The sequence below is a fragment of the Janthinobacterium sp. 344 genome (genome assembly GCF_900112025.1).
Classification (GTDB): Bacteria; Pseudomonadota; Gammaproteobacteria; order Burkholderiales; family Burkholderiaceae_D; genus Janthinobacterium.
Genome location: NZ_FOKL01000002.1, coordinates 56391 through 111142, shown reverse-complemented (window position 1 = coordinate 111142; position 54752 = coordinate 56391). Strand labels below are relative to the sequence as shown.

Annotated in this window: 60 protein-coding genes (2 of these 60 cut by a window edge); 35 read left to right on the top strand and 25 right to left on the bottom strand. The window is 63.9% G+C overall.

The window, feature by feature from the left end; translation table 11 throughout:
- Window positions 1-98 carry the beginning of a type IV pilus twitching motility protein PilT gene (locus tag BM193_RS06745; protein WP_092803196.1) on the bottom strand. The gene continues 946 nt to the left of window position 1, outside the view, so the window shows 98 of its 1044 coding nt (coding positions 1-98); it begins with the start codon at window positions 96-98; its stop codon lies off the left edge, out of view.
- A gap of 70 nt (window positions 99-168) precedes the next feature.
- Between BM193_RS06745 and BM193_RS06740 the strand changes: the two genes are divergently transcribed.
- On the top strand, window positions 169-873 hold the full coding sequence (locus BM193_RS06740) for a YggS family pyridoxal phosphate-dependent enzyme (protein ID WP_092803558.1): 705 nt from the start codon (window positions 169-171) through the stop codon (window positions 871-873).
- An 18-nt stretch (window positions 874-891) separates the two neighbouring features.
- On the top strand, window positions 892-1722 hold the full coding sequence (gene proC, locus BM193_RS06735) for a pyrroline-5-carboxylate reductase (RefSeq protein WP_092803198.1): 831 nt from the start codon (window positions 892-894) through the stop codon (window positions 1720-1722).
- A gap of 6 nt (window positions 1723-1728) precedes the next feature.
- Here proC and BM193_RS06730 read toward each other — a convergent pair whose 3' ends face one another.
- The 8 genes from BM193_RS06730 to BM193_RS06695 all read right to left on the bottom strand — a co-directional run bounded on the left by BM193_RS06730 (window position 1729) and on the right by BM193_RS06695 (window position 6897).
- The gene (locus BM193_RS06730) at window positions 1729-2445 is read right to left on the bottom strand and encodes an anti-sigma factor (protein ID WP_092803201.1); all 717 of its coding nucleotides are present in this window, start codon (window positions 2443-2445) and stop codon (window positions 1729-1731) included.
- A complete protein-coding gene (locus BM193_RS06725; protein ID WP_092803204.1) occupies window positions 2442-2999 on the bottom strand; it encodes a sigma-70 family RNA polymerase sigma factor in 558 nt (185 codons plus the stop codon). Before BM193_RS06725 ends, BM193_RS06730 begins: the two co-directional genes overlap by 4 nt.
- 106 nt (window positions 3000-3105) lie before the next feature.
- Complete coding sequence (locus BM193_RS06720) at window positions 3106-3663, bottom strand: DUF3455 domain-containing protein (RefSeq protein WP_092803207.1); 558 nt, start codon at window positions 3661-3663, stop codon at window positions 3106-3108.
- Between the two features lie 90 nt (window positions 3664-3753).
- The gene (locus BM193_RS06715; protein WP_092803210.1) at window positions 3754-4101 is read right to left on the bottom strand and encodes a hypothetical protein; all 348 of its coding nucleotides are present in this window, start codon (window positions 4099-4101) and stop codon (window positions 3754-3756) included.
- Window positions 4098-4484, bottom strand: a complete 387-nt coding sequence (locus BM193_RS06710) for a phage holin family protein (RefSeq protein ID WP_092803214.1) — start codon at window positions 4482-4484, stop codon at window positions 4098-4100. Before BM193_RS06710 ends, BM193_RS06715 begins: the two co-directional genes overlap by 4 nt.
- Window positions 4485-4563: 79 nt before the next feature.
- Complete coding sequence (locus BM193_RS06705) at window positions 4564-4920, bottom strand: ElaB/YgaM/YqjD family protein (protein WP_092803217.1); 357 nt, start codon at window positions 4918-4920, stop codon at window positions 4564-4566.
- Window positions 4921-5027: 107 nt separating this feature from the next.
- Complete coding sequence (gene ubiA, locus BM193_RS06700) at window positions 5028-5882, bottom strand: 4-hydroxybenzoate octaprenyltransferase (RefSeq protein ID WP_092803220.1); 855 nt, start codon at window positions 5880-5882, stop codon at window positions 5028-5030.
- Window positions 5883-5958: 76 nt separating this feature from the next.
- A complete protein-coding gene (locus tag BM193_RS06695) occupies window positions 5959-6897 on the bottom strand; it encodes a hydrogen peroxide-inducible genes activator (RefSeq protein WP_092803223.1) in 939 nt (312 codons plus the stop codon).
- 137 nt (window positions 6898-7034) lie between these two features.
- Between BM193_RS06695 and BM193_RS06690 the strand changes: the two genes are divergently transcribed.
- The 8 genes from BM193_RS06690 (at window position 7035) to BM193_RS06655 (ending at window position 17176) form a co-directional block, all read left to right on the top strand.
- Window positions 7035-7274, top strand: a complete 240-nt coding sequence (locus tag BM193_RS06690) for a DUF3717 domain-containing protein (RefSeq protein WP_092803227.1) — start codon at window positions 7035-7037, stop codon at window positions 7272-7274.
- Between the two features lie 34 nt (window positions 7275-7308).
- The gene (gene rfaE2, locus BM193_RS06685) at window positions 7309-7785 is read left to right on the top strand and encodes a D-glycero-beta-D-manno-heptose 1-phosphate adenylyltransferase (RefSeq protein WP_092803230.1); all 477 of its coding nucleotides are present in this window, start codon (window positions 7309-7311) and stop codon (window positions 7783-7785) included.
- A gap of 162 nt (window positions 7786-7947) precedes the next feature.
- Window positions 7948-9432, top strand: a complete 1485-nt coding sequence (locus tag BM193_RS06680; protein ID WP_139176350.1) for a hypothetical protein — start codon at window positions 7948-7950, stop codon at window positions 9430-9432.
- The gene (locus BM193_RS06675) at window positions 9429-10898 is read left to right on the top strand and encodes a hypothetical protein (RefSeq protein ID WP_092803236.1); all 1470 of its coding nucleotides are present in this window, start codon (window positions 9429-9431) and stop codon (window positions 10896-10898) included. Before BM193_RS06680 ends, BM193_RS06675 begins: the two co-directional genes overlap by 4 nt.
- A gap of 45 nt (window positions 10899-10943) precedes the next feature.
- Complete coding sequence (locus BM193_RS06670; protein WP_092803239.1) at window positions 10944-11393, top strand: hypothetical protein; 450 nt, start codon at window positions 10944-10946, stop codon at window positions 11391-11393.
- A gap of 36 nt (window positions 11394-11429) precedes the next feature.
- Window positions 11430-15131 carry a tubulin-like doman-containing protein gene (locus BM193_RS06665; protein WP_092803242.1) on the top strand — a complete coding sequence of 1234 codons (3702 nt, stop codon included), beginning with the start codon at window positions 11430-11432 and terminating at the stop codon, window positions 15129-15131.
- A gap of 17 nt (window positions 15132-15148) precedes the next feature.
- A complete protein-coding gene (locus tag BM193_RS28710; protein WP_175533182.1) occupies window positions 15149-16408 on the top strand; it encodes a hypothetical protein in 1260 nt (419 codons plus the stop codon).
- Window positions 16409-16423: 15 nt separating this feature from the next.
- On the top strand, window positions 16424-17176 hold the full coding sequence (locus tag BM193_RS06655; RefSeq protein ID WP_092803245.1) for a hypothetical protein: 753 nt from the start codon (window positions 16424-16426) through the stop codon (window positions 17174-17176).
- A 138-nt stretch (window positions 17177-17314) separates the two neighbouring features.
- On the opposite strand, the gene trmL is transcribed toward BM193_RS06655, so the two are convergent.
- Together trmL and BM193_RS06645 are read right to left on the bottom strand one after the other, a co-directional pair.
- The gene (trmL, locus tag BM193_RS06650) at window positions 17315-17785 is read right to left on the bottom strand and encodes a tRNA (uridine(34)/cytosine(34)/5-carboxymethylaminomethyluridine(34)-2'-O)-methyltransferase TrmL (RefSeq protein WP_092803248.1); all 471 of its coding nucleotides are present in this window, start codon (window positions 17783-17785) and stop codon (window positions 17315-17317) included.
- A 34-nt stretch (window positions 17786-17819) separates the two neighbouring features.
- Entirely contained in the window at window positions 17820-18602 is a 783-nt protein-coding gene (locus tag BM193_RS06645; RefSeq protein WP_092803251.1) for a ComF family protein, read from the bottom strand.
- 84 nt (window positions 18603-18686) lie between these two features.
- Here BM193_RS06645 and BM193_RS06640 point away from each other — a divergent pair, with 84 nt between their 5' ends.
- A complete protein-coding gene (locus tag BM193_RS06640; RefSeq protein ID WP_092803255.1) occupies window positions 18687-19583 on the top strand; it encodes a methyltransferase domain-containing protein in 897 nt (298 codons plus the stop codon).
- Between the two features lie 159 nt (window positions 19584-19742).
- Here the strand turns inward: BM193_RS06640 and BM193_RS28205 are convergent, their stop codons facing one another.
- A complete protein-coding gene (locus BM193_RS28205; protein WP_139176352.1) occupies window positions 19743-19970 on the bottom strand; it encodes a hypothetical protein in 228 nt (75 codons plus the stop codon).
- A 78-nt stretch (window positions 19971-20048) separates the two neighbouring features.
- Here BM193_RS28205 and coxB point away from each other — a divergent pair, with 78 nt between their 5' ends.
- The 6 genes from coxB to BM193_RS06615 all read left to right on the top strand — a co-directional run bounded on the left by coxB (window position 20049) and on the right by BM193_RS06615 (window position 24737).
- The gene (gene coxB / locus BM193_RS06635; protein ID WP_092832256.1) at window positions 20049-21257 is read left to right on the top strand and encodes a cytochrome c oxidase subunit II; all 1209 of its coding nucleotides are present in this window, start codon (window positions 20049-20051) and stop codon (window positions 21255-21257) included.
- A gap of 13 nt (window positions 21258-21270) precedes the next feature.
- A complete protein-coding gene (ctaD, locus tag BM193_RS06630; protein ID WP_092803261.1) occupies window positions 21271-22869 on the top strand; it encodes a cytochrome c oxidase subunit I in 1599 nt (532 codons plus the stop codon).
- A gap of 50 nt (window positions 22870-22919) precedes the next feature.
- The gene (locus BM193_RS28965) at window positions 22920-23027 is read left to right on the top strand and encodes a cytochrome oxidase small assembly protein (protein WP_216354567.1); all 108 of its coding nucleotides are present in this window, start codon (window positions 22920-22922) and stop codon (window positions 23025-23027) included.
- 8 nt (window positions 23028-23035) lie between these two features.
- Window positions 23036-23596 (top strand): cytochrome c oxidase assembly protein, encoded by a 561-nt coding sequence (locus tag BM193_RS06625; RefSeq protein WP_302847689.1) that lies wholly within the window; start codon window positions 23036-23038, stop codon window positions 23594-23596.
- Window positions 23597-23605: 9 nt separating this feature from the next.
- Window positions 23606-23812, top strand: a complete 207-nt coding sequence (locus tag BM193_RS06620) for a DUF2970 domain-containing protein (RefSeq protein ID WP_092803267.1) — start codon at window positions 23606-23608, stop codon at window positions 23810-23812.
- Between the two features lie 64 nt (window positions 23813-23876).
- On the top strand, window positions 23877-24737 hold the full coding sequence (locus BM193_RS06615) for a cytochrome c oxidase subunit 3 (RefSeq protein ID WP_092803561.1): 861 nt from the start codon (window positions 23877-23879) through the stop codon (window positions 24735-24737).
- A gap of 161 nt (window positions 24738-24898) precedes the next feature.
- On the opposite strand, the gene BM193_RS06610 is transcribed toward BM193_RS06615, so the two are convergent.
- A complete protein-coding gene (locus BM193_RS06610; protein ID WP_046683386.1) occupies window positions 24899-25099 on the bottom strand; it encodes a twin transmembrane helix small protein in 201 nt (66 codons plus the stop codon).
- Between the two features lie 36 nt (window positions 25100-25135).
- Here BM193_RS06610 and BM193_RS06605 point away from each other — a divergent pair, with 36 nt between their 5' ends.
- The 6 genes from BM193_RS06605 to BM193_RS06580 are packed head-to-tail and all read left to right on the top strand — an operon-like array spanning window position 25136 to window position 30308.
- Window positions 25136-25894, top strand: coding sequence for an SURF1 family protein (locus BM193_RS06605; RefSeq protein ID WP_092803270.1), 759 nt, complete (start codon window positions 25136-25138; stop codon window positions 25892-25894).
- Window positions 25875-26504 carry an SCO family protein gene (locus tag BM193_RS06600; protein ID WP_092803273.1) on the top strand — a complete coding sequence of 210 codons (630 nt, stop codon included), beginning with the start codon at window positions 25875-25877 and terminating at the stop codon, window positions 26502-26504. The genes BM193_RS06605 and BM193_RS06600 overlap by 20 nt, the downstream gene beginning before the upstream one ends.
- A gap of 18 nt (window positions 26505-26522) precedes the next feature.
- A complete protein-coding gene (locus BM193_RS06595; RefSeq protein ID WP_092803564.1) occupies window positions 26523-27698 on the top strand; it encodes a COX15/CtaA family protein in 1176 nt (391 codons plus the stop codon).
- Window positions 27699-28598, top strand: coding sequence for a heme o synthase (cyoE, locus tag BM193_RS06590; protein WP_092803275.1), 900 nt, complete (start codon window positions 27699-27701; stop codon window positions 28596-28598).
- Window positions 28595-29188 (top strand): SCO family protein, encoded by a 594-nt coding sequence (locus BM193_RS06585; RefSeq protein WP_092803278.1) that lies wholly within the window; start codon window positions 28595-28597, stop codon window positions 29186-29188. The genes cyoE and BM193_RS06585 overlap by 4 nt, the downstream gene beginning before the upstream one ends.
- A 43-nt stretch (window positions 29189-29231) precedes the next feature.
- Window positions 29232-30308 carry an AI-2E family transporter gene (locus BM193_RS06580; RefSeq protein ID WP_092803281.1) on the top strand — a complete coding sequence of 359 codons (1077 nt, stop codon included), beginning with the start codon at window positions 29232-29234 and terminating at the stop codon, window positions 30306-30308.
- 102 nt (window positions 30309-30410) lie between these two features.
- Here BM193_RS06580 and BM193_RS06575 read toward each other — a convergent pair whose 3' ends face one another.
- From BM193_RS06575 to nhaR, 3 genes are all read right to left on the bottom strand, one after another.
- Window positions 30411-31751, bottom strand: a complete 1341-nt coding sequence (locus tag BM193_RS06575; protein ID WP_092803284.1) for a hemolysin family protein — start codon at window positions 31749-31751, stop codon at window positions 30411-30413.
- Between the two features lie 118 nt (window positions 31752-31869).
- Entirely contained in the window at window positions 31870-33204 is a 1335-nt protein-coding gene (locus BM193_RS06570; protein WP_092803287.1) for an MFS transporter, read from the bottom strand.
- Window positions 33205-33336: 132 nt separating this feature from the next.
- Window positions 33337-34251, bottom strand: coding sequence for a transcriptional activator NhaR (gene nhaR, locus BM193_RS06565; RefSeq protein WP_092803290.1), 915 nt, complete (start codon window positions 34249-34251; stop codon window positions 33337-33339).
- A gap of 115 nt (window positions 34252-34366) precedes the next feature.
- Here nhaR and BM193_RS06560 point away from each other — a divergent pair, with 115 nt between their 5' ends.
- The 5 genes from BM193_RS06560 to BM193_RS06540 all read left to right on the top strand — a co-directional run bounded on the left by BM193_RS06560 (window position 34367) and on the right by BM193_RS06540 (window position 37856).
- Entirely contained in the window at window positions 34367-35440 is a 1074-nt protein-coding gene (locus BM193_RS06560) for a DUF475 domain-containing protein (RefSeq protein ID WP_092803293.1), read from the top strand.
- Window positions 35441-35583: 143 nt separating this feature from the next.
- On the top strand, window positions 35584-36159 hold the full coding sequence (locus BM193_RS06555; RefSeq protein WP_092803296.1) for a TerD family protein: 576 nt from the start codon (window positions 35584-35586) through the stop codon (window positions 36157-36159).
- A gap of 69 nt (window positions 36160-36228) precedes the next feature.
- The gene (locus tag BM193_RS06550; RefSeq protein ID WP_092803298.1) at window positions 36229-36936 is read left to right on the top strand and encodes a TIGR00266 family protein; all 708 of its coding nucleotides are present in this window, start codon (window positions 36229-36231) and stop codon (window positions 36934-36936) included.
- A gap of 39 nt (window positions 36937-36975) precedes the next feature.
- Complete coding sequence (locus tag BM193_RS06545) at window positions 36976-37557, top strand: TerD family protein (protein WP_092803300.1); 582 nt, start codon at window positions 36976-36978, stop codon at window positions 37555-37557.
- Between the two features lie 80 nt (window positions 37558-37637).
- Window positions 37638-37856 (top strand): YqaE/Pmp3 family membrane protein, encoded by a 219-nt coding sequence (locus tag BM193_RS06540; RefSeq protein ID WP_092803302.1) that lies wholly within the window; start codon window positions 37638-37640, stop codon window positions 37854-37856.
- A gap of 70 nt (window positions 37857-37926) precedes the next feature.
- Here BM193_RS06540 and BM193_RS06535 read toward each other — a convergent pair whose 3' ends face one another.
- From BM193_RS06535 to BM193_RS06520, 4 genes are all read right to left on the bottom strand, one after another.
- Window positions 37927-39579 carry a patatin-like phospholipase family protein gene (locus BM193_RS06535; protein ID WP_092803304.1) on the bottom strand — a complete coding sequence of 551 codons (1653 nt, stop codon included), beginning with the start codon at window positions 39577-39579 and terminating at the stop codon, window positions 37927-37929.
- 67 nt (window positions 39580-39646) lie between these two features.
- A complete protein-coding gene (locus BM193_RS06530) occupies window positions 39647-41968 on the bottom strand; it encodes a CPBP family intramembrane glutamic endopeptidase (RefSeq protein ID WP_092803306.1) in 2322 nt (773 codons plus the stop codon).
- Window positions 41968-42699, bottom strand: coding sequence for an ABC transporter ATP-binding protein (locus tag BM193_RS06525; RefSeq protein WP_092803309.1), 732 nt, complete (start codon window positions 42697-42699; stop codon window positions 41968-41970). Before BM193_RS06525 ends, BM193_RS06530 begins: the two co-directional genes overlap by 1 nt.
- An 83-nt stretch (window positions 42700-42782) precedes the next feature.
- On the bottom strand, window positions 42783-43235 hold the full coding sequence (locus BM193_RS06520; protein WP_092803371.1) for a hypothetical protein: 453 nt from the start codon (window positions 43233-43235) through the stop codon (window positions 42783-42785).
- A 178-nt stretch (window positions 43236-43413) separates the two neighbouring features.
- Between BM193_RS06520 and BM193_RS06515 the strand changes: the two genes are divergently transcribed.
- On the top strand, window positions 43414-43680 hold the full coding sequence (locus tag BM193_RS06515) for a hypothetical protein (RefSeq protein WP_092803373.1): 267 nt from the start codon (window positions 43414-43416) through the stop codon (window positions 43678-43680).
- Window positions 43681-43770: 90 nt separating this feature from the next.
- Here BM193_RS06515 and rpoH read toward each other — a convergent pair whose 3' ends face one another.
- The 5 genes from rpoH to BM193_RS06490 all read right to left on the bottom strand — a co-directional run bounded on the left by rpoH (window position 43771) and on the right by BM193_RS06490 (window position 48977).
- Window positions 43771-44670, bottom strand: a complete 900-nt coding sequence (rpoH, locus tag BM193_RS06510; protein ID WP_175533181.1) for an RNA polymerase sigma factor RpoH — start codon at window positions 44668-44670, stop codon at window positions 43771-43773.
- 479 nt (window positions 44671-45149) lie between these two features.
- Window positions 45150-46070 carry a permease-like cell division protein FtsX gene (gene ftsX / locus BM193_RS06505; protein ID WP_092803379.1) on the bottom strand — a complete coding sequence of 307 codons (921 nt, stop codon included), beginning with the start codon at window positions 46068-46070 and terminating at the stop codon, window positions 45150-45152.
- Window positions 46067-46804: a cell division ATP-binding protein FtsE gene (locus BM193_RS06500; protein ID WP_092803382.1), complete on the bottom strand. Its 738-nt coding sequence runs from the start codon at window positions 46802-46804 to the stop codon at window positions 46067-46069. The genes ftsX and BM193_RS06500 overlap by 4 nt, the downstream gene beginning before the upstream one ends.
- 9 nt (window positions 46805-46813) lie before the next feature.
- On the bottom strand, window positions 46814-47881 hold the full coding sequence (ftsY, locus tag BM193_RS06495; RefSeq protein WP_092803385.1) for a signal recognition particle-docking protein FtsY: 1068 nt from the start codon (window positions 47879-47881) through the stop codon (window positions 46814-46816).
- A gap of 154 nt (window positions 47882-48035) precedes the next feature.
- On the bottom strand, window positions 48036-48977 hold the full coding sequence (locus BM193_RS06490; RefSeq protein WP_092803388.1) for a MerR family transcriptional regulator: 942 nt from the start codon (window positions 48975-48977) through the stop codon (window positions 48036-48038).
- 205 nt (window positions 48978-49182) lie between these two features.
- On the opposite strand from BM193_RS06490, the gene BM193_RS06485 reads away from it, so the two are divergent.
- The 6 genes from BM193_RS06485 to BM193_RS06460 form a co-directional block, all read left to right on the top strand.
- Window positions 49183-50493, top strand: a complete 1311-nt coding sequence (locus BM193_RS06485) for an NAD(P)/FAD-dependent oxidoreductase (RefSeq protein ID WP_092803391.1) — start codon at window positions 49183-49185, stop codon at window positions 50491-50493.
- On the top strand, window positions 50483-51280 hold the full coding sequence (locus tag BM193_RS06480; RefSeq protein WP_092803394.1) for a DUF1365 domain-containing protein: 798 nt from the start codon (window positions 50483-50485) through the stop codon (window positions 51278-51280). Before BM193_RS06485 ends, BM193_RS06480 begins: the two co-directional genes overlap by 11 nt.
- Before the next feature lie 68 nt (window positions 51281-51348).
- Complete coding sequence (locus tag BM193_RS06475) at window positions 51349-52512, top strand: SAM-dependent methyltransferase (protein ID WP_092803567.1); 1164 nt, start codon at window positions 51349-51351, stop codon at window positions 52510-52512.
- 2 nt (window positions 52513-52514) lie between these two features.
- A complete protein-coding gene (locus BM193_RS06470; protein WP_254785913.1) occupies window positions 52515-53090 on the top strand; it encodes a chalcone isomerase family protein in 576 nt (191 codons plus the stop codon).
- The gene (locus tag BM193_RS06465; protein ID WP_092803397.1) at window positions 53087-54367 is read left to right on the top strand and encodes an MFS transporter; all 1281 of its coding nucleotides are present in this window, start codon (window positions 53087-53089) and stop codon (window positions 54365-54367) included. Before BM193_RS06470 ends, BM193_RS06465 begins: the two co-directional genes overlap by 4 nt.
- Window positions 54355-54752, top strand: partial view of a DUF3833 domain-containing protein gene (locus BM193_RS06460; protein WP_092803400.1) — the 5' portion only. The gene runs 160 nt beyond the window's last position; only the first 398 of its 558 coding nucleotides appear in the window; the start codon lies at window positions 54355-54357; the stop codon falls past the right edge of the window. Before BM193_RS06465 ends, BM193_RS06460 begins: the two co-directional genes overlap by 13 nt.

The following is a 54752-nucleotide window of genomic DNA, read 5'->3' as shown; positions in this document are numbered from 1 at the left end:
TCGCCATGCACGCGTATCATCGGCGGCAGGCCGGAAGACAGGTGCAAGTCGGAAGCCTTGTTGCTGACGGAGAAAGCGAGTAGTTCGGAGATGTCCATTTATAATCCCTGTGCCTGCATTGATGGGCTGCCTGAAGCGGCCGTGCCCCGTATCCACTAGAAAATGATTATGTCCACAATCGAACTGAACTTGCAAGCCGTGCGCGAGGCAATCGCGCAAGCGGCGCTGGAGGCGCGGCGCCCGCCCGCCGACGTGACCCTGCTGGCCGTCTCGAAAACCTTCGGCGCGGAGGCCGTGCTGGCGGCGGCGCGCGCGGGCCAGACGGCGTTTGGCGAAAATTATCTGCAGGAAGCGCTCGACAAGATCGCCGCCGTCCAGCTTGCGCTACCGCAAGGCGCGCTGGCCTGGCATTTCATCGGCCCCATCCAGAGCAACAAGACGCGGCCCATCGCCGAGCACTTCGACTGGGTGCATACGGTCGAGCGCGAGAAGATCGCCGCGCGCCTGTCCGAACAGCGCCCCGCCGGCTTGCCGGACTTGAATATCTGCCTGCAGGTCAATATCAGCGGCGAGGCCAGCAAGAGCGGCGTGACGCCTGCCGAGCTGCCGGCACTGGCGCGCGCCGTGGCGCAGCTGCCGCGCCTGCGCCTGCGCGGCCTGATGGCGATTCCCGAACCGGAAACGGAACTGCTACGCCAGCGTGCTGCATTTGCGCAATTGCGCGCGCTGTATGAACAGCTGAACGCCGACGGGCTGGCGCTCGACACTTTATCGATGGGCATGTCGGCCGACTTGCGCGCCGCCGTGCTGGAAGGCGCCACCATCGTGCGCGTGGGCAGCGCCATCTTCGGTGCCCGCGATTACTCCAACTGATTGATAGAAAGAATCACCATGACGACAGAATTGAACATCGCCTTCGTGGGCGGCGGCAACATGGCGGCGGCCCTGATCGCCGGCCTGGCAGGCAAGCTGACCCTGGGCGGCAATATCCATGTGATCGACCCGCATGCGCCCGCGCTGGAAAAACTGCAGGCGCAGTTCGGCGTCACCACGGCAAGCGCGGCCAGCGACGCGCTGCGCGGCGTGGACGTGATCGTGCTGGCCGTGAAACCGCAAAGCATGCGCGAGGTGGCGGCACAATTGCTGCCCTTCCTCGACAGCGAGCGGGCGCCCTTGATCCTGTCAATCGCGGCCGGCATCCGCGCGGCCGACCTGTCGCGCTGGCTCGGCGATTACCCTGCCATCGTGCGCTGCATGCCGAACACGCCGGCCCTGATCGGCATGGGCATCACGGGCATGGTGGCCAGCAGCGGCGTGAGCGACGAGCAAAAGAAAACGGCCGACGCCATCCTGCGCGCCGTCGGCCACACCGTCTGGCTCGACGACGAAGCGAAGATCGACCCCGTGACGGCCGTCTCGGGCAGCGGCCCCGCCTACGTGTTTTACTTTATCGAAGCGATGCAGCAGGCGGCGGCCGAGCTGGGCTTGACGCCCGAGCAGGGCACGCAGCTGGCCATCGCCACGTTTACGGGCGCGGCGCAGCTGGCGGCGAACTCCAGCGAGCCCGTGTCCCTGCTGCGCGAGCGCGTCACGTCGAAGGGCGGCACGACCTATGCGGCCTTGACCAGCATGGAAGAGAGCGGCGTGAAGGCGGCCATCGTCAAGGGCATCAAGGCGGCGGCGCAGCGCGGGCGCGAGATGGGTGACGAACTGGGCAAGTAATCCGCGCTACATCACTTTCACGGCGCGGCCGATGTACAGGATCGGCCCCGTCGGCCGGCCCGTGGGCGAGCCTGTGTCCGGCTCCAGCGTGATCTCGAACAATTGATCGGGTTGCAGCGGCGGCAGCTTGTCCAACGTTAATTTGAGGCTCTGCCCCGGCTGCACCAGGCCCAGCGAGACGGGCGCGCCCCAGTCCTTGCCCTTGGTCCAGAATTGCAGGGCTTTCTGCCGCGGCACGGTGGTCGGTCCCAGCGGGATCAGGTTCAGGTCGCGGCCCTTGCCGCCGCGGCTGCCCGCCTGCACGATCCAGCCCGGCGACTTGTCCTGCGGCGCCACCAGCACCACCAGGTAGCCGGGCCCGGCTGGCGCCTGCAGCTGCACCGTCACCAGCACGGCCAGCGCGGCCGTGGCCGCCAAGCCGCCGCCGGCCAGTATGCGCCAGAAGGCCAGGCTGTTCCACCACGCCCGCCAGCCGCCCGCCTGTTGCACGGTTGTCGGCGTGAACAGGCTGGCGCTGATGCGCGGCCACAGCTGGCTGGACGGCTGCTCGGGCGGCGCCAGGGCCGTCAAGGGCAGCAGCCGCTGTTCCCAGGCGGCCACGGCGTCGCGCAAGGCGGCGTCCAGCGGCAAACGCTGTTCCACGTCGGCCCGCTCGGCCCGCTCCAGGGTGCCCAGCACGTATTCGCTGGCCAGCCGCTGCCGTTCCTCGTCGTTATCCATCATCCCATGCACTCCCGCAAGGCGGCCAGGCCCCGCTTGACCCAGGCTTTCACCGTGCCCAGCGGTGCTTGCAGGCGCTGCGCGATTTCGCTGTGGGAACAGCCGTCGACATAGGCGTACAGGATGGAGTTGCGCTTGGCGTCGTCCAGGTGGCCCAGGCAATCGTACAGCCTGCCCATGTCGGCCTGCTCGGCATAGGCATCGGCGGCATCGTGGGCTTGGCGTTGGTGCAGCAGGGTTTCCACGGTATCCTCATCGGCTGACAGTTCATGGGCGCGGGCACGTGCCACGTTCAGCGCCTGGTGCCGCACCACCACATAGATCCAGCCCTTGCCGCTGCCGCGCGTGGCGTCGAAGCTGCCGGCGCGGCGCCAGATGCTGAGGAAGGCGTCGTGCAGCACGTCTTCGGCCAGAGCCCGCTGGCGCACGATGCGCAGGGCCACGCCCAGCAGATAACGGCTTTCCTGCTGGTACAGGCCATGCAATGCCTGCTGCTCGCCCCTGGCGCAGGCGCGCAGGGCGGCATCGTAATCGTAGGGGGCGGCTTGGCTGGGCAAGGTCGGCGCAATCGTCAGGACGCGGTTATCAGGAGTTATCGGTTAGCAAGTTTGCACTGCCGAGTATAGGCCAGAAACCCGCTTGCCAACCGTCATGGCCGCGTATTTATGCGTTTTTCCAGAAGATGTAATCGGCCTGGTAGGGCACCCATTGTTTGGCGCCGATGCTGTCCATGCCGCAGGGGCTGCCGGGCGCCACGCCGCCGCGGGTGGCCACGCGCTGGATATAGCTGACGCCCTGCATGGCGCCGCTGCCCGTGGCCGGGTTGGCTTTTACCAGCTGATACGGGATATTGCCCGCGCCGGCCGGCGCCACGGCCACTTGCGTCGCCGTCACTTTGGAGCCGTCGAGGCTGGCCCAGGTGGCGGGTGGTCCGACATAGGTGCCGACCTGCATGCCGCCGCGGTCATTCAGGGCCGCGTCCGGTCCCACGAAGACCCATTCATGGCCCGTGTTATCTTTTTTCGCCTTGCACTCATAGGCGATCTTGCCCACGCCCACGGTCTGCATGGCCACCTGGTGGCCGCCGGGCACCTGTACGGCGGCTGGCAATTGTTCCTGCGAGTACCGCGCGCTCATGGGGGCGCAGGCGGCCAGCAGCAGGGCGGCGCACAGCACGGTGAGGGAAGGGGCGGTATGGCGTGGGGCGGTAAATGAGATCATGGCAGGCTCCTGGTCGTTGGCTCAACCGGATGGTTGATGCCAGTACTACCCACGAGCCTGCGATTTGGATGCAGCTTGGCAAAAAATATTTTACGGCGCCGCGTCTTTCTTGCTGAAACGCTGCGCCAGCGCCAGCACGACGGGCATGGCGGTGGTGGCGTGCTTGAGCAGCATGCCGCTGGCCCGCAGCAGGGGCAGGAAGCGGCGCGGGCGCACCAGCAGCAGGCCCAGCACGGCGCCGCCTATCATCAGGGGCACTTTAAAGCGCGTGGCCAGGGTGTGGCGCAAGTTGCCGCCCGTCAGCGGCTCCAGCAGCTGGCGCGTCTGCACGCCCAGGGCCAGGCGCTGCAGCGCGCATTCGGCCAGCAGCGCATCGCGCCGCTGTGCCAGGCTGGTGGCCGTGTGGACATTGGACAGTTTGGTGGGATGCGTGGTCATGGCTGCTCCGATCCCCGGCGCGCCAGATGCTGCAGCTCGTCCAGGTCTTTGTTCAGTTCGCTCATGGTAAATGACAGCAATTTCGGCTTGCTGCGGAAACTGGCGCGCACGCCCAGCAGGGTGCCCAGCGCGGCGAGGATGAAGACGGCGGCCGTGATGGCGATGGCGGCGATGCGGTGCGTATCCCAGAACAGCACGATGACGAGAAACACGATCAGCACCAGGCCGACGAACAGGCATAGCAGGGCCAGCATGGCCAGCGCCAGATAAGACAGGAAGCGCAGCGACTCTTCTTCCATTTCCACGGCCGCCAGGGCCAGACGGGTCTGGACGATGGCGGCGAGGGTCGCTGCGACCTGGGCGACATGATGCACGATAGCCATATGTTGCCTTTCGCGTCAGGGGACGGCCAGGCCGTCGGTCAAGCCCGGCGGACTGTGCCGCCGTGCCCGTAGCGCATGCTTAACGGCGTGACGACGACAGCAGCAGGCCGAACAGCACGCCGACGACGGCGCCGGCGCCCACGGCTTTCCATGGATTGTCCTGCACGTATTCGTCGGTGGCCTTGGCCGCCTTTTTGGTGCGGTCGAGCAAGTCCTCTTCCAGCTTGATCAAGTCTTTCTTGGCCGTTTCCACGGTGGCGATGAACCGCTCCTTGACGGCTTTGATATTGTCGCCCGTCTGGTCCTTGGCGCCATCGAGCCAGCCTTCGGCTTCATTGATGACGTTTTTCAGGTCGCCAACCAGTTTGTCGCGTGCCTTGTCGGCGTCGGCGAGGATGTTGTCGCTGCTGGATTTGCCGGTATGTGTCGAGCTCATGTATTACCTCATCGAAGTGAAACTGCACAGTGAAATACCAGTGTAGGCAGCAGCGGCCTGGCTGTCTTGCGCCGCCTCAAAGGCTGCCGTAGCGCAAGACGGATTGGCTAGCGGAAAGCGAAGTCCAGCACCACCCCCGCAAATACCGCTGCTCCTAGCCAGTTATTATGCCGGAATGCCGCAAAACACGGCATACGCTCGCGTGTGCGGATCAAGGTGTAGTGATAAACGGCACATCCGGCGGCCACCGCCAGGCCCGCCACGAACCAGCTGCGCAAGCCCAGATGCCAGCCACAGACCAGCCACAACAGCAGGAAGACGGCATAGCACAGCATGATGATGGCCACGTCGTAGCGGCCAAAGGTGATGGCCGAGGTCTTGATGCCGATCTTCAAGTCGTCGTCGCGGTCGACCATCGCATATTCCGTGTCGTAGGCCACGGCCCAGAAGACATTGCCCAGCAACAACAGCCACGCGACGACGGGCACGGCCCCCGTGATGGCGGCAAAGCCCATGGGAATGCCGAAGCCGAAGGCGATGCCCAGGTAGGCCTGCGGAATGGCAAAGAAGCGCTTGAAGTAGGGATAGGTGGCGGCGATGATGACGGCGGCCACGGACAATTGCTTGGTCAGCGTGTTCAGGGGCAGGATCAGGCAGAAGGCCAGCACGGTCAGCACGCCGGCCACGGCCAGCGCTTCCTTGCCGCTGATGCGCCCGCTGGTGATGGGGCGCTCGGCCGTGCGCTTGACGAATTTGTCGATATCCTGGTCGGCGTAGTCATTGATGGCGCAGCCAGCCGAGCGCATCAGGAAGGTGCCGAGGGTGAAGATGAGCAGCAGCCGCCAGTCCGGCACGCCCTGCTGCGCCAGCCACAGCGCGCACAGGGTAGGCCACAGCAGCAATACGGTACCGATAGGCTTGTCCAGCCGTATCAGGCGAAAATACAGCGCCAGCTTGTTCATGGAAGACTCGATCTTGTTAAACAGAAAGGTCGATTATCGCAAATCGTACGCAAATGTACTATTTTGCGCCTGGCAACTACGCTGCGCTCTCGCACAGCGGAGTAATGCCCGGCAAGTCGCAGCTGGCGATGGCCGCGCACAGGGCGTCGATGGCGGCCTTGCGGGTAAAACTCTTGCGCCACAGCATGACCACCCGGCGCGACGGCACGGGCTCGGCGAACGGGCGGTATTCCAGCATGCCGTCGGTGGCGTGCATGTTCGCCACGGAGGCGCGCGGCAAGACCGTCAGGCCGATGCCGCTGGCCACCATGTGGCGGATGGTTTCCAGTGAGGAACCTTCAAAGGTGCGCTGCATGCCGTTGCCGGGCGAGGAAAAGCGCGCCATTTCCGGGCACACTTCCAGCACCTGGTCGCGGAAACAGTGGCCATTGCCCAACAGCAGCATGGTTTCCGATTTCAAATCCTGCGCGGCGATCGTCTCGCGCGCCGTCCACGGATGGTGGCGCGGCATGGCCACGACAAACGGTTCGTCATACAGATCCTGCATGGCCATGCCGTGCTCGGGCAGGGGCAGGGCCATGATGGCCACGTCCAGTTCGCCCTGGCGCAACAGTTCGAGCAGGCGTACCGTGAAATTCTCCTGCAAGATCAAGGGCATCTGCGGTACCTGGTCTATCATGGCCTTGACCAGCGGCGGCAGCAGGTAGGGGCCGATCGTGTAGATCACGCCCAGGCGCAGGGGGCCGGCCAGCGGGTCCTTGTTTTGCTTGGCGAGTTCCTTGATGGCGGCCGTCTGTTCCAGCACGCGTTCGGCCTGGGCAATGATCTGCGCGCCCAGCGGCGTGACGGAAATTTCCGCGCCCCCCCGTTCGAACAGGACAACGCCCAGCTCGTCTTCGAGTTTCTTGATGGCCACTGACAAGGTGGGCTGGGCAACGAAGCAGGCTTCGGCGGCATGGCCAAAGTGCTTCGCTCGCGCGACTGCAACGATGTATTTCAGTTCAGTCAGTGTCATAAGGTGATTGAAACACAGGAAGTGCTTACTTGCAATGAATGAAAGGTGGCGCAAACGGTCTAACTGTGGCGCCGATGGCATATTGTAGCGGATCGCCCCCTATAATGCGGGGGACGGGACGATGCAGGGAGAGGGCGATGGAGCTGCGCATACAGGCGCTGGAAGCGGCGATCAACTACTGGCGCGCCAGGCAGCCGGCGCGCGGCAACGAATATGCGCTGTCGCCGCCCGTCAGCCGGCTGGCCGGCGTGTATGCGCGGATGATTTACTACCGGCAAGATCGCATCGCCATCGACAGCCTGGAACCGGCCATCGCCGCCCTGATTGAAGCCTGGCGCCGCGACGCCGGCGGCATCCAAGGCGATAGCCACGCGTAATGCCTACCGAATTTAACCGAGACAAGAGAGTGCCATGCCTGACTTTGAAAACAAACTATGCAGCCGCGATGCGCTGCGCGCGCGCGCGCAAGCGCTGCCCAAACCCGTGGTGGTGACGAACGGCGTGTTCGATATTTTGCACCGCGGCCACGTCACTTACCTGGCGCAGGCGCGCGCGCTGGGCGCCTCGCTGGTGGTGGCCGTGAATACCGATGCGTCGGTAAAACGCCTGGGCAAGGGCGACGACCGTCCGCTGAACAGCTGCGAAGACCGCATGGCCGTGCTGGCCGCGCTGGAATCGGTCAGCCTGGTGGTGCCGTTCTCGGAAGACAGCGCCCTGGAAGTGGTGCAGGAAGTCCGGCCGGAAATCTATGCCAAGGGCGGCGACTACGACATGACGGCCATTCCGGAAGGCCGCGCCGTGCTGGCGTATGGCGGCCAGGCCGTGGCCATCGATTTCGAGCACGACCGTTCGACCACCAAGCTGCTGACCAAGGTACGGGCGCAGTAGGGCCAGCCTCGTCAATGTTTCCATACAGATAAAAAGACGTTACTATGAGAACTGCCAGGGCTGCGACCTCGTTTCGACCGCCCCAGCACGTTCTGCCGCCGTCATCGTCTGGCTATCTTGTCGCACCAGGCGGCGGTGCTTATTGCTCGTCATAGAAAATACATGGACCTTAAAACTTCTGGGGATTGGCCGCTGCCGTCCGGCGTCTGGCAGGTGGATGACGCCGGTGTCTGGAGCTTGCAGCGCAGCGCGGACGGGCAGAACGTCTCGCCCTTGCTGAGCCATGCCGATATCGGCAAGCTGATGCACGCCCGGCGCCTGCCCGCGGCGGCCGGCGCGCCCGTGCGCCACTTTCCGCCCGAATTCGCTTTCGATCCCGCCACGGGTACGGCCTTGCAAGTGCCGCCCGATGCGGCCGCGCCGCCGCCCTGGGTGCCGCCCTACGGCGCCTATCCCGTCAGCGACAGCCCCGTTTCCGGCCCGGCCGGCCTGCGCCAGGCCAGCGTGGCCTTGACACTGGCCGACCAGCGCACCCGCGAAGAGCATGCGCAGGCGGACGCCTCGCTGCCCATGCCGCCGCCGGGCGAGTACGAATTCTTCAACGCCCAGTTCGGCACCAGCGGCGCCGCGCTGCTGGCGCTGGATCCGCGCAAGGCGGCCCTGCACGCCTGGCTGCCCGCCTCGAAACGCTGGCTGGCGCTGGAACCCGAATATGGCGGCCTGCTGGCCGAATCGGACATCGACCACGCCGCCTGGCGCGCGGAACTGGTGCCGGACTTCAATAGCGTGCTGGTCTTGCCGACCAGCCACGGCCTGGCCTGCATCCGCCCCGATGTGCCCTCGCTCACCTACGTGGTCGAGCACGTGGGCGGCGCGCCGTGCGTGGCGGCCCCCATCTGGTTCCAGAACCGGGTATGGGCGCCGTTGCGCGACGACGATGGCCACATCCGTTTCGTCAACCTGGATGCGCAGCAGCAGCCGGGCAGCGACGTGCTGCTCGACGGCGTGCCTGACCTGGGCGCCATCGGCGCCCCCGTGGCCTACAACCGCATGGCCGTGTGGCCGTGCGCCCATGGCCAGCTGCGCCTGCAATTGCAGCCCGATGGCAACGTGGCCGCGTCGTTTACGCCGTGGCCCGCAGGGCTGGTGCCGCATTTCGAGTTCGGCAGCCCGTATGTGTCGCGCGATGGCGGCCTGTGGCAACTGTGCTTCGAGCGCGGCCGCGGCACGTATGTCTACGTGAAGCTGGGCGCGCAGTCCGAGCAGGCCGACGCGCTGGCGCCGCGCCTGTGTTCGGGCAGCTTCAATTACCGCTTCGCCACCAAGCTGAAAACGGCGCCGTGGGAAGAACCGGAACATGGCGACGATGGCGGCAAGAACCAGGCCGTCATGCCGCTGCTGGAATCTGGCGAAGGCAACAGCGTCTTCGGCGTCAAGTTCGCCACCAGCGCCGGCCTGTCGAGCGTGCTGCGCTCGAACGAGCGCCTGGCCGCGCAACTGGTGCAGGACGATACCCTGCGTGAAACGGTGTTCCACACCTTCGCCGTCAGCGAGCCGTGGCGCGTGCGCCTGTTTGTCAGCGAAGGCATGCTGTGGGCGTATCACCCGCTGCTGTCGCGCATCGATGGCTGGACCTTGCAGGCATGAAGGCGCGCATACTGACCGTGGCGTGCGCCGTCTTGCTCGGCTCGGGCGCCGCGCAGGCGGCCGCCATCCAGCAGGCGTTTCTGGTGCAAAACTCGGGCTGGATGGAGCCGTTCTATACGGACGAGCATTCGCAGCTGAAAGCCCTGGTGGGCGCCGTGGCGCAGGCCGCCACGAACCCGGCCGATAAGGTCTACACCCTGGCCTTCAGCCAGAGCAGCGGCGCCAACGTGTCGCCGTCGCTGCTGGGGCAAGGGCAGGGCGGCGCCGGCGTGGCGGGCCAGCTGGCCAGCCTGGGCCTGGCGCGCAAGAGCAGCGGCGGCGCGCTGGCCGACACGGACTTCCAGGAAGCCGTCACCAAGACCATCACGGGGCCGTTCCAGTCCGCGTCCGGCATCGTATGGATTTTTACGAATAACAAGAACAGCCCGAATAACGACAGCCAGACGGCGGAACGCAACCGCGATTTCTACCGCCTGCTGCACCTGGAGCCGTCGATCACCAAGACCTTGGTGTTTCCGCTGCGCATGCCCGTACAGGGCAAGCTGTACAGCGCCAAGGGCCTGATGGTGTATGCGCTCGCGTATGGCCAGCCGGCGTCGGATGCGCTCAACCGCATCCTCGCCGAAGGCCGCCTGTCGCAAGTGCTGACGCGCCCGCCGGCGCGCTTGAAACCCGTGGACCAGGATGCCGTGCGCATCGTGCCCCAGTCCGTCAAGAACAGCGACAACGTGCACGCCAGCCTGGGCCGCGACGGCCGCACCATCGTGCTCGACGTCGATGCGGCCAAACTGGTGCCGCAAGTGCAGCTGCAGGCGTCGCTGCAAAACATGTTTTTCCCCTACGTCATCGACAGCGCCAGGGTGCACGCCACCCTGGCGGGGCAAAACGCGCCGCTGCAGGTGACGCCGGACCAGATCCGCCAGCTGCAGCCGGGCGCCAGCCAGTCGGTGCAGGTGCAATTCGCGCTGCCGATGGCGCAGATCCCGTCGCCGTGGTCGGCACAGGCGATCGCCGCCATGGGCAAGCAGGTGCTGCTGCCGATGCAGGCGCAGGTAGGCCTGTCGGAGCAGCGGCTGGCGCTGGCGTCCAGCTTTGGCAAGGACTTGCAGGAGCTGTTCCCCGGCGATCCCATCTCGGACATGTTTACGCCGCCCGACAGCGTGCGCGCCTCGCAGGCAACGATACCGCTGCTGGTGCGCATCCAGTATCCGCTGCTGCCCGTGCTGGTGATGCTGGGTGGCATTCTGGCATTCGTGCTGGGCTTGCTGGCCCTGGGCTTTGCGGGCACGCGCGCCACGCGCTACAAGGTGCTGGTCGATGGCGTGCCGCGGCAGGTGCTGCTGAAACCGTTCAAAAGCGTGCAGATCCGCGACGACAATGGCCGCGACATCGGCGAGCTCAAGCGAGGCCTGGGCCAGCCGGAAGTCGCGCGCGTGGCCGAGGGCCATACCTTGAGCCTGGCCTGAACACCGATTCTTTCTTAAACTATTCAAACCCATCAGAGGCATACCATGGCGCAAGACACTCCAAAAGACAACGCAGGCTTCACTTTGCCTGCCCCGGTATCGGCACCGGCATCCGCGCCGCCGGCCGGCGATGCGCCGGCGGCATCCGCGGCGGCCACCGCCACCACCGAACCGGCGCCCGCCTTTGACGCGGCGGCCACGACGGACACCTCGTCGCGCGACACCCTGGTCGGCGGCGTGGTGCTGTTGCTGCTGTTCATCGCCTTTTTCTTTGCCAAGAATGCGTATGCGAATGGCCTCGTGGCCAAGCGCGTGCCGCCCAACAAGGCCAATGCGGCGGGCTGGTGGCTGTTCATCTTCCTGGCCAGCCTGGCGACGGGCGTCGTGCTGGCGGCCGTGAACGCGCATAAATTCCTCGCGCCACTGTTCATGGGACCGCTGGTGCTGGTGGGCCTGGTCGCCCTGTTGCTGACATTTACTTCCAGCCGTCGCTAAGAATACGCCGTTGCACGCATCATCGAAGGAATCATCATGGCAGAGAACCTGAACCAAACCATCACCGGCGGCGCCAGCGAGCGCAAGCAGGACAAGATCATCGAACTGCGCCCGACCCTGTTCATCGGCATCGGCGGCACGGGCATGCAGGTGCTGATGCGCGTGCGCCGGCGCATCCTCAACACCTTGTGGGGCGGCGCGGGCAACCGCACGCGCATCGAGGGGCTGGCCGACTTTCCCATCGCGCAATTCATCCATTTCGACCTGGACAATGGCGCCGTGATCGAAAGCGGCGAGTCGCAGGCGAAGGACTTGCAGTTCGACCAGGTGAAGTTCACGGATGACGACAAGGTGGTCGAATCGTTCGACATGGACAAGTACAGCCGTGATGAAGATTCTCTGGAAAAATATCCGCACATCAAGGAATGGCTGCCGCTGACGCCGCAGCGCATCCGCGAACTGCGTTTCGACATGAGCAGCGGCGCGGGCCAGATCCGCGCCGTCTCGCGCCTGTATTTCTTCGACAAATACGCGAAGATCCGCGACAAGATCCGCTTGAAGCTGAAGGCGCTGAAGGCGGGCCTGTCGCACGAGCGCCAGCTGGCCGAACTGGGCTTGCGCACGGAAACGAACCGTTTCCGCATCGTCATCGTCGGTTCCGTGGCGGGCGGCACGGGGTCCGGTTCCTTCCTCGACATGGGCTTGCTGGCGCGCTGGCTGGCGCGCAGCGAAGTGGGCGCGGCAGACGTGGAGCTGATGCTGTTCCTGCCCACCGGCTACACCAAGGCCAACAAGGACCGGGTCGAGGCCAACGGCTACGCGGCGCTGATGGAACTGGAATCGGCCATGATGGGCAACAAGGGCTACGTGGGCCGCTGGGATGCCTACGACCGGCCGGAACTGACGCGCGAGCCGTACAGCGAGGTCTACCTCATCGATTCGGGTAATCTTGCCCAGCAGCACACCAAGGATGTCAGCGACGTCTACCACATGGTGGCCGACTCGCTGTTCGAGGATTTCGCCTCGGCCGACTTCGCCCGCGCCAAGCGCTCGATCGCCGTCAACCAGGCGCAGCACAAGAATTCGCTGTACAACGCGCCCGTGCCGCAAGACCGCTTCGGCGACATGCGTTTGTATTTCTCGAAGCGCTTTTCCTCGTTCGGCATGGCCGTGCTCGATACGCGCCAGGAAGCGTCGCGCGACGAGCGGGCCCACCGCTGGGCCGGCGCCATGCTGCAAGCGTTCTTCGGCGTGGGCGGCACGGATGCGGGCGCCAACCGCGCCACGGATGCGCAGCGCGACAATTTCCTCGCCGCCAATATGTTCCTGAAGGGCACGCCGTTCAGCGACTTCCCCGAGTTTTCCGACAAGAGCATCGAGCTGAAGCGCTCCAGCGGCGACTTCATCGACTTCCGCGTCGTCGATGAATTGCTGGAAGACCGCCACGGCCACTTGCTGGCCGGCGTGGAAAACCGGGTCAACACGCGCATCAACGATATCCGCACGGGCTTTGACCGCAGCGAATGGCCGGCGCAGGTGCGCGATGCCATGAAGCACCTGGAACGCGACGCCGTGCGCGACCAGGATTCCACGGCCGACACGACGGAAGACCGCATCAGCAAGCGCCGCCGCGAAGTGCTCGAGGACGTCAAGAAAGTCGTGCGCGACCAATTGTATGGCTATCTTGATAACAAGGAATTCGGCGGCCTGGAATACGTGCTGTCGCTGGTGGAACAGATCAAGGACCGCATCGAGGCGCCGGGCAGCGGCTTGACGGCGCAGATCGGCAACAATGCCGAGCGCTACCGTGAGATCAAGGAAGCCGTGCGCTCGCGCGAATACGAGCGCCTGCTGAACAACCTGGAGCAGACGCGCAGCACCTTCGGCTTCCTCAGCAATGGCGAAAAGCAGGCGGGCGTGGTGATGGACCACCTGCGCACGGAAATGGCGAATGCGCTGAAATTCCACCTGCGCGCCAAGGCGGCGGACGAGTCCGTCATCCTGCTGGGCGAACTGTCGCGCTGGCTGGGTAACCGGGTCGGCGTCGATGCGCAGGGCCGCGCCCAGTGGAACGGCCTGGTGGGCGAACTGCAGGCGGGCCGCGAAGGCGTGCTGGCCATGCTGGCGGAACTCAAAACGGCCAATACCATCCTGCAAAAGGACCTGGACAAGGAACACGCGACCCTGATCGTCATCCCCGTCACGGAAAAAGACATCGCGCTGCCGTCGGCGGCCACCCTGCGCCAGTGGGCCGATGACGCCTTCAAGGACATGGGCGGCTCGAAAGCCCTGTTCCCCATGCTGGGCGAACCGGCGCAACGCGCCTTGATCCTGGCCAAGGTCACGCGCATGGCGGAAAACATGATCGCCAGCACAGGCTTGGCGGAAGGCGCCACCAGCGTGCCCGACCCGCTGTTCGAGGCGCTGGAACAGATGGATGTGTCCGAACGCCTGGACCGCTTCCGCAAGCTGCTGGCGTGCTCGATGCCGTGGATCGACGCCAACATGGCGGGCGACTTCACGGTGGTGTCGGACCAGTTCAAGTGCGTGATCGGCGTGGCCAACGCGGCCGGCTTCAAGGCGAAGTTCGGCGCCGAGCTCGAATCGTGCGTGCCGACCCAGGTGGGCATCACGGTGAGCCAGCTGGAAATCGTCGAAACGGGCACGCGTGGCCGCGCCGTCTGTTATTGCGAGCTGGCCGGCGTGCCGATGACCGTGCTGCGGGGCCTGGAAGGCTGGCGCACCAGTTACCGCAAGGAAGGCGACAACGACAAGGCACCGACCCACACGCATATCGACCCGACGCAATTCACGCATCCGATCGCGCCCAACACGGACGAGATGAAGCGCCTGGCCGAGGATTTCGGCGAATTCCTGCAAGCCATCATGCTGGGCGTGCTGACGCGCCACACGGGCAGAGTCGTGCCGCCGGGGCAGTACCAGTTCGCCGTCGAACCGGGCGACTTGCGCCGCATCGGCAATGAACGGGCCATCCGCCAGAACGGCATGCCCGCCTCGTACGAGAAAAATATCGCCCTGCGCATCGAGGAAAAATTGACGGCGCTTGACGCCGTGCAGACGGCGGCCATGGCGGCGCTGGCAAAATACTACGAACGCGGCGTGTATGCGCCCAAGCTGGTGGCGCAGGCCGATGGCTCGCAGCTGCCGTATGTCGGTTTTGGCAGCGCCATTTCCGCCGAGCTGGGCGCACGCCTGCGCGAGTCGGCGCGCCGCAAGGGCATGGCCAGCGACGAACTCGAGCGCACGGTGCAAGCCTTGCTGGGGCGCCTGAAGGAGTGGGCGAACGTGATCGGCGACTCCGACAGCGATGCGTATGACTGGGAAGTGCGCGAACCGGAGGCGGACGGCCAGCCGCGCCTGAAGTACGCGATCAAGCCGGAAATGCTGGAAGCGGGACGGCTGGAACAGTTGCTGCGCCCGGCCACGGCCGCGCCGGCAACCTTGGCACCCGCCTTCGGCATGGCACCGCCACCACTGGGCGGCATGCCGCCCCCTCTGGTCGAACACCAGTATTTCCTGGGCATTAACGGCCAGCAGCAAGGGCCATTCACGGCACAGCAGATCGTGCAATACGTGCAGGCAGGGCAGGTGGCGCCGGCCACCGCCAAGGTCTGGCGCGCCGGCTTGCCGGCCTGGGTCGACCTGGCCCAGTTCGCCGAACTGGCGCCGCTGTTCCACAGTGCGCCGCCACCGCTGATGCCGCCGCCGCTGGGTTGAATGAGGAAAGATTAGTTTTGGAAAATTGCATCACATGTAAGTCCGTCCTGCTCACCGCTGTGCGCCATTGCCCGTACTGCGGGCAGGCGCAGGCGGCCGGCGTGCCGCCGTTCGTGCGGCCAGCCGCGCCGCCGGCAGCTGCCGTGCCGCCGCCATTGCCGCCGGTCGTGCCGGAGATCAAGCCGCCGCCGACGCCGGTGGCGCCGCCTGCGGCACCGAAGCCGCCGCCTGCGGCACCGAAGCCGCCGCCCGTACCCGTGCCGACGCCGGAGCGGCCGAAGCAGCCCGCGCCGGCGGCGCCGAAACCGGTGCCGCCGCCCAAGCCGGCACCGCAGGCGGCGCCACCTGCTGCCGCACCCGCGCCGTCGCGCCCGTGGCTGAAGTGGGTGGCGGGCATCGGCGTGCTGGCCGTGGCCATCGTCTACATGAACGGCAAGCCGGGCGGCAAGGGCGAGTCGGCGTGCAATGACGCCATCGACAGCGGCCTGAAGCTGGTGGCGAATGGCAGCCTGGATGGCGCGCGGCAAAAGCTGGCAACGGCGAAAAACGTGTGTACGGGCAAGTCCAGCGCCAAGGTGGACGATTTGCAGGCGGCGATCGGCAAGGCCGGCGCCGCGTCGAGCGGCTGCCAGCGCAGCGTGCGCGGCATCGAACGCGACATCGATGGGCACCGCCTGCAAAGCGCGGCCAAGGCTATTGCCGCGCTCGACACCGATTGCGCGGGCGCTTCGACAGTCGATTCCTTGCGCAAGCAGCTGGCGCGCCAGCAGGCGGCCGCCGCGTCCGTCCAGGTGGGCGTGCGCCAGGCGCTCGACGGCAAGGATGCGACGGCGGCGCAAAATGGCATCGCCAGGCTGGAAGCGATCGACCGCGAAGCTCTGGCGTTGCCGCAGCTGAAGGCCGAAGTCCAGGCCTTGACGGCCCCGGTCCCGGCTCCCGCACCGCTCGCCGCGCCGGCCCCGCTGGACACGGCGCCGGCCCGGGGCGTGCCGACGGAGGCTGCGCCCGCGCGCGTGGCCGAGCGGCCAGCCGTGGTGGAGCGCCGTCCGGTGGAGACGGCGCCCGTGGACAATGGCGCGGCCATGCGCAACGAGATGGCGCAATCGTTCCTGCGCGATGCGGAGCGTTCCTTGAACGAAGGCAAGTTCGATGCGGCCAAGACCTATCTGGACAGTGCGCGCCGCGCCGATCCCGGCAATGCGCGCATCGAAAGCCTGGCGCGCCGCATCCGCGAGCGCGAACGCCAGGTGCTGCAGACGGAAACGACGATTAAATAGAACATTGGAGCTACCATGCTGAATCAAACCACCCTGCGCGCGGCTGCCGCGCTGACCCTCGCGGCCATGCTGGCCGGCTGCGCCACGGCGCCGATGAACCCGAACGGCGTGCGCCAGGATTACCCGCAAGGCGGGCAGAATCCGCAAGCGAACGCGACGGACGACGATCCCTGCAGCGTGGGCACGACGGCGGCGGCCGGCGCGGCCGTGGGCGCCTTGCTGGGCGCCCTGGTCAGCGGCAAGAATGGCGCATTGAAAGGCGCGGCCATCGGCGGCGGCCTGGCGGCGGCCGGCTGCCTGGCCATCAATGTCAATTCACGCCAGACCAAGACGGCGGCGCAGGCGGACCGCGACTACATCCGCGCGCGCGGCGCGCTGCCGCGCGAACCGCAAGTGGTGTCGTACACGCCCCAGCTGAGCGCTGCCACCGTCAAGCGTGGCCAGCCGTTCAAGGTCAACTCCGTCGTGGAGCTGGTCAATGGCAGCGCGCAAACCGTCAACGACGTGCGCGAGGAGCTGGTGGTGCTCGATCCGCAGGGCCAGCCGTTCAAGTCCGGTTCGAAAACCCTGGCCAGCAACAATAAGTCGGGCGGGCGTTTTGAAAATTCGTTCGAGCTGACCTTGCCGGCCGGCGTGTCGCAGGGCGTGTACGGCGTCAAGACGAATTTATATGTCAACGGCAAGCTGGCCGCCACGCGCGACTTGCGCACGCAGCTGGTGATGCTGGACGACACCAGCGGCGCGGCGCGGCAATTGGCGCAGCGGTAAAGGGAGATTGCAGGAGTATCAACATCTCATCCAGTCGTAGCGAGCGGCGATGATTTGTGGCCGAGCAGCGCAGCGCCACAGTAGCGTGAGCATCGCCGGCCGCAAGCGCGCCGCGCAGTAGACTGGGTGAGGCGTCAGCTACGCGCCGCCGGCGTACCCATGCTGGCGCCAAGCCTCGTAGACGACGACGGCCACCGTATTCGACAGGTTCAAGCTGCGGTTGTCCGGGCGCATCGGCAGGCGGATGCGTTGTTCTGCGGGAAAACCGTCGCGCAGGGCGGGATCGAGGCCTTTTGTTTCCGAACCGAATACGAATACGTCGCCGGGTAAAAAGGCGACATCGCCGAACGGACGCGAGCCGCGCGTGGTCATGGCGAACATGCGCGCCGGGTCGGGCTGCGTGTCGGCCAGGAACGCCGCCCAATTCTTGTGCACCTTCATCGTGGCGTAGTCGTGGTAATCGAGGCCGGCGCGCTTCATCTTCGCATCGTCGAGCGGAAAGCCCAGCGGTTCGACCAGGTGCAGCTGCGCGCCCGTGTTGGCGCACAGGCGGATGACGTTGCCCGTGTTGGGCGGGATTTCAGGTTCTACCAAAACGACGTGAAACAAATTGCTCTCCTCATATATATGTCAGTAATGCATGTCAGTAATGCATGTCAGTAATCCAGCGTGGCGGCGTGCGCGCCACCACGAATATGCTCACCCTGGCCGCGCCCGCGCTCTTGCAGGCGGCCGCCAGCGCATTGACGGTGTGCCCGCTGCTCATCACGTCGTCGACGATGCCCACATGGCAAGCGTGCAGCAGTGCCCCATGTTCGGGGGCGATGGCAAACGCGTGCGCCAGGTTGGCTTGCCGTTCCTGCGGCGCCACGCCGCTTTGCGCCCGGGTGTCGCGCACCCGCTGCGCCAGGCGCGGCTGTAACGGCAGTTGCAGCAGGCGCGCCAGCGGGCGGGCGATTTCCAGCGCCTGGTTGAAGCCCCGCTCAGCCAGGCGTGCCGGCCCCAGCGGCACGGGGCACAGCAGCTGCGGCCGCTGCCAGCCCGGCTGCCGCTGCACGGCGTCGTATAGCAGTTGCGCAAACAAGGGCGCCAGCGCCAGGCGCGCGCCGAATTTCAGCTGCAGCAGCAACTGGTCGACGGGCGCCGCATAGTCAAACGCCGTGATCGTGGCGTCATAGGCGGGACGCTGGCGCAAACAGCGCCCGCACAGCGTTGCCACGTCAGCGAGCGGATTGGCGCACTGGCGGCAGCGGGACCGTGCTTGTTCCCATCCTTGCCCAAGATACTGGACGCGGCAGGGCGAGCACAGCACTTCCGGGCAGCCGATGCCGCACAGCGCGCACTGCGCGGGCAGCACGCTGGCGCCCAGCCACAGCCTGAGCGCCCGCCAGGCGGCCTCAAGGCGGGGCGTGGCGGGGTGGCGCATCGCGATGGCGTCGTTCCATGTACACTGCCGACATTATCTCACCTCACCCGATTCAACATGCCAGTTCCCACCACTCCGCCCAAAATGAGCGCGCCCATCGATGCGGTGCAAGTACGCGATTTCTTTTCCCGCCCGGCGCGCATCGCGCCGTCGGACTTCCTGCGCCGGGAAGTGTCGGCACGCATGCACGAGCGCCTGGAGCTGGTGAAAATCACGCCGCGCCGGGTGCTCGACGCGGGCTGCGGCCCCGGCGCCGACCTGGCGCAGTTGCACAAGGATTATCCCGCCGCGCAGATCATCGGCCTCGATGCAGCGCAAGCGATGATGCAGGCGGCGCGCGCGCCCGCGTCGAAACTGGCCGGCCTGAACCAGTTCCTCAGTAAATTGTTGCCAGCCAAGGCGGGCGTGGACTTGTTGTGCGGCGACCTGGGCGACCTGCCGCTGGCGCCCAGCAGCATCGACCTCGTCTGGTCGAACCTGGCGCTGCACTGGCATGCCCAGCCCGACCGCGTGTTTGCCGAATGGCGCCGCGCGCTGCGCCTCGATGGCTTGCTGATGTTTTCGTGTTTCGGCCCCGACACCTTCCGCGAAGTGCGCGACGCCTTTGCCGAGGCCGATTTATATCCGCATGCCTTGCCCTTTGTCGACATGCACGACTTTGGCGACATGCTGGTCGAGACGGGCTTTTCCACGCCCGTGCTGGACATGGAGATCATCACCGTCACCTACGACACGCCGCAAAAACTGCTGGCGGACGTGCGTGCCTTCGGCGGCAACCCGTTGAGCACGCGCCGGCGCGGCCTGATGGGCAAGGCGGCCTGGCAGCGCATGCTGGCCGCCCTGGAAAAGATGCGCCGTCCCGATGGCAAGCTGGGCCTGAGTTTCGAGATTATCTACGGCCACGCCTTCCGTCCGGCGCCGCGCGTGACGCGCGATGGCGAGGCCATCATCCGTTTCGACCTGCCGAGAAAACCCCGATAAAACCCTAAAGAAACCGATACTTGGTCGCCATCCGCATGGCGCTGTTGCAGCAAGCGTTGCAAAGCGGACGGCGGCCAGGAGATGGGCGCGCACAATGCCGATTATTGCTTGATGGATTCAAGTTTACTTGATTATAATCGTTGATTGTTTGTCAGCTTGCTAATTGAAAAAAACAAGGGCTGCATACAAAATAAAAAAAACAAAGCAAGACTTATTGGAAGTTACTGCATTAGTATAGTAACCATCTTCCACACAGGACCGTTTCAGCGTGGGGAAGAAAAACAGGGTTCCAGCATGGTGGTCGGCCAGCGTTTCTGGCACGGCAGCCAGCATGGAATTCGCTGGTGCTTGACGCCCGTGGCCGTGTTTTGGCCGTGGTGCTTTCATGGAGGAGCGGCAGCGGTCCAGTACGGAGAAATCCGCAGCCGTTTAAAATATCATTATTTTTGGGTGGTTGGGGAAAACATGAAACATGCAAAGCGACTTCAATCGTTGCTGCTCGGGCTGTCTTTGACAGCGTTTGGCATCGGGCGATGGGCCACGGCGGCACCCGCTGCCAGCACCTATCCCGGCACCGGCGGTCCCGTGCCGTTCGAAATGAATCTGCAACCGCCGGCGACACAGATCGCCCATGAAATCTACGATTTGCACACCTGGATGATGATCATCTGCCTGGTGATCTTCGTGGCCGTCTTCGGCGTCATGTTTTATTCCATCTTCAAGCACCGCAAGTCCCTGGGCCACAAACCGGCCACTTTCCACGAAAGCACCACCGTCGAGATCGCCTGGACCGTCGTGCCTTTCCTGATCGTCATCGGCATGGCCCTGCCTGCCACGCGCACCGTGGTCGGCATGAAAGACACCTCGAACGCCGACATCACCATCAAGGCCACCGGCATGCAGTGGAAATGGGGCTATGACTACCTGAAAGGCGAGGGCGAAGGCATTTCCTTCCTGTCCAACCTGGCCACGCCGCGCTCGCAAGTGGGCGCGCCCGGCGCGCCGCCGACAGAAAAACGCGGCGAAAACTACCTGATCGAAGTCGACAACGAAGTCGTGGTGCCGGTCAACAAGAAGATCCGCATGGTGCTGACGGCCAACGACGTCATCCACGCCTGGTCCGTGCCCGCCTTTGGCGTGAAGCAGGATGCCATCCCCGGCTTCGTGCGCGACACCTGGTTCAAGGCCGACCATATCGGCACCTTCCGCGGCAATTGCGCCGAGCTGTGCGGCAAGGAGCATGCCTTCATGCCCATCGTCGTCAAGGTCGTCTCAGCCGATGATTACAAGGCCTGGGTTGATGTAAAACAAAAGGAAATGGCCGCACTGGCTGATGATCCAAGCAAGGTGTGGACCATCGACGAGTTGAAGGTCAAGGGCGAGAAAGTGTATGCGGCCAACTGCGTGGTCTGCCACCAGGCGACGGGCAAGGGAGTGCCGGGCGCGTTTGCCGCGCTCGATGGCTCTGCCGTGGTGAACGGTCCGAAAGCGGAACAGATCCATGTCTTGCTGAACGGGCAAAAGAGCGGCAAGTTCCCGGCCGAAATGCCTGCCTGGAAACAGCTGTCCGACACGGAAATTGCCGCAGTGATCACTTACACGCGCAATTCCTGGTCGAACAAGGCCGAAGAGAACATCGTTCAACCAGCCGAAATCGTGGCTGCACGCAAGTAATTAGGAGCCGCATATGAGTACGAGCACGAGCACCTTGGACCACGCCGGTCACGATCACGACCACGCCCACGACCACCCGACAGGCCTGCGCCGCTGGCTGTTTGCCACCAACCACAAGGATATCGGTACCTTGTACCTGTGGTTTTCGTTCATCATGCTGCTGTCCGGCGGCGTGCTGGCCCTGATGATACGCACGGAACTGTTTCATCCAGGCCTGCAATTCTTTCACCCGGAATTCTTCAACCAGCTGACCACCATGCACGGCCTGGTGATGGTGTTCGGCGCCATCATGCCGGCCTTCGTCGGCTACGCCAACTGGATGATCCCGCTGCAAGTGGGCGCGTCCGACATGGCGTTTGCGCGCATGAACAACTTCTCGTTCTGGCTGCTGCCGCCGGCCGCCATCCTGCTGGCCACGTCCTTCCTCGTGCCCGGCGGCGCCACGGCCGCCGGCTGGACCCTGTACGCGCCGCTGTCGACGCAGATGGGCCCCGGCATGGACATGGCCATTTTCGCCATGCACTTGATGGGCGCCTCGTCCATCATGGGGTCGATCAACATCATCGTCACCATCCTGAACATGCGCGCACCGGGCATGACCCTGATGAAAATGCCGATGTTCTGCTGGACCTGGCTGATCACGGCCTACCTGCTGATCGCCGTCATGCCCGTGCTGGCCGGCGCCATCACCATGACCCTGACGGACCGCCATTTCGGCACCTCCTTCTTTAACGCGGCAGGCGGCGGCGACCCCGTCATGTACCAGCACATCTTCTGGTTCTTCGGCCACCCCGAGGTCTACATCATGATTCTGCCGGCCTTCGGCATCGTCTCGCAGATCCTGCCGGCCTTTGCCCGCAAGCCGCTGTTCGGCTACGCCTCGATGGTGTATGCCACGGCCTCGATCGCGATCTTGTCCTTCATCGTCTGGGCGCACCACATGTTTACCACCGGCATGCCGGTGACGAGCCAGCTGTTCTTCATGTACGCGACCATGCTGATCGCCGTGCCGACGGGCGTGAAAGTGTTCAACTGGATCGCCACCATGTGGAAGGGTTCCATGACGTTCGAGACGCCGATGCTGTTCTCGGTGGGCTTCATCTTCGTCTTCACCATGGGTGGTTTTACCGGCCTGATCCTGGCCGTCACGCCGATCGACATCCAGCTGCAGGATACCTATTACGTGGTGGCGCATTTCCACTACGTGCTGGTGGCCGGTTCGCTGTTCGCCCTGTTCGCCGGTTTCTACTACTGGTCGCCGAAATGGACGGGCCACATGTACAACGAGACGCGCGGCAAGATCCACTTCTGGCTGTCCCTGATCACCTTCAACGTGACCTTCTTCCCGATGCACTTCCTGGGCCTGGCCGGCATGCCGCGCCGCTACGCCGACTATCCGGCGCAGTTCACGGATTTCAATATGATCGCCTCGATCGGTGCCTTCGGTTTCGGCCTGATGCAAGTCTACTTCCTGCTGTTCGTGGTCTTGCCGACCATTCGCGGCGGCAAGGCTGCCCCGGCGAAACCATGGGAAGGCGCGGAAGGCCTGGAATGGACCGTGCCAAGCCCGGCCCCGTTCCACACGTTTGAAACGCCGCCGACCGTGAAATGAGGTAGCCCGGGCCGCGTGTCGCGCGGCCCGTCTTGAATAGAGTGCCTGTCATGACCGAACGTAAGAAACCGAACAATCTGCGCACCGGGCTGATACTGGCCGCCCTGGCGGCCTTCTTCTTCCTGTCCGTGTTCGCCAAGCGGCTGTGGCTGACGTGACGACGCCCGTGCAACAGGAAACACGCGGCCTGAACCGCAAGATGCTGGGCAAGCTGCTCGTCATTGCCGTCCTGATGTTCGGCTTTGGCTATGCCCTGATTCCCGTCTACAAGCAGATTTGCGAAGTGATGGGCATCAACGTGCTGACGCAAAAAGACGGCACCGTGGCCTACGACAACAATACCCAGGTCGACACGACGCGCAGCATCACCGTCGAGTTCGACGGCAATGCGCAGGGACCGTGGCGCTTCCGCCCGACCGTGTCGAGCATGCAAGTGCATCCGGGCGAGCTGGTCACAGTCATGTATGAAGTGGTCAACACGCAAAACCGCGTGGTGAACGCGCAAGCCATTCCCAGCTACGCACCGCAGAGTGCGACGCCGCACTTCAAGAAGGTCGAGTGTTTCTGCTTCAAGCAGCAGACCTTGAAGGCGCACGAAGCGCGGCAGATGCCGGTGGTGTTCTTCCTCGATCCGGCCCTGCCGAAAGAGGTGAAAACCATCACCCTGTCGTACACGTTTTTCGAGATTGCCGGTCTGAGCCAGGCTCAGACGCCGGCCGTCCAATAGGAGAGCGCCATGGGCCAAGCCAAGCCACCCGAGAAAGCGTCGTTCCTGTATTCGCTGCGCGCCGTCGTGTGGTCGTTCACGGGGCTGCGCCGCAAGAGCGATTTCGATACGGATTCAGCCAAGCTCAATCCCGTGCACATCGTTATCGCCGGTTTCCTGGTGGTGGCGTGCCTGATTGGCGTGCTCATTACCGTCGTGAAATTCGCTGTCTCATGATTTTTTGCTGCATCGATATCTATAACATATAAAAACCACCCTACAAGTTTTTGAGGAGATGATGATGAGTTCCAACCACGCCGCCGCACCTTATTATTTCGTGCCGGGGCCGTCGCGCTGGCCGATGCTGGGCGGCGCCAGCCTGCTGCTGACCATGATCGGCGCCTCGGCCTGGGTCAATGATGTGTCCTGGGGCCCCTACGTCAATTACCTGGGCATCGCCGGCATCCTGCTGGTGCTGTATTTCTGGTTCGGCGACGCCATCAGCGAGTCGGAGCAGGGCCTGTACAGCGAGCGCATCGACCATTCCTTCCGCTGGAGCATGAGCTGGTTCATCTTTTCGGAAGTCATGTTCTTCGCCGCCTTCTTCGGCGCCCTGTTCTATGCGCGCAGCATTTCCATGCCATGGCTGGCCGACCTGGACCACAAGGTCATCTGGCCCGATTTCGCCGCCCACTGGGGCAACACGGGGCCGGCCGGCACGGTGCAGGAATTCACCACCATGACGCCGTTCTGGATCCCGACCATCAACACGGCCCTGCTGCTGCTGTCGGGCGTGACGCTGACCATCTCGCACCACGCGCTGCGCGCCGGCCACCGCAGCATGACGGCGCTGTTCCTGTTCGCCACGATCTTGCTGGGCGCCATCTTCATGGGCTTCCAGGTGTATGAATATGTGCATGCCTACAGCGAGCTGAACCTGAAATTGACGTCGGGCATCTATGGCGCCACCTTCTTCATGCTGACGGGTTTCCACGGCTTCCACGTGACCCTGGGCGCCATCATGCTGTCCGTCATCCTGTACCGCGTGCTGAAAGGCCACTTCACGCCCGAGCACCACTTCGGCTTCGAAGGCGCCGCCTGGTACTGGCACTTTGTCGACGTCGTCTGGCTGGGCCTGTACGTGGTCGTGTATTGGTTATAATGGCGGGGCAGGGCGCGCGCCGTTGACGCTTGCGCCTGCACCATAAAAAAAAGCCGTACCGGGACATCCTGGGTACGGCTTTTTTCTTAGTGTGAAGAATTTTGCTAAGCAAGCAACGTCGTTGGCAACGGGGTCAGACCCGTCGGGTCTGACCCCAGCCGTTAATGTATGCCCGTCGGCTGGATGTAACCCAGATGATGCGCCAGCAGGATCAGCAAAAACAGGGTGATCGACAAGCCCACGCGCAGGGCCAGCGCCTGCACGGTGCGGTTGCTCTTGCCCTTGTCGCGCATCAGGAAGAACAGGGCCGAGCCCAGGCTGCCCAGGATCAGGATAAAGGCGATGGCAACGAGGATTTTCATGGATGATAGCGCCAGGCTTGAGGAGGTTTCATTGTAATGCGTATCCGCTTCCATTTTAGATGGATTCCATTTGTTGTAATGCTGCTACTGGTGGCGTTGGGGATTTCTTTGGCGCAATGGCAGCAGCGCCGTGGCGATGACAAGCTGGCGCGCGCCGCCCGGCTGGCAGCGGGCAACCAGGCCGCGCCCCTGGCCTTGACCGCCGCGCCCTTGACGCTGGCCGACGCGCAGGCGATCGAATATCGCCGCGTCACCGTCACGGGCCATTTCGTGCCTGCCTGGACGGTGTACCTGGACAACCGCCCCTACCAGGGCCAGGCGGGCTTTCACGTGCTCACGCCATTCCAGATCGACGGTTCCGCCATGCACGTGCTGGTGGCGCAGGGCTGGTTGCCGCGCAACAATGCCGAGCGCACGCGCATCCCCGACTACGCCACGCCGGCCGGCACCGTCACCATTCACGGCATCGCGCGCCTGAACGCGGGCCATGTGATGGAACTGGGCGCGGCGCCGCCGCTGGCGCCACACGCCATCGTGCAAAATGCCGATGTCGGCCAGCTGGCCCAGGCCAGCGGTCTGGCCTTGCAGCCCCTCATTCTCGAACAAACAGTTGATCCAGTTGATCCTTCAGCAGCGGCGCCAGCCTCCGGCCAGCTTCCCGTGCGCGACTGGCCGGCACCCGACCTGGGCGCCGACAAGCACCGCGGCTATGCATTCCAGTGGTACGCACTGGCACTGATGGCTTTTTTATTTTTTGTCTTTACAGGATTTCGACGTGCAAACAAACAACCCTGAAGCAACGCAAGACAGCAGCAATAAACAGGCGCAGAACACGGGCCGCTGGAAACTGCTGGCCGTCGTGGCCGTGTGCGCGTTTCCCATCATCGCCTCGTATTTCACGTATTACATCATCAAGCCCACGGGCCGCAACAATTACGGCGCCCTCATCGACCCGCGTTTGCACCCGATTCCGGAAGCACAATTGCACGTGACGCAACTGGACGGCGAGGCGGCGCCGCTGGCGCAATTCAAGGGCAAGTGGGTGATGCTGCAAACGGGACCGTCCGATTGCCAGGCGGCGTGCAAGAAACTGCTGTTTGAAATGCAGCAATTGCGTTTGATGCAGGGCAAGGAGCGCGAACGCATCGAACGGGTCTGGCTGGTGACGGATGCGCAGCCGCTCGACACCCTGGTGATGCGTGAATTCGACGGCACCAGCATGCTGCGCGTGAATGGCGACGCCCTGAAGGCGTGGCTGCCCGTGGAGCCGGGCGGCCAGGCGGCCGATCACCTGTATCTGATCGATCCACTGGGCAACCTGATGATGCGCTTCCCGAAAGACGCGGACCCCAGCAAGGTCAAGAAAGACATCGCCAAGCTGCTCAAAGCTTCGGCGATCGGTTGAGGAGACCGCATGCCGACGATGCATCTTTCCGCGCTGGCCCAGCTGGGCTTGACAGGTCTGCTGGTGGCGCTGCTGCCTTTGACCATGGTATGGGTGTCCGCGGACGCCAATAAATACCGCAAGCTCGTGTGGATCGCCGTCTTCCTGACGGTCGACCTGATCATGTTCGGCGGCTTTACGCGCTTGTCCGATTCCGGCCTCGGTTGCCCGGACTGGCCCGGCTGCTATGGCTCGGCCAATCCTTTCCTCGCGCACGAGCACATCGTCGCGGCGGAAACCCTGATGCCGACGGGGCCCGTCACGGTGGTCAAGGCGTGGATCGAAATGACGCACCGCTACCTGGCCATGGCCATCGGCGTGCTGATCGTGGCGATGATGGTGCAGGCGTGGCGCCAGTGGAAGAAAAGCCGCCGGCAGGAATTCGCGCCCGCGCTGCCGACGGCGCTGTTTCTGTTCGTCTGCCTGCAGGGCGCGTTCGGCGCCTGGACAGTCACCCTGAAACTGCAGCCCGTGATCGTCACCATTCACTTGCTGCTGGGCATGGGGCTGCTGGCCATGCTGACGTGGCTGGGCGGGCGCCAGGACAATGCCGTATCGCCCCTGCAACGGGCCGATGCGGACGCGACCGTGCTGCGCCCCGTGCGCGCGCTGGCCATCTTCTCGCTGGTGCTGCTGACCGTGCAGATCGCGCTGGGCGGCTGGGTGAGCACCAACTACGCCACCTTGGCCTGCACGGATTTCCCCCTGTGCGGCGGCAAAGTCATACCGGACATGGATTTCGAGCACGGTTTTCATCTGTGGCGCGAGCTGGGCAAGACGGCCGCCGGCCATTACCTGCCGTTTTCCGCGCTGACGGCCATTCACTGGGTGCACCGCAATTTCGCCTTCATCGTGCTGGCCGGCATCGGCTACACGGTGTGGCGCGCGTGGAAACTGCCATCCTTGCGCGGCACGGCGCGGTGGATTGCCGTGGTCCTGGCCCTGCAGGCGGCCACGGGCCTGGCGACGATCTACCTGAGCTGGCCATTGTCGATCGCCGTCCTGCATAACGGCGGGGCGGCGCTGCTCGTGTTGTTGCTGACCATGTTAAACTACAAGGCTAAATTCCAGCTCGATGTTGCGCGCAATGTTCCGCGCGCTTGCGCCTCCGCGCCAGTGCCCCCGGCACCAGCCAGCTCTTCCCGTACCGCATAAATGACTACTCAGACCATCAGCCGTAAACCCTCCCCCCGCATCGCCCAGTACTGGGCGCTGACCAAGCCGCGCGTGACGCAACTGGCCGTATTTTGCGCCGTCATCGGCATGTTCCTGGCCAGCGAGGAGTTGCCGGACTGGCATGCGGTGGTGTTTGGCACCATCGGCATCTGGCTGCTGGCCGGCGCCGCGTTCGCCGTCAACTGCCTGGCCGAGCGCGAAATCGATGCGCGCATGGCCCGCACGGCGCGCCGCCCGATGGCCATGGGCGACATCACGGTGAAACAGACGGTGGTGTTCGCGCTGGTGATCGGCGGCCTGGGCATGGCGATCTTGTACCACCTCGTCAATCCGCTGACCATGTGGCTGACCTTTGTCACCTTTGTCGGCTATGCGCTGATCTACACCATGGTGCTGAAACCGGCCACGCCGCAAAACATCGTCATCGGCGGCTTGTCCGGCGCCATGCCGCCCGCCTTGGGCTGGGCCGCCGTCGCCAACGACGTGCCGATGCAGGCGTGGTTGCTGGTGCTGATCATTTTCGTCTGGACGCCGCCGCACTTCTGGGCGCTGGCCATGTACCGCCGCGACGATTACGCGCGCTCGGGCCTGCCCATGCTGCCCGTCACGCACGGCATGCAATTCACGCAATTCCATGTGTGGCTATATTCGATCGCGCTGGCCGCCACCACCTTGCTGCCGTACGCCGTGCGCATGAGCGGCCTGATCTACCTGGTTTCGGCCGTGGTGCTGAACGCCGGTTTCCTGTATTACGCGTGGAAGATGTACCGCCACTACACGGACTTGATCGCGCGCAAGGCGTTTACTTTTTCCATCATCTACCTGGCACTGCTGTTCGCGGCCTTGCTGGTGGACCACTATATTCCCCTCGGCTCATGAAAAAAACCCTGACTCTGTTGTTGGCGGCCGCGCTGGTCGCCGTCCTGGCCGGCTGCGGCAAGCCCGCGGCGCCCAAGCTGGCATTCAAGAACACGGACGTGACGGGCCTGGGCTATGCGCGCGAGTTCGCCCTGACGGACCATACGGGCCATCCGCGCACCCTGGCCGACTACAAGGGCAAGCTGGTGCTGATGTTCTTCGGCTACACGCAATGCCCGGACGTCTGCCCCACCACCATGGCCGACATGGCCCAGGTGATGCAGGAAATGGGCCCGCAGGCGGACCAGGTGCAAGTGCTGTTCGTCACCGTCGACCCCGAGCGCGACACGCAGCAGTTGCTGGCGCAATATGTGCCGGCCTTCGACAAGCGTTTCGTGGGCCTGTATGGCGACGCGGCCGCGACGGCCAAGGTGGCCAAGGAATTCAAGGTGTATTACGCCAAGGTCGAGGGCGAGACGGACAGCAGCTACACGGTGGACCACACGGCCGGCACCTATGTGTTCGACCGCGACGGCAAGATCCGCCTGTTCGTGCGCCATGGCGAAAAGCCGGCCGCCATCGCGCACGATCTTAAACTTCTGCTATCCTGAGCCGGTCGCGCCCCCGGGGCGCCATCTTCAGGATACGCAGTACATGGATAAACGTTTCGAGCCTTACGCCCGCCTGGCAGCCATCATCTTCCTGTTGATCGGCTGCTTTTTCGTCTTGCGGCCCTTCCTCGCCGCCATGCTGTTTGCCGCCTGCGTGGGCATTTCCAGCTGGCCCCTGTACATCCTCCTGCTCGACCGCCTGAAAGGCCGCCGCAACTGGGCCGCCGCCATCATGACCCTGTCGCTGGTGCTGGTCATCGTGCTGCCGCTGGCCCTCGTCACCTACAACCTGGCCGACAATGTCTCGCGCATCTATGAACAGCTGCGCGCCGCGCTGGAAGCGGGCGGCATCCAGCCTCCCGCCTGGCTGGCCAGCATCCCCCTGGTCGGGGAAACCATCGACGGCTATGTGCGCCGCCTGCTGGACGACCGCGAGGAACTGTTGAATCTGGGTAAAACCCTGCTGGAACCGGCGCGCCATTTCCTTGCCTCGGGCGGCATCCTGCTGGGCACGGGACTGGCGCAGACCAGCCTGGCCGTGTTCGTCAGCTTCTTTCTTTACCGCGACGGCCAGCAACTGAGCCGGGTGCTGATGACGGGCGCTGGCCGCATCATCGGCGACAGCGCGCCGGGCGTGGCGCTGACCATCAGCCGCACCGTGCGCGGCGTCATGTACGGCTTGCTGGGCACGGCACTGGCGCAGGCCCTGGTGGCGGTGATCGGCTTTCTGATCGCCGGCGTGCCCGCCGTCGCGCTCTTGGGCGTGGCCACCTTCATCTTTTCGCTGATTCCCGTCGGGCCGCCCCTGATCTGGGGCGGTGCCGCCATCTGGCTGTTTTCGGACGGCCAGACGGGCTGGGGCATCTTCATGCTGGTGTGGGGCGCGCTGCTGATCAGCGGCGTGGATAACGTCGTGAAACCCATGTTGATCAGCCGCGGCAGCAGCCTGCCGTTCTTGCTGGTGCTGCTGGGCGTGCTGGGCGGCGTGCTGGCCTTCGGCTTCGTCGGCATCTTTATCGGCCCGACCCTGCTGGCTGTGCTGTACAGCCTGCTGCAAACGTGGACGGTGGGCGAAACCACCGTGCCGCAGGGCAAAGATACGATTACGTTGAAGAAGTAATCCGCCGCGCAAGTCTGCGCGCCGTGTATAACCCAACGGCAAGGACCGGGGTCGGACCCTCAGGGTCCGACCCGGGCCTTTCGCTTCGGGTCATGTCCTTGCTCAATCCCTCAAGTCCGCGTCCAGGTCGCGTTCCTGCTTCGGGATCACCTTGATGAGCACGATGCGGGGCCCGTTCATCTTCTTGACGACGATGTCGAAGTCGACAAAGGTGATGCGCTGACCCTGTTTCGGGATGTCGCCGAGCTTGACCATGATCAAGCCGCCCACCGATTCCACGTCGTCCAGGCCCAGTTCCTCGTTTTCGATATCGATGCCGAGGATGCGTTCGAGCGAGAAGATGGGCAGGCTGGCCTTGCCGATCAGGGTGCCGTCGCTCTGCTTGAGCCAGTCGTTTTCATTGCGGCGGAATTCATCGCGGATTTCACCGACCATGGCGCCGAGCAAGTTATCGAGGGTAATGAAACCCAGCGGGCGCTTGCCCTTTTCGCCGATCAGGGCGAAGTGCGGCGCGCCGTCGCGGAAGCGGCGGAACAGTTCCAGCGCCGGCGTGCGCGCGGAAATGATGTCCACGGGACGCAGAAACGGCGTGAGCGAGGTGATCGGCTTGCCCGCCTGCTGGGCGAAGAACAGGTCTTTCAGGTGCACCACGCCCAGCACGTCGTCTCCGTTGGTATCGAAATACGGATAGCGGCTGAAACGGTTGCGCAACACCGTGTCGAGGTTTTCTTCCAGCGTGTTCGACGCGTGCAGGGCGATCACTTCATTGATCGGGCGCATCAGGTCGGACACCGTCATCTGCTCGAAATCGAGCGACTGCGCCAGGATGTTGCGCTCGTCGCGCGTAAATTTCTCGCCCGGCTGGCTGGTGCGCAGGATCAGTTTCAGCTCTTCCGACGAGTAGTGGGCATCGTGGCCGCCCTTGCCGGACAGGCCCGCCATGCGCAGCACCCAGTTGGCGCTGGCGTTGAGCAGGTAGATGGCCGGGTACATGGTCCAGTAGAAACCGTACAGGGGGATCGCGCTCCACAGGCCGACGGCTTCCGGGTTGCGGATGGCCATCGATTTGGGCGCCAGTTCGCCCACGACGATGTGCAGGAAGGAAATGACGCTGAAGGCGACGACGAACGACACGCCGTGGATCAGTTCTTGCGAGGTGACGCCGACGACGCCGAACAGCGGCTCCAGCAGGCCGGCGAACGCCGGTTCGCCGACCCAGCCCAGGCCCAGCGACGCCAGGGTGATGCCCAGCTGGCAGGCGGACAGGTAGGCATCCAGCTGGCCATGCACCTTGGCCAGGATGCGGCCCCGCAGTCCCTGTGTCTTGGCGATGGCGCGGATGCGCGTGCGCCGCAAGGTGACGATGCCAAACTCGGCGGCAACAAAAAAACCGTTCAGCGCGACCAGGAAGAGGGCGAGCAGGACTAGCAAGACATTGTGCATGGGGGCGCAAACAGATGGGCTGATAAAACGTCATCTTAAACGACGAAGGGCGCCATAGCCTAATTTTGCCGCGCGCGCGCTGGAAAGACGGGCGCGCGCGGCGGTTTTTCTGCCTGAATCAGCCTTGGGCGGCCGTCTGCGGCCCGCCGCGCATGGCCAACACCATGACGGCCGAGACGATGGCGGGGATGGCGACGACGAGGAAAATCGTGCTGTTGGGCCAGTTCAGGCGGATCAGTTCGCCGCCGAGCACGGGGCCGATGATGGAGCCGATGCGGCCCACGCCCAGGCTCCAGCCGATGCCTGTCGAGCGCAGGGTGGTCGGGTAGTAGCTGGCCGCCAGGGCATTGACGGCAGGCTGGCCGCCCACCACGCAGAAACCGGCGATGAAGATGGTGATGAACAAAAAGGCCAGCGACACGTCGGGACGGCCGATCAGGGCGATCGCCACGGCCGCCACCAGGAAGCACGGCAGCAGGATGCGGCGGAAGCTGGAGCGGTCGATCAGCTGGCCCATGACCAGGGTGCCGATGGTGCCGCCCACTTGCAGGGCCGTGCCCGCCAGCACGGCGTTGGCCGTCGACAGGCCCGCTTCCTTGGCGATGGTCGGCAGCCAGTTGGACAGGAAATACAAGTTGAGCAAGTTCATGAAGTTGATGACCCACAACAAAATCGTCATCTTGGCGCGGCCGCCCGTAAACAATTGCAGCACGGGCGCGCCCTTGTGTGCCTTTTCATGCACCACGTATTGCGTCTCGGCCGTGATGGTGACGGTGGGGTCGATGCGCTTGAGCCACTTGGCGACCTTATCCAACTGGCGTTTCTTCAGGACCAGGAATTGCATCGATTCCGGCAGCAGGAAGAACATCAGCACGCCGATCACCAAGGGCACCACGCCGCCCACGTAAAACACGGATTGCCAGCCGAACGCGGGAATCAGCGCGGCGGACAATAATCCGCCCAGCACGGCGCCCAGCGTAAAACCGCAGGAGACCAGCATCATCAGGGTGACTTTCTTGCGCAGCGGGCTGTATTCGCCCGCCAGCGCCATGGCGTTCGGCATCACGGCGCCCAGGCCCAGCCCGGTAATAAAACGGATCAGCTGCAATTGCTCGATGGTCGTCGCCAGGGGCGTGACCAGCATGCACAGCGCAAAGAAGATGGTCGAGCCGATCAGCACGGGGCGGCGGCCGAATTTGTCGGCCGTGATGCTGAAGACGAGCGAACCGACCAGCATGCCCAGGAGTCCCGCGCCAAACACGGGGCCCAGGTTGGCCTTGCTGACGTGCCAGTCGGCAATGATGGCGGGCGCCACGTAGCCCATGGCCTGCACGTCGAAGCCATCCATGATGACGCACAGCCCGCACAGGATCAGCATGCCGATCTGGAAGGAGCCGATCCGGTTGTTATTGATGAGATCGGGAATATCGATCGTCTTGCCTGCCGTGGACATGGTGCCGCTCCTGTAGATACCTGTTTTTATGGTGATCGCGCCTTGCCGTGGGGCGGCAGGCGCGTGTTTGTCTCAGGCTTGATTACAATCGCTTTTGATTAATTATTCAAACGTTATTTTCGAATGGATTTATCAGCTTTCCTTGTGAATCTTCGGGTGGCCCTGGATGGCGGCCAGGATCACGTCCAGCGCCGGATGCATGATCTTGCGCTCGTTGGAAATGACATAGAACTGTTCGCGCAGGGACGAGGCGTCGCCCACCAGCACGGCGCCGAACTGCTCCTCGATGTCGGCCGCCAGGCTGGCCGAGGCGAAGAACAGGCCCAGGCCCTTGCGGCCAAACGCGTTGAGCATGGCGTTGTCCTCGAACTCGCCCACCACGTCGGGCCGCACGCCTTGCTGCACCATCCATTCGTCGATGCGCCCGCGCAAGGCGTTATTGCGTGCCGGTAGCAGGAACGGCGCGCCGCTCAGGCGGTGCGGGAAGTCCTCGCGGTAGCGCTCGGCCAGCGCGGGGATGGCGAACAGCTTCATGGCGCTTTCTCCCCATAGATGGCTGGACACGCGCAGGCTGGCGCCGGCCGGCACGGCGCGGTCCGTCAAGACCAGGTCCAGCTTGTGCAGGGCCAGGTCGGCCAGCAGGGATTCGAATTCATCTTCCAGGCACACCAGCTTGACGGGCTGGTCCAGGCTGCGCGTGGCGTCGAGCATGCGGTAGGCCATCAGTTTCGGCAGGGAATCGGAAATGCCCACCGTCAGGCGCATCTTTTCCGCGTCGGCATCGGCCAGCGCGTCCTGCATCTGCTCGCCCAAGAGAAAAATCTGGTCCGCGTAGCCCAGCGCCAGGCGCCCCGCTTCCGTCGGCACCAGGCGCCTTCCCTGCGGCTGCAGCAGGGACTTGCCCAGTTCCTTTTCCAGCAGGGCCAGCTGCGTGCTGATGGTTTGCACGGCCAATCCCAGGCGTTCGGCCGCGCGCGTCACGCCGCCTTCCTTGGCGACGACCCAGAAGAAGTACAAATGGCGGTAATTGAAACCGGTGGTTTTCATCGTTGGGGCCTATCTTCTGTTTTTACGAAGTAATGCTTCCATTATCTTCTATTTTTAAATGTGTCACACGTCCCTATACTACGTTCCATTGAATTTGGATAAAGGGGAACTATCGATGAAACATTTCAGAGTGTCATTTCTAGTGACATTTATCTGCCTGGGCATTTCCGCCTGGTGGGGTTACACGCACGGTGGCGTGCAGACGATGCTGGCGGCGCTCGGCATCGCGGTGATCCTGGGCGTGATGGAAGTCTCGCTGTCGTTCGACAATGCGGTGGTCAACGCCTCGGTGCTGAAGAACTGGGACAAGTTCTGGCAAAACCTGTTCCTGGGCGTGGGCATCATCATCGCCGTCTTCGGCATGCGTCTGCTGTTCCCGCTGGTCATCGTGGCGCAAGCGGCGGACCTGGGCTTGCTGGAAGTATGGAATCTGGCACTGAGCAATCCGGAACAGTATTCGATGCACCTGACGAATCACCACGCGGAAGTGGCGGCCTTCGGCGGCATTTTCCTGCTGCTGGTGTTCCTGAACTTCCTGCTGGACTCGGAGAAGGAAACGCACTGGCTGGGCCGTATTGAAGAAAAACTGGGCGCGCTGGGCAAGATTTCGTCGATTTCCGTGATGATCGCGCTCGGTACGCTGATGGTCAGCCTGTCGATGATCGAAGAAGGCCAGAAGCTGGTGGTCCTGACGGCCGGCCTGTGGGGCATCCTGACCTACGTGGGCGTGGATGTGATCAGCGGCTTGCTGGAAGGCGATAACGGCGACGGCAACATGGGCGACATCATCAAGCGCGGCGGTATTGGCGGCTTCCTGTACCTGGAAGTGCTCGACGCCTCGTTCAGCTTTGACGGCGTGATCGGCGCGTTCGCCATCACCAAGGATGTCGTGATCATCATGCTGGGCCTGGCGATCGGCGCGATGTTCGTGCGTTCGATGACGGTGTTCCTGGTGCGCAAGGGCACGCTCGACGAGTTCGTTTATCTGGAACACGGCGCGCACTATGCGATCGGTATCCTGGCCGTGATCATGTTGGTCAGCATGAAGTTCCACATTCCCGAGATCTTCACGGGTCTGATCGGCGTGGCCTTCATTCTCGCCTCGCTGTGGTCGTCGATCCGCCACAAGCGCAGGATGGCCCTGGAAGAAGGCCGGACGGAAGCGCTGGAAGCGGTCAAGGCAGTGTAAAGAAAGCGCGACAAACGACGACACCGGTTTGTCGGCAAGTGGTAGCAAGCGTCGCCGCCGGCCTGGGGAGTCAGGCCGGTGGAGGACGCCAGGTGTTCATTACTACATTAGCTGGACTTTATTTCACATAGGAGAAATACATCATGGCAATCAGTCTGCAAAAGGGCGGCAACGTCAACCTGAGCAAGGAAGCTCCTGGCATTTCGAAAATGATCATCGGCCTGGGCTGGGATGCCCGCGCCACCGATGGCGCCGCGTTCGACATCGACGGGTCCGTCTTCCTGCTGAAGGCCGACGGCAAGGTACGCGCCGACGTCGACATGATTTTCTACAACAACCTGAAGTCGAGCGACGGCTCCGTCACCCACTCGGGCGACAACACCACGGGCGCCGGCGATGGCGACGATGAAACCGTCGTCGTCGACCTGGCCGCGGTGCCAGCCGACATCGACAAGATCGCCGTCTGCGTCACGATTCACGATGCCGAAGCGCGCAAGCAAAACTTTGGTATGGTGTCGAAGGCGTACGTGCGTTGCGTGAATGCCAACGGCAACACGGAAATCGCCCGCTTCGACCTGTCGGAAGACGGTTCGGCGGAAACGGCCATGGTCTTCGGCGAAATCTACCGCAATGGCGGCGATTGGAAATTCAAGGCCATCGGCCAGGGCTACAAGGGTGGCCTGGGTCCACTCGCCGCGTCTTTCGGCGTCGGCGTGTAAGTTGTCAATAAGGCGGTCCGCAGCGCGGGCCGCCGCCATCACCATCATCGTTGAGGAAGGAAGGGGCAGATGCCAGTTTTTACTATTACCGGGGACGTCGACCCGTTCCTGCATGTATCGCTTGCCAAGGGCGAGAAGATTTATTGCGAATCCGATGCGATGGTGATGATGGAAACCAATCTTGAGCTGAAAGGCAAGATGACCGGCGGCATCGGCGCCGCGCTGATGCGCACCTTTGCCAACGGCGAATCGTTCTTTCAGCAGCATATCGAGGCCATGCGGGGCGACGGCGACTGTCTGCTGTCGCCCACCTTGCCCGGCGCGATGCGGGTGCTTGATGTAGGCAATGAGGTCGGCGCCCAGCAATACATGATCAGCGACGGCGCCTTCGTGGCGGCCAGTGCTGGCGTGGAATTGAAGGTGCGCACGCAAAGCCTTGGCAATGCGCTGTTTGCCCAGAGCGGTGGGTTTTTCATCACCGAGACGGCAGGCAGCGGCCAGTTGGCGGTGTCCGGTTTTGGCGCGATGTCGATACTGGAAGTGACGCCTGGCAAGGACGTGGTGATCGATAACGCGCACGTCGTGTGCTGGGACAAGCGCCTGCAATACGAGATTTCCATCACGACCGGCAGCAGCGGCGGCTTTCTGGGCAATTTGATCAATAGCCAGACCAGCGGCGAAGGCATGGTATTGAAATTTTCAGGCACGGGAAAAATCCTCGTGTGCTCGCGCAACCGTGCGGCTTTCCTCGCCTGGACGCAAAGCAAGCCGGCGTAATTAATATTTGATGTAACTAAGCAAACAGGAGCTATGCGTATGTCTGTCAATTTGAGCAAGGGCCAGAAGATTTCTCTGGACAAAGAAGCTGGTACCACCCTTACCCGTATCACCATGGGCCTGGGCTGGGATGCCGTCAAGACCAAGGGTTTCCTCGGTTTCGGTTCGAAGACGGAAGCCGTCGACCTGGACGCGTCGTGCGTCATGTTCGATGAGAACAAGGGCACCTCCGATATCGTCTGGTTCCGCCAGCTGAAAAGCAAGGACGGCAGCATTGTCCACACGGGCGACAACCGCACGGGCGCGGGCGATGGCGACGACGAACAGATCAATGTCGATCTGTCGAAGGTGCCGGCGCACGTGAAAAGCCTGGTCTTCACTGTCAACAGCTTCACGGGTCAGAACTTCTCGCAGGTGGAGAACGCCTATTGCCGCATTTTGAATGCCAGCAATAACCAGGAAATCGCGCGTTTCAACCTGTCTGTGCAAGGTTCCCACACGGCACAGATCATGGCCAAGCTGTACCGCCATAACGGCGAATGGAAGATGCACGCCATCGGAGAAAACGGCAACGGTCGCACCTTTGACGACCTCATGCCGCAAATCTCAGTGCATCTATAAGGAGCAGTACGCAGCGGGCGGGGGACGGACCGGATACCGGCCCTTGTCCGCTGCTCTATATTGAAGGAGAGTATGTCGTGATGCGATTGCTGATAGCCTTGCTACTTCCGTGTCTCACGTTTTTCATGCTGGGGCGCCCGCTGGCCGGTGTCGCCGCCTTGATCATGCAGTGCACTGTGATCGGCTGGGCGCCGGCGGCCCTGTGGGCCCTGTACACGGTGAACCAGCATAAGACGGAGCAGGAACTGGAAGGTGCGTTAAGCCGCAGCTACATGCGCAGGCGTAGTCGGCTGATCTAAATCGGCCGGGCGCCAGGAATCCTTGCGCTAAAGCCCGCACGAGCGATCGTGCGGGCTTTTTTGTGCGCGCTCACTTCTTGCAGCGGATCGGCACATTCACGGAGTTGCCGTCCGAACTCAGGTTGCGGTACTGTAAATCTTCGCTTTCGATGGCGAAGCTGGGCACGGCGTGCACGTAGCGTTGCTTGCAGACGGTGCCGTCATTGATCAGGCCACCTTGCAGCATGTAGTCGCACAGGGCGAAGCGCGATTCCTCGTCGTCGAGGATGAGCACGCGCGCCGCGCTGTACAGGGCCGACTGCAGCACGTCCGGGCTGCAATTTTCCGGCCCCGTCAGCTTCAAGTGGGTCTTGGTTTGCGTGGCCAGGCGCTGCAGTTTGACGAGGGCGGCGCGTTCCTGTTTGCGGGCAAAATCGACCTCGGCATCGTCGCTGGACAGGCGCAGCGCCAGTGAGGCGATTTCATCGATGGAAATATGCCAGGCGAAACCTTCCAGGGTGGTGCGCACCTGGCCCGGCAGGGGATCGGCCGCGTCGATTTCGCAGCGGAACTGGCCCATGTGGGGCCGGCACAGCACGGGAATGGCAAAGGACGAGGTACGCTTGCCTTTGACGAATTTCTGGCTCAGGTCGCCGAAGTTTTCGTGCGTGATGGTATCGAAGCGGGCTTGGCCGAAGCCCATCTTGACGAGGTTTTCCCGGCGCTGGCGCGAGAACAGGGCGTCGACGGCATCGTAGATATTCTTGTTGAAGATGCGGTCCAGCGGTTTGCGTTCATCCGACATCTTTTCAAACACGGCGCTGGAATTGGGCGCGTTGGCATCGATGGAAATGAGGATGAAGGGCTTGCTGTTCAGGCGCGGCGGCACGACAGCCATGTCGTTGCCGTACAGCTGCGTCAGGGCCACGTCCCACAGGGTTTCCACGCCCAGGTTGTCGGCCGCGCCGCCATCGAACAGGTGCACGTACGACGGCGATTCGCGCGACTCGGAACCGAGTTCCGGCACGAAACTGTTTTTCGGCCGGAAGCGCTCGAAGGTGACGGAGTCGAACACGCCGGGAAAGGCGGCCGAGGTGGCCACGGCCGTGGCCAGGCGGATGTCCTGGATGGGCGAATGCAGGGTGTTATAAAAGTATTCGTAAGAAAACACCACGCGCTTGCCGCCATCGGTGGCATCGGTGGCGTTAGCCAGGAAGATGGGGCCGTCATGGGGCAGGTCCTGGTAGGTTTTCTTGTTGTACAGCACATCATCAAACACGTCGGACAGGAAAGACGTGCGGGTCTTGTCCGTCAGCAGCATGGTCGTCAGGTTGGCCGGCTTGAGGATGGTCTGGCTGAAAAAATCCGTTTTCAATTTGCTGCGCAGCAAGGGCCAGTCCGTCCGCTGTCCATGCAAGGCATAGTAGCCGCCCGCGATGGCGCCGCCCGACACGCCGGAGATGGCCGAGGCGCCACTGACGAGGCCGAATTGTTCCAGCTGCTCCAGCGAGGCGGCCGAGAAATTCGCTGCGCGACTGCCGCCGCCGGACAGGGCGATGCCGATGAAGTGCTCGCTGGGCAGCGGGTTCTGGATGCGCGCCTTCGGAGCATCGATGCGCAGGCGCGGCGCTTCCTGCACGGCAAACGTGCTGTTTTCCACGCCGCTGTTGGGCTGCAAGGCCAGTACGGTACAGCCGCTCAGCAGCGCAGCGAGGCAGAGGGGAATGGGCAAGGATGGCTTCATGCGTGATCGGTGCGTAGTCAGGGGGTGGGCGCAGACGCAAAACGTGTGCGATTCTAGCAAATAGGCCTCACTTGCTCAGCTGGAACGCCAGGATGGCCGCGTTATAGCCCGCATGCACGAGCATGGGAGCCAGCAGCGATCCGCTGCGTTCGTACGCGAGGCCCGTGCACAGGCCCAGGACGAACACGGGCAGCATCGACGCGGGAGGATGCACGATGGCAAACAGGGCGGCGGCGATGCCGATCGCTTGCCAGGCCGGCAGCGAACGGCGCAGGCCACCCTGGATCAGGCCGCGGAAAATGAATTCCTCGCACAGGGGCGCGGCCAGTACCGTCAAGCCCAGCAGCCACAGGGCGTTCCACGGGTTGCTGCTCAAGGCCGTTGCCGCGGGCGGCTGCAGCACGAGGGTGTAGGCGATGCCGCAGAGGGCCGACACGGCCGCACCCGCCGCGCCCCAGCGCCACGGTTGCCGGCCTGTTCCGATGCGCGGCACGCCGGCCGTCCTGCTGCGCCAATACACGAGGCGCACCAGCGCATACGTGAGCGCGCCGGCGCCGCCGAAGGCGATGGCCACTTGCGCCAGCGGTGCGGCCACTTCGCCTTTGAGCAGGAGCAAGGCCAGGGTCTGCAAGGTGAAGAACAGCATGGCGGCAAGCAGGCCGTCCGAGGCGGACACCCTGGCCGGCGGCGAAGCGGCCGGGTCGAGCAGGTAGGGCATTTCATCGCGCGCCTTTTGCCACAGGGCTGCGGCCAGCGCCGCCGTCAGCACGACGAAGGCCAGCTGCTGTGCCAGGCTGCCGGCCGCCAGCGCGGCGATGTACAGGCCCGTCAGCAGCATGTACAGATACATATAGGTGGGACGCATCCTGGCTGCCACCTCGGTGGCCAGCGGATCGCTGGCAAACACGCCCAGGGCCACGGCGATGATCGAATACAGGGGAATGCCGGCCAGGGCCAGCAGCATCAGCAGCGCCAGGTCCCACTGCCAGCCGGGCAGCCAGGCCAGCGCCGCGCCAAACAGGAGCGCCGGATACACCAGGGCCAGCACGGCCCACAGCTGCGCCTTCTGGCGCAGCGCCTGTTCGACGGAGACGGGGAAGGTGTACAGCAGCCACAATGCACCGCCTTCCTTGTTGAGCGTCTGGAAAGCCGACATCATCAGCACATAGGTGCCGAGGAAAAAGCCCGTCGCGGCCAGCAGGGCGGGGCTGGCCAGCAGCGCATGCATGTCGCGCGCCTGGCCCGTAAACAAGAACTGGCCGCCGATAATCAGCAGCGGCAACAACAGGGTTTGCACCATGAAGTTACGGTCGCGCATCAGCAGGGTCAGTTCGCGGCGCTGGATTACCGTGCCGAGGCGGGCGAAGCGCGTGCCGGCAGGCAACGCCGCCGGGGCGCTCTTGCGGCTCGCTTCGCGCTGGCCCGCGCCCACCACGCCGTGCCGCAACTGGCGCCGCAGCATGGCCATGCCCAGCAGCATTAGCAGCGCACTTTGCGCCAGCAGCAGGGCGGCCGGCAGCAAGGTGGCGGCGCCGTTGGCATTCAGCAGGCGCACCAGCAGGCCGGGCGGCGTCCAGGCGCTCCAGGCGGGCATGGATGCCGCCCAGTCATAGGCGAAGCCGCCCGTGGCCATGCCAAACGACATGCTCATATACATGGGGAACAGGCCGGCCATCGACAGCAGCGCCTGCAGGTTGCCCAGTTGGGCGGGCGTCAGCGACAGGCGCAAGCCCGTGTCGACCAGGGTGCGCAGCATGGCGGCCAGGGCCAGCAAGACCAGGCTGGCCAACAGCGCGGTGAGCGGCGACAGCCAGCCCTGGCCCGAGTACCAGGCGATCATGGTGGTGCTGGGCCACAAGGCCAGCAAGCCGGCCGGATTGACGATCGTGCGCTCCAGCACACGCGCCCACAGCAAAGTGCCTTTCTCGGCGGGCAGGGTGACCAGCCATTCCAGGTCCCAGTCCGGTTTCGACAGTTCCCCCATGCCCAGCGGCACAAGCACGCTGACCAGCCACAGCAGCATCAATTGCAGGGTCAGGCCGCCCGTCAGCGCCGCGCTGAACGGCGTGTCGATGAGCTGGGCGATGACGGGGTCGAGCAGGCGGCTGTCGGTCTGCATGCTGCCCTTGGCCTGGCAGGCGGCCACCTGGTCGAGCAGGCAATGCAGGTTCAGCAGGCTATGGCGCGCGATATTGCCGAAGGAAAAAAGCATGGGCAGCACCAGCAGCACGCCCAGCAGCCAGCGTCCGCGTTTCTTGCCCGGCGTGGCGGCGCGGCTCTTGGCGCCTTTCTTGAAAGAAAATCCCCTGCCGCTGACGTTGACGAGGCGCTGCAGGCGCAAGCGGGTCAGCAGCCAGACGGCGCGCCAGTTGCCCGGTGACGCGGGCATCACGCGGCAGCCGTTTCGTCGGTGAGTTGCAGGAAAATGTCTTCCAGGCTGCCATCGCTGGACAGTTGCTGGCGGATATCGTCCAGGCTGCCCGTGGCCACCAGTGCGCCGCGGTGGATGATGGCGACCCGGCTGCACAGCTTTTGCGCCATGTCGAGCAAATGCGTGGAGACAAAAATGGTGGTGCCGGCCGCGGCGATGCGCAGCAGGCGTTCCTGCACGTCGCGCGAAGCGCGCGGGTCCAGGCCGTTGATCGGCTCGTCGAGGATCAGCACGGCCGGATCGTGGATCAGCGCGCAGGCCAGGCCCAGTTTCTTCTTCATGCCCAGCGAGTAATTCACGGCGAAATCCTCGCTCGCCTCATCCAGGCCGAATTCCGTCAGCAGGCGCGCCGTGCGCGCGGCCGCCTCGGCGCGCGGATAGCCGTGCATTGCGGCGACGAACTGCAGGATTTCACGGCCCCGCAAATAATCGTAGAAGATGGGATTGTCGGGCAAATAGCCCACCTTGCGCTTGACGGCGGCACCGTCGCGGTGGCAATCGAGGCCATCAATGAGCACGCGGCCGGCGCTGGGCACGAGGATGCCCATCAGCATGCGGATGGTGGTGGTCTTGCCGGCCCCGTTCGGCCCCAGGAAGCCGAAGACTTCGCCTTTGCCCACTTGCAAGGTGAGTGGCTTGACGGCCGCGAAGCTCCCATACTGTTTGGCCAGGCCCTGGAATACGATCATCGTGCTGCCTTAGTGAATGAATCGCACGATGATAACGCCTCAGGCAGGCACCTGCCTAGCATCCGGAAGTTGACGCAGGACAATCACCGTGGCACGGCGTTCTGCGTAATCTTGACCTTGACCCGGTAGGTGGGCTCGGCCGCGTTGAGGGCGGGCGGCGTGGCCGGGTCGACGTCGAGCAGGGTGAACGTCAGGTGGTTGACGGTGACGGAACTGGCGCCGCCGGGCATGGAGTCGGACAGGACGATGTCGGTGGCGCCGGCGCTGTTGAGTAAACTGAAACTGTAGCTGACGTATCCTTTCCACACGCACACGGCGCCCTTGCGGCAGCGGCTGTCGTTGACGCGCTCCAGTTTCAACGTGTCGGTGGCCGTGATGGCCACCTGTTCTCCTGGCGAGAGCACGTGGGTGAGGCTGCGCGGGGTGTTTTCCGCGTCGCCGGCGCTGCCGGCCGCGCCGCAGCCGGCCAGTACGGCCAGGCAGGCGATGAGCAGGGGCAGCAGCAGGGTTCGATAAGGGCGGTTCAGGTAATGCATGCTTTTCCTTTCAGATAGAGCGTCCTCGGCGTGGCGCGCACGCAAGAGATAAAAATGATAATAGCAAATTGATATTTTTCCGGCGCACTCCTGGCGCGCTGCGGATGAATTGATGCGCCGGCCACGCGGCACACCGATTACTGCGTAGAATGGCTGTTTTGAAAATCAGGAAACAACCATGAAAAAAACCGACCTGGCCAAAAGCGATGCCAAGAAACTGATGGGAAAGATGCACGTTCCCGGCGCCGGTGCGTTCGGTAAGGAAGCGGTGGTCATCGACCGCCGCGAACAGCGCAAGCGCGATCAGGCCCTGGGCCTGGTGCCATTCGCCGTCAAGCTCAATAGCGACCTGGTCTTGCAATTGCAGACCCTGGCCAAGGAGCGCGGCGCGGATCTGAACGAGGTAGTCGCCGAGCTGATCACCAAAGGCTTGGCTGCAGCTTAACGGCAGACAATGTTTATCTGTTGATAAACATCAAAGTTGAAAACTAAAAGGCGCCTTGCGGCGCCTTTTTACTGCGGCTCTTGCCGGGTATTACACGTAGGCCGCCAGCGCGCCCTTCATTTTTTTCAGTGCTGCCACTTCGATCTGGCGGATGCGTTCGGCCGACACGCCGAACTCTTCTGCCAGCGCGTGCAGGGTGGCGCCGGAACCGTCGTCGTTGGCCAGCCAGCGCGCTTCGATGATGCGGCGCGAACGGGCATCGAGCTTGCTCAAGGCCGTTTCCAGGCCTTCCGATTGCAGGCGCGTCACTTGTTCCGCTTCCAGCACCTTGGTCGGCTCGCTTTGCTCCGACGACAGGTAGGCGATCGGCGAAAACTTGTCGTCTTCATCGTCGGTCGGCGATTCCAGTGCGATGTCGCGGCCGCTCAAGCGCGTTTCCATCTCGATCACTTCTTCGCGCTTCACGTCGAGCAGCTTGGCCAGCGCATCGATCTGCTTCGGCGTCATCGCATCGAGGCCCGTCTTGTGGCTGCGCAGGTTGAAGAACAGCTTGCGCTGTGCCTTCGTCGTCGCCACTTTGACCAGGCGCCAGTTTTTCAGGATGTACTCGTGCATCTCGGCTTTCACCCAGTGCATGGCGTACGACACCAGGCGCACGCCCTGGTCCGGATCGAAACGTTTCACGGCTTTCATCAAGCCGATATTGCCTTCCTGAATCAGGTCGGCGTGCGGCAAGCCATAGCCCAGGTAGCCGCGGGCAATCGAGACCACCAAGCGCAGGTGCGACAGCACCAGTTCTTGCGCGGCGGCCAGGTCATTTTTTTCACGCAGGCGTTTTGCCAGCGAAATTTCTTCGTCATGGGTCAACATGGGCAGACGGTTCACGGCCGAGATATAGGCGTCGATATTGCCCAGATTGCCGGTGAACCCGAGGCCCAGCGCATTATTTTTGGTCGGAACCAATGCGGACGTTGCGGACATCATAGTCATGTTTTCTCCCTCGTAGTCTTGCTTTGTTCCAGTTGGCCATGTCACGCGACATGGTCCGTTTTTTCGTTCGTTTTTGCGTATTCGGTCTTGCGCTTCGCAGATCGCGGCACCATCTTCATCTGGCGCTCATGGCGGTTCTGCCGTGGTATGTCCCTATATTAGCACTCTCTGCTTGAGAGTGCCAATCGGCACATTTAATCGTCCCGATAGCCTAAATACTATGGCGATTTACTAGTTGATACCTTATCTGAAAGACGCCGCCAGGGCGCATGGTGACTGCCGCGTGCAGTGTCCGGCGCTTGCCGCCAGACCCACGCGCTTTTTCATTTCAACAGACATAGTCTACGGCCGCAAGCTGAAGCGAGCCTTAAGAATACTTGCTAAATGTCAAGATAATCGCAGTATGGGGCGAATAGTAAAAAAACAAGGACCAGTAGGACGCATGGCGGCACCGCTGGCGCCGCCATGGGGAAGGAAGGTCAGTTCAGGCGCGCCAGGTGGCGCTGTACGCAGAGGAAGGCGCCGATCAGGCCCAGGCTGGCGCTGACGGCCAGCAGACCCGCCATCGGCAGCGGCGCCAGCGGCACCAGCTGGAATTCGGACGCGTACAGGCGCGCAAACTCGGCAATCGCCGTATTCAGCGGCTGCAGGGCCAGCGCCACGGCGCCCAGGGCCAGCGCGCCCGCGCACAGGCCCAGCAGGGCGCCCGTGTAATAGAAGGGGCGATGGATGAAGGTGTCCGTCGCGCCGATCAGTTTCGAGATGCTGATTTCATCGCGCTGCTGCATCACTTGCAGGCGGATGGTGTTGAAGACCACGGCGATGACGGCCACGCCCAAAGTGATCGCCAGCAGCAGCAGCACCAGGCGCAGCACGCCCAGCAGGGCCGCCAGGCGCTTGACCCAGGCCGAGTCGACCTGCGCCGATTCCACGCCGGGCAGGTGGCGCAACTGTTCCGCCACCGCATCGACATCCTGCGCTTCGCTGGCGCTGTTGAAGGCATCGAGCTTCAGCACATAGCTGTCCGGCAGGGGATTGTCGCCCAGGGTGCTCAGCACGTCGGCCAGGCCGCTCTTGTTTTTCAGCGAATCGAGCGCCTGTTCGCGCGGCACGAAGACGATCTTGGCTTTCTGGTCATGCACGATCTTGCGCATCTCGCCGGCCAGGGCCACGGCTTGCTCTCGCGGCGTGTCGATCTTCAGGAAGATGCTGATTTCCGGGTCGACCGACATCTGTTCGGACATCGGGCGCACGTTGTCGAGCATGGTCAAGCCGGCGAACGGCAGCGACAGGGCGATGGCGACGACGACGACGTTCAATAAAAAGCCGCCTGGAGACTTGCGCAGATGAATCAGCGCCGAGCCCAGCGCGAAGCGGTGTTGACGGAACCAGCCTCTCATGCGCGTTCTCCTTCGCCGTCATCGGGTCCGGGGGCGAAATCGGGATCGGGCGGGGCGAAGACGGGCGCCTGAGTCGCCTTGTCGATGGCCACCAGCTGGCCGTTTTTCAGGTGGATCACGCGGGCGGCGGCATCGAGCATCTGTTCGTCATGGCTGGAAATGAGGCAGGTCACGCCCACCGAATGAAACGCTTTCAGGGCGTCGAGCACCTTGTTGGCGCTGGCGCGGTCCAGGTTGGCCGTCGGTTCGTCGGCCAGGATGATCTGCGGCCGGTTGACGATGGCGCGCGCGATCGACACGCGCTGCTGTTCGCCGCCCGACAGCGATAGCGGACGCGCCATGGCGCGGTCCAGCAGGCCGACTTTATCCAGCGCGGCGCGCGCGCGCTGCTCGGCGGCCACCTTGTGCGCGCCGACGACGAGCAGCGGCAGCATGACGTTGGCCAGGATGGAGCGGTCGTTGAGCAGTTTTTGCTGCTGGAAGATCAGGCCCATGTTGCGGCGCAGGAAGGGCACCCCGGCCGGCTTGATCTTCGCCATGTCCTGGCCATTGACGATCAGCTTGCCCGACGTGGGGCGTTCCATGGCGGCGATCATTTTCAGCAGGGTGGATTTGCCGGCGCCCGATGGGCCCGCTAAAAACACCAGTTCGCCTTTGGCAATATTCAGCGAAATGTCGCTGAGCGCCACTGCGTCGGGGGAGTATTGCTTGGAGACGTGCTGAAATTCAATCATGTAGGTAGTTTATCCGAGCAGCGCTTCGACAAATTCGGCAGCCACGAAGGGCTGCAAGTCTTCAATTTTCTCACCGATGCCGATGAAATATACGGGCACGGGCCGCACGCGGGCGATCGCCGCCAGCACGCCGCCCTTGGCGGTTCCGTCCAGCTTGGTGATCACCAGGCCGCTCAGCTGCAGGGCATCGTCGAAGGCCTTCACTTGCGTCAGGGCGTTCTGGCCCGTGTTGCCGTCGATGACGAGCAGGGTTTCATGCGGCGCGCCCTCCATGCCCTTGCCGATCACGCGCTTGATTTTCTTCAATTCTTCCATCAGGTGCAACTGCGTCGGCAGGCGGCCCGCCGTGTCGACCATCACCACGTCGATGCCGCGCGCCTTGGCCGACTGCACCGAGTCGTAGGCCACGGCGGCCGGATCGCCCGATTCCTGCGAAATCACGGTCACATTGTTGCGCTCGCCCCACACCATCAGCTGCTCGCGCGCGGCGGCGCGGAAGGTGTCGCCCGCGGCCAGCAGCACGGACTGCTGGTTCGACTGCATGTGCTTGGCCAGCTTGCCGATGGTGGTGGTCTTGCCGGCGCCATTCACGCCGGAAATCATCATCACCAGCGGCTTGTGGCGGCCCAGCTCGAAGCGCTTTTCCAGCGGCAAGAGCAGCTCGATGAGCAGCACTTTCAAGGCGGCCTTGACGGCGGCGGCGTCGAGCAGCTTGTCTTCCTTGACCTTTTTCTTCAGTTCCGTGAGCAGGAATTCGGTGGCGTCGATGCCCGCGTCGGACATCAGCAGCGCCGCTTCCAGCTCTTCGTACAGGGCGTCGTCGATCTTCGCGCCGACAAACAGCACGGACAAGGTATTCGAGGTTTTCGACAGGCCCGCCTTCAGGCGCGTCATCCACGATTTTTTCTCGGGTTCGGCGGCCACGATCACGGGCACCAGTTCGGCCGGCGCGCCGCTCAAGGGAGCGGCTGACGGCGCCGATGCGGGTGCGGCAGGCGGCGTGGCGGCGGGGGGGACGAGGGACTCGGCTGGCGTGGCCTCGGGGGCGACGGGTTTTTTCTTGAAGAAACTAAACATGGATATGTGGTGGCGGGTGCTGACCTTAGGCCCGGCGGCGCCGGACACTGTTGATCCGGCTATTCTACCAGAGCGCGCCCGGCGCTTCATGCTTTACTGTTCGATTGGCAACATTGCGCAGGTATCCACGGAGATCGCCGCAGTTCCAGCGCGTTTAATGCGTTTGCAAGGCGTCGGCCTGATGCCGGCGGCGCCAGTCGGCGATGCTTTCCTCGACCTGGCGCAAGTCCAGCACGTGCAAAAACGCCGGCGGACGGCGCGCCAGGGCAGGGCTGCGTCCGCCGGCCCACAGTTCCATGCCGGGCGCCAGGCTCGCATGCAGCTGCTGCAGGCTGTCGCGCGTTTGCCGTTCCTTGCTGGCGCTGGAAAACGACAGCGCCACGATATCGGCCCGCTGCGCGCGGGCGGCCGCGACGATATCGGTCAGCGGCGTTTCCACCCCCAGCGACATGCACTGCGCGCCGGCCGCCACGCACAGCGCCTCGGCCATCAGCAGGCCCAGGCCATGGCGCTCCTGCGGCAGGGTGCTCAGGACGATGCGCGGCGTGCGGGTGCTGGGGCTGCTCGCTTGCGGCATGGAAAAAATCGCATGGCGCATCACCGTCTGCAGGGTTTCGCTATACAGGTGTTCTTCATACACGGCCAGCTCGCCGCAGGCCCACGCTTCGCCCACCATGCCGGTGAGGGGGGCGATGACGTCGATGGTGAAGGCCTTCAGGCCCAGCACCGCCAGCGCCTGGCGCAAGGCGCCGCCCAGTTCCGCCATCCGGTGGCCGCGGCACAGGGCCAGGTAATGCTCCAGTTGCGCCGGTGCCCGCCCGGGCGCGCTGGGGCCCGTGCCGGCCAGTTGCTGCAACTGGGCGGTGCTGTGCTGCATGATTTTCCCGGGACGAAAACCCAGGTCCAGCAAGCGCTTGACCATGCGCAGTTTTTGCACCTGCTCGGCAGGATAGCTGCGCTCGCCAAAGGCGTCGCGCTGCGGCTGGGGAAAGGCGTAGCGGCGCTCCCAGACACGCAAGGTTTCCTTGGCCAGCCCGGTGTCGCGTTCGACATCGCTGATGCTGAAGGCGGGAGAGGGTTGCAGGTCAGTATCCATACCAGGGGGGCTTTGCTCGCTTGCAGAAGAACGTGGCATGCATTTTACGCCTTCCGCTGCCCCGTACCAAATAGCTGAATCCGATTGGAAATTGCCGACGTATAAGTTTGTGAACGGCCGTGGGCGCTCATTGACATAAATCAATATTTCATCGATTATCCATGAGGCTCGTTTTGTCCAGGACAAACTTAACACAGGTGCATTCATGAAAATTGCCGTCGTCGGAGCAGGAATCGCAGGACTGTCGTGTGCCTATCGGCTGGCGCAGGCGGGCCAGGACGTCACGCTGTACGAGGCAGGGGAATATTTCGGCGGCCACAGCCATACGGTCGATGTCACGCTCGATGGCGTCACGCATGGCGTCGATACGGGCTTTCTCGTGTTTAACCACACCACCTATCCGAATCTGGTGCAACTGTTCGATGAACTCGGTGTCGAGGCGGCCGACAGCGACATGTCGTTTTCCGTGAAAATGCCGCTGGGTACCGCGTCCGATGCCCGCGTGCTGGAATGGGCGGGCGCCAATTTCGATACCGTGTTCACGCAGCGCAGCAACCTGCTGCGTCCCGCCTTCCTGCGCATGTTGCGCGACATCCTGCGTTTCAACCGCCAGGCCAGCGCCCTGGCCATGGCGAGCTTGCCGGCGCCGGCCATGTCGCTGGGCGAATTCCTCGACCTGCACAATTATGGCGACGAATTCCGCCACTGGTATCTGTTGCCGATGGCTGCCTGCATCTGGTCGTGCCCGGCGCGCCAGATGCTGGCTTTTCCGCTGGCCACCTTCATCCGCTTTTGCCACAACCATGGCTTGCTGCAGGTCAGTGACCGGCCCCAGTGGCGCACGGTGCGCGGCGGCTCGCGCGAGTATGTGAAGAAATTGCTGGCGGGCATTCCGCAGCAGCGCCTGGCCTGCCCCGTGCTGGGCGTGCGCCGCCAGCCGCACGGCGGTGCGCGCATGGTCGAGCTGCACACGGCGGCCGGCATCGAGCATGTCGACCATGTCGTGCTGGCCTGTCATAGCGACCAGTCGCTGGCCCTGCTGACAGACTTGCGCGACGACGAGCGCTCCGTGCTCGAAGCCGTGCGCTACCAGCCGAACCGGGCCGTGCTGCATACGGATGCGTCCTGCCTGCCGCTGCGGCGCAAGGCGTGGTCGGCCTGGAATTACCAGGGCCGGCCGGCCGCGGAAGGCGAGGCGCCGCAAGTGTGCGTGCATTATCTGCTGAACCAGTTGCAGCCCTTGCCGTTCGCCACGCCGGTCATCGTCTCGCTCAATCCGCTCGACGAGCCCGCCCCGGCGTCCATCATCGACGAGTTTTCCTATGCCCACCCCGTGTTCGATGGCGCGGCCATTGCCGCCCAGGCGCGCCTGGCCGGTTTCCAGGGCGCGCAGCATACGTGGTTCGCGGGTGCCTGGACGGGTTACGGTTTCCATGAAGATGGCTTGAAGTCGGGCCTGGCCGTGGCACAAGTGCTCAATGGCATGGCGGCGGCGGAGCTGGGCCATGCCGCGTGATCCGGCGCAACCGGCCCTGGCGCAGCCCCAGCTGTGCCTGGGACTGGTGCGCCATGCGCGGCAGCGTCCGCGCGCGCATGCCTTCAGTTACGGCATGTTTTATCTGCGCCTGCCCTTGCGCAGCATGGGCGCGCAGGATTTCCCCGCCCGGCTGATCTCGCGCAACCGCGCCAACGCGCTGTCCTTCCGCGACAGCGACCATGGCGATGGCGCGACGCCGCTGCTGGAGTGGATCGATGGCGTGCTGCGCCAGCATGGGGTGACGGATGCCAGTGGCGAAATCTGGCTGCAAACCATGCCGCGCATGTTTGGCTATGTCTTCAACCCCGTGAGTTTCTGGTTTTGCCACCGTCCCGATGGCGCGCTGCGCGCCGTGCTGTGCGATGTGCGCAATACCTTTGGCGAACGCCATCTGTACCTGCTCGACCACGGCGCGCCGATCGCCTATGGCAGCGAGCTGCGCGCCAAGAAGATTTTCCACGTCTCGCCGTTTTGCAAGGTGGAAGGGCAGTACCGCTTCCGTTTCCTGCGCAACAGTGACAAGGCCGGCGAGCGCCACTTGGCCAAGGTCGATTACGACGACCTGGACGGTCCGTTGCTGCAGACGAGCCTGTCCGGCACTGCGCGGCCCCTGCGCGACGCCGTCATCGCGCACGCCTTGCTGCGCTATCCCCTGATGACCTTTGGCGTGATGGCGCGCATCCACTGGCAAGCCTTGCGCCTGTGGCTGCGCCGCGTGCCGTTTTTCAGCAAACCCCTCCCCCCACAAGAAAAGGTGTCCCGATGAGCTCCGATTCCCTGCCGACCGGCTTGCAGGCGCGCGCCAGCGCTTATTCCGATCACACGCATCTGGACATGCCCGCTGCGGCGCGCATGATCCTGCGCCTGCTGCACAAGCTGCAATACGGTGCCTTGCGCCTGCGCACGCCAGACGGCAGCGTCCTGCTGTATGGCGACGGGGGCACGCCTGTCACCCTGGACTTGCACAACTGGCGCCTGTGTGCGGCCGTGTTGCGCTCGGGGGACATCGGCTTTGCGGAAACGTTTATCGCGGGCGACTGGCGCACGGACAATTTGCCGGGCTTGATCGAATTGATGATACGCAACCGCGCGCAGATCGAATCGCTGATCTACGGCAACTGGTGGGGCAATTTGATCTACAAGGCCCGTCACTTGCTCAACCGCAATTCGCGCGCGGGCAGCAAGAAGAATATCCACGCCCATTACGACATCGGCAATGCCTTTTACCAGCTGTGGCTGGACCCGTCGATGACGTATTCGAGCGCCCTGTTTTCCCAGGGCGCCAGCCTGGAGCAGGCGCAAGGGGCGAAATATGCGCGCATCGCCGGCCAGCTGCAACTGCCGCCCGCTGCGCGCGTGCTGGAAATCGGCTGCGGCTGGGGCGGTTTCGCGGAAACGGCGGCGCGCGATCACGGCGCCCACGTGACGGGTTTGACCCTGTCCACCGAGCAACTCGCGTATGCGCGCCAGCGCCTGCAGGCTGCCGGGCTGGCAGCGCAGGCCGATCTGCAGCTGTGCGACTACCGCGACAGCGCCGGCCAGTATGACGCCATCGCCTCGATCGAGATGTTCGAAGCCGTGGGACAACGCTACTGGCCCGGCTATTTCGCCTGCGTGGCGCGCAACCTGAAGCGGGGCGGCCGCGCCTGCATCCAGACCATCGTCATCGCCGATGAATTGTTCGAGCGCTACAGCAAGAGCACGGATTTCATTCAGCAGTACATTTTTCCAGGCGGCATGCTCCCTTCGCCGGCCGAATTTCGCCGCGCCGCCGAGGCGCAAGGATTGCGCGTGGTGGACGCCTTCAGCTTCGGCCTCGACTATGCGGAAACCTTGCGCCAGTGGCGCGCCAGTTTCCTGGCCCAGCGCGTGGCGCTGGAACGGCAGGGCTTCGATGGCCGCTTCCTGCTGACCTGGGAGTTTTACCTGGCGTATTGCGAGGCCGCCTTCGAGGCACATAATACGGACGTGATGCAATTTACCCTGATCAAGGAGTGACCATGCAAGGAGTGACCATGCGCCGTGTGCTGACCCTGTGTTTGCTTTCACTTGCCATGCTGGGCGCCGCCCGGGCGGCGGCGCCTGCCGCGCCTGCCTTTATCGCTGTCGATGTGCCCGAAGCGCGCCTGGCGGGCGAGGGCGACTACACATGGTTCGGCATGCGCATTTATCGGGCGCAATTGTGGGTGGGACCGCTGGGCTACCAGGGCGCGGCGTCCGACACGGCGCCGTTCGCGCTGGAACTGCGCTATGCGCGCGCGCTCGACGGCAAGAAGATCGCTGAAGCCAGCTACGAACAGATGCAAAAGCTGGCCGTGGGCACGGAGCCGCAGCGCCTGGCCTGGTTGCAGACGATGCAGCGCATCTTCCCGGACGTCAGGGAAGGCCAGCGCATCGCGGGCGCCTACCGGGCCGGCATCGCGCCCGGCGTACGTTTTTACCTGGATGGCCATGCGCTGGCTGATGTGCCCGACGGCGATTTCGCGCGCGCCTTCTTCGCCATCTGGCTCTCGCCTGCGTCGACGGCGCCGAAGCTGCGCAGCGCGCTGTTGCAGGATGCGGCGCCGCTGCCATGAAGGCGCAGGCCGGCACGCTGAACTTGGCCGCCTTGTTCAGCTATGGCCTGTTCGGCTTGCCCCTGGCCATGCTGGCGCTGCCCATCTATATCTATGTGGCGCCTTTTTATGCCCAGCGCAGCCGTCTCGATCTGGCGCAGATCGGCGCCGTGCTGCTGGCAGCGCGGGTCGCCGCCGCCTTCATCGACCCGGCGCTGGGCGCGTGGATGGCGCGCAAGGGACGCGCGTATGCGGTGCTCATCGCCATGTCGCTGCCTTTGCTGCTGCTGGGTTTTGGCGCCCTGTTTCATCCACCGGCCTTGCCCGAGGCGGCCACCCTGGCCTGGTTTCTCGCTGCCTTGCTGCTCGTCTATGCGGCATTTGGCCTGGCCAGCATCGCCCACCAGAGCTGGGGCGCCGCGCTGACGCAGGCGCCGGCGCAGCGCGTGCGCGTGACGGCCGTGCGCGAAGGGTGCGGTTTGCTGGGCGTGATCGTCGCGGCGGGACTGACGTCCGTGTCCGGCTATGACGGCCTGTCGCTGGCCTTTGCCGCCTGCCTGCTGGCGGCGGGCGCGCTGCTGCTGGCGCGCGCGCCGCGTCCGCTGATGCGCGCCGCCGACAACGCGCCGCCGCCCGGCACCTGGCGCCTGCCATTGCGCCAGCGTCCTTTCCGCTGGCTGTTTGCCGTCCTGCTCGTCAATGGGGTGGCGGCCGCCATCCCCGCCACCCTGTTCCTCTTCTTCGCCAGTGACTACTTGCGCCTGGGCCATTACGCCAGCCCTTTCCTGATCGTCTATTTTTGCGCGGCGGCCGCCTCGATGCCCGCATGGGTGGCGCTGGCGCGCCGCTTTGGCGAGGCGCGCGCCTGGGGCGGGGCCATGCTGCTGGCCGCGTCCGTGTTTGTCTGGGCCTATGGCCTCGATGCGGGCGGTGCCTGGGGGTTTGCGGCGATTTGTTTATTGTCAGGACTGGCGCTGGGCGCCGACCTGGCCTTGCCTCCGGCCCTGCTGGCGGGACTGATCGCCGCGGCCGGCCATGCCGGTAGGCAAGAGGCCGCGTATTTCGGCTGGTGGAACTGGGGCGTGCAGATGAGCCTGGCCTTGGCGGCCGGCATCGCCTTGCCCTTGCTGGGGTGGCTAGGATATGTGCCGGGAGCGGGCGGTGGCTTGCCGGCCTTGTCGGCCACTTACGCCTTGCTGCCCTGCGCCCTGAAACTGCTGGCGGCGCTGCTGCTGTGGCGGGCGCCCCTGCAACATATATATAGTCAACCTGTGGAGAATCGCGCATGCGCCTCATGACCTTTTGCAAACGCAGTGCCCTGGCAGCGATGCTGCTGGCGCTGGCCGCCTGCTCCACGCCGCCCACGCCGGCCACCTACGCGCAGGAAGAGCCCAAGCTCGATCTGCAGCAGTATTTCAATGGCACGCTTGACGCGCACGGCATCTTCCAGGACCGCGCGGGCAAGGTGGTCAAGCGCTTCACGGTGGTGATGCGGGCCAGCTGGCAGGGCGATACGGGCACGCTGGACGAGGATTTCACGTATGCGGATGGCAGCAAGCAACGCCGCGTCTGGACCTTGCGCAAGACGGCGCCGGGGCGCTTCATCGGCACGGCGCCCGACGTGATCGGCGTAGCCATCGGCGAAGTGGCGGGCAATGCGCTGCGCTGGCAATATGTCCTGGC

What these genes read in the sequence shown, in the direction of transcription:
- BM193_RS06740 (WP_092803558.1), top strand. Translation starts at nt 169, where the DNA reads ATGTCCACAATCGAACTGAACTTGCAAGCCGTGCGCGAGGCAATCGCG.
- proC (WP_092803198.1), top strand. Translation starts at nt 892, where the DNA reads ATGACGACAGAATTGAACATCGCCTTCGTGGGCGGCGGCAACATGGCG.
- BM193_RS06730 (WP_092803201.1), bottom strand. Translation starts at nt 2,445, where the DNA reads ATGATGGATAACGACGAGGAACGGCAGCGGCTGGCCAGCGAATACGTG.
- BM193_RS06720 (WP_092803207.1), bottom strand. Translation starts at nt 3,663, where the DNA reads ATGATCTCATTTACCGCCCCACGCCATACCGCCCCTTCCCTCACCGTG.
- BM193_RS06715 (WP_092803210.1), bottom strand. Translation starts at nt 4,101, where the DNA reads ATGACCACGCATCCCACCAAACTGTCCAATGTCCACACGGCCACCAGC.
- BM193_RS06710 (WP_092803214.1), bottom strand. Translation starts at nt 4,484, where the DNA reads ATGGCTATCGTGCATCATGTCGCCCAGGTCGCAGCGACCCTCGCCGCC.
- BM193_RS06705 (WP_092803217.1), bottom strand. Translation starts at nt 4,920, where the DNA reads ATGAGCTCGACACATACCGGCAAATCCAGCAGCGACAACATCCTCGCC.
- ubiA (WP_092803220.1), bottom strand. Translation starts at nt 5,882, where the DNA reads ATGAACAAGCTGGCGCTGTATTTTCGCCTGATACGGCTGGACAAGCCT.
- BM193_RS06695 (WP_092803223.1), bottom strand. Translation starts at nt 6,897, where the DNA reads ATGACACTGACTGAACTGAAATACATCGTTGCAGTCGCGCGAGCGAAG.
- BM193_RS06690 (WP_092803227.1), top strand. Translation starts at nt 7,035, where the DNA reads ATGGAGCTGCGCATACAGGCGCTGGAAGCGGCGATCAACTACTGGCGC.
- rfaE2 (WP_092803230.1), top strand. Translation starts at nt 7,309, where the DNA reads ATGCCTGACTTTGAAAACAAACTATGCAGCCGCGATGCGCTGCGCGCG.
- BM193_RS06680 (WP_139176350.1), top strand. Translation starts at nt 7,948, where the DNA reads ATGGACCTTAAAACTTCTGGGGATTGGCCGCTGCCGTCCGGCGTCTGG.
- BM193_RS06675 (WP_092803236.1), top strand. Translation starts at nt 9,429, where the DNA reads ATGAAGGCGCGCATACTGACCGTGGCGTGCGCCGTCTTGCTCGGCTCG.
- BM193_RS06670 (WP_092803239.1), top strand. Translation starts at nt 10,944, where the DNA reads ATGGCGCAAGACACTCCAAAAGACAACGCAGGCTTCACTTTGCCTGCC.
- BM193_RS06665 (WP_092803242.1), top strand. Translation starts at nt 11,430, where the DNA reads ATGGCAGAGAACCTGAACCAAACCATCACCGGCGGCGCCAGCGAGCGC.
- BM193_RS06655 (WP_092803245.1), top strand. Translation starts at nt 16,424, where the DNA reads ATGCTGAATCAAACCACCCTGCGCGCGGCTGCCGCGCTGACCCTCGCG.
- BM193_RS06645 (WP_092803251.1), bottom strand. Translation starts at nt 18,602, where the DNA reads ATGCGCCACCCCGCCACGCCCCGCCTTGAGGCCGCCTGGCGGGCGCTC.
- BM193_RS06640 (WP_092803255.1), top strand. Translation starts at nt 18,687, where the DNA reads ATGAGCGCGCCCATCGATGCGGTGCAAGTACGCGATTTCTTTTCCCGC.
- BM193_RS28205 (WP_139176352.1), bottom strand. Translation starts at nt 19,970, where the DNA reads ATGAAAGCACCACGGCCAAAACACGGCCACGGGCGTCAAGCACCAGCG.
- coxB (WP_092832256.1), top strand. Translation starts at nt 20,049, where the DNA reads ATGAAACATGCAAAGCGACTTCAATCGTTGCTGCTCGGGCTGTCTTTG.
- ctaD (WP_092803261.1), top strand. Translation starts at nt 21,271, where the DNA reads ATGAGTACGAGCACGAGCACCTTGGACCACGCCGGTCACGATCACGAC.
- BM193_RS28965 (WP_216354567.1), top strand. Translation starts at nt 22,920, where the DNA reads ATGACCGAACGTAAGAAACCGAACAATCTGCGCACCGGGCTGATACTG.
- BM193_RS06620 (WP_092803267.1), top strand. Translation starts at nt 23,606, where the DNA reads ATGGGCCAAGCCAAGCCACCCGAGAAAGCGTCGTTCCTGTATTCGCTG.
- BM193_RS06615 (WP_092803561.1), top strand. Translation starts at nt 23,877, where the DNA reads ATGAGTTCCAACCACGCCGCCGCACCTTATTATTTCGTGCCGGGGCCG.
- BM193_RS06610 (WP_046683386.1), bottom strand. Translation starts at nt 25,099, where the DNA reads ATGAAAATCCTCGTTGCCATCGCCTTTATCCTGATCCTGGGCAGCCTG.
- BM193_RS06605 (WP_092803270.1), top strand. Translation starts at nt 25,136, where the DNA reads ATGCGTATCCGCTTCCATTTTAGATGGATTCCATTTGTTGTAATGCTG.
- BM193_RS06595 (WP_092803564.1), top strand. Translation starts at nt 26,523, where the DNA reads ATGCATCTTTCCGCGCTGGCCCAGCTGGGCTTGACAGGTCTGCTGGTG.
- cyoE (WP_092803275.1), top strand. Translation starts at nt 27,699, where the DNA reads ATGACTACTCAGACCATCAGCCGTAAACCCTCCCCCCGCATCGCCCAG.
- BM193_RS06585 (WP_092803278.1), top strand. Translation starts at nt 28,595, where the DNA reads ATGAAAAAAACCCTGACTCTGTTGTTGGCGGCCGCGCTGGTCGCCGTC.
- BM193_RS06580 (WP_092803281.1), top strand. Translation starts at nt 29,232, where the DNA reads ATGGATAAACGTTTCGAGCCTTACGCCCGCCTGGCAGCCATCATCTTC.
- BM193_RS06575 (WP_092803284.1), bottom strand. Translation starts at nt 31,751, where the DNA reads ATGCACAATGTCTTGCTAGTCCTGCTCGCCCTCTTCCTGGTCGCGCTG.
- BM193_RS06570 (WP_092803287.1), bottom strand. Translation starts at nt 33,204, where the DNA reads ATGTCCACGGCAGGCAAGACGATCGATATTCCCGATCTCATCAATAAC.
- nhaR (WP_092803290.1), bottom strand. Translation starts at nt 34,251, where the DNA reads ATGAAAACCACCGGTTTCAATTACCGCCATTTGTACTTCTTCTGGGTC.
- BM193_RS06560 (WP_092803293.1), top strand. Translation starts at nt 34,367, where the DNA reads ATGAAACATTTCAGAGTGTCATTTCTAGTGACATTTATCTGCCTGGGC.
- BM193_RS06555 (WP_092803296.1), top strand. Translation starts at nt 35,584, where the DNA reads ATGGCAATCAGTCTGCAAAAGGGCGGCAACGTCAACCTGAGCAAGGAA.
- BM193_RS06550 (WP_092803298.1), top strand. Translation starts at nt 36,229, where the DNA reads ATGCCAGTTTTTACTATTACCGGGGACGTCGACCCGTTCCTGCATGTA.
- BM193_RS06545 (WP_092803300.1), top strand. Translation starts at nt 36,976, where the DNA reads ATGTCTGTCAATTTGAGCAAGGGCCAGAAGATTTCTCTGGACAAAGAA.
- BM193_RS06540 (WP_092803302.1), top strand. Translation starts at nt 37,638, where the DNA reads ATGCGATTGCTGATAGCCTTGCTACTTCCGTGTCTCACGTTTTTCATG.
- BM193_RS06535 (WP_092803304.1), bottom strand. Translation starts at nt 39,579, where the DNA reads ATGAAGCCATCCTTGCCCATTCCCCTCTGCCTCGCTGCGCTGCTGAGC.
- BM193_RS06530 (WP_092803306.1), bottom strand. Translation starts at nt 41,968, where the DNA reads ATGCCCGCGTCACCGGGCAACTGGCGCGCCGTCTGGCTGCTGACCCGC.
- BM193_RS06525 (WP_092803309.1), bottom strand. Translation starts at nt 42,699, where the DNA reads ATGATCGTATTCCAGGGCCTGGCCAAACAGTATGGGAGCTTCGCGGCC.
- BM193_RS06520 (WP_092803371.1), bottom strand. Translation starts at nt 43,235, where the DNA reads ATGCATTACCTGAACCGCCCTTATCGAACCCTGCTGCTGCCCCTGCTC.
- BM193_RS06515 (WP_092803373.1), top strand. Translation starts at nt 43,414, where the DNA reads ATGAAAAAAACCGACCTGGCCAAAAGCGATGCCAAGAAACTGATGGGA.
- rpoH (WP_175533181.1), bottom strand. Translation starts at nt 44,670, where the DNA reads ATGACTATGATGTCCGCAACGTCCGCATTGGTTCCGACCAAAAATAAT.
- ftsX (WP_092803379.1), bottom strand. Translation starts at nt 46,070, where the DNA reads ATGAGAGGCTGGTTCCGTCAACACCGCTTCGCGCTGGGCTCGGCGCTG.
- BM193_RS06500 (WP_092803382.1), bottom strand. Translation starts at nt 46,804, where the DNA reads ATGATTGAATTTCAGCACGTCTCCAAGCAATACTCCCCCGACGCAGTG.
- ftsY (WP_092803385.1), bottom strand. Translation starts at nt 47,881, where the DNA reads ATGTTTAGTTTCTTCAAGAAAAAACCCGTCGCCCCCGAGGCCACGCCA.
- BM193_RS06490 (WP_092803388.1), bottom strand. Translation starts at nt 48,977, where the DNA reads ATGGATACTGACCTGCAACCCTCTCCCGCCTTCAGCATCAGCGATGTC.
- BM193_RS06485 (WP_092803391.1), top strand. Translation starts at nt 49,183, where the DNA reads ATGAAAATTGCCGTCGTCGGAGCAGGAATCGCAGGACTGTCGTGTGCC.
- BM193_RS06480 (WP_092803394.1), top strand. Translation starts at nt 50,483, where the DNA reads ATGCCGCGTGATCCGGCGCAACCGGCCCTGGCGCAGCCCCAGCTGTGC.
- BM193_RS06475 (WP_092803567.1), top strand. Translation starts at nt 51,349, where the DNA reads ATGCCCGCTGCGGCGCGCATGATCCTGCGCCTGCTGCACAAGCTGCAA.
- BM193_RS06470 (WP_254785913.1), top strand. Translation starts at nt 52,515, where the DNA reads ATGCAAGGAGTGACCATGCGCCGTGTGCTGACCCTGTGTTTGCTTTCA.
- BM193_RS06465 (WP_092803397.1), top strand. Translation starts at nt 53,087, where the DNA reads ATGAAGGCGCAGGCCGGCACGCTGAACTTGGCCGCCTTGTTCAGCTAT.